Source organism: Phycisphaerae bacterium, from assembly GCA_018003015.1.
Lineage (GTDB): Bacteria > Planctomycetota > Phycisphaerae > UBA1845 > PWPN01 > JAGNEZ01.
The window spans coordinates 1-57,671 of sequence record JAGNEZ010000040.1; the positions used below are offsets into that span (position 1 = coordinate 1).

32 protein-coding genes and 1 tRNA gene (1 of these 33 running past the window's edge) are annotated in these 57,671 nt (G+C 62.4%); 18 read left to right on the top strand and 15 right to left on the bottom strand.

Annotated features, from left to right (window positions below):
* Both KA354_16510 and KA354_16515 read right to left on the bottom strand, forming a co-directional pair.
* A partial coding sequence (locus KA354_16510; protein MBP7936246.1) for a serine/threonine protein kinase occupies positions 1–2,389 on the bottom strand: 2,389 nt, incomplete at its 3' end.
* A 348-nt stretch (positions 2,390–2,737) separates the two neighbouring features.
* Complete coding sequence (locus KA354_16515; protein ID MBP7936247.1) at positions 2,738–3,622, bottom strand: hypothetical protein; 885 nt, start codon at positions 3,620–3,622, stop codon at positions 2,738–2,740.
* A 102-nt stretch (positions 3,623–3,724) separates the two neighbouring features.
* Between KA354_16515 and larE the strand changes: the two genes are divergently transcribed.
* Positions 3,725–4,561, top strand: coding sequence for an ATP-dependent sacrificial sulfur transferase LarE (larE, locus tag KA354_16520; GenBank protein ID MBP7936248.1), 837 nt, complete (start codon positions 3,725–3,727; stop codon positions 4,559–4,561).
* A 122-nt stretch (positions 4,562–4,683) separates the two neighbouring features.
* Here the strand turns inward: larE and KA354_16525 are convergent, their stop codons facing one another.
* Positions 4,684–5,493 (bottom strand): iron dicitrate transport regulator FecR, encoded by an 810-nt coding sequence (locus tag KA354_16525; protein MBP7936249.1) that lies wholly within the window; start codon positions 5,491–5,493, stop codon positions 4,684–4,686.
* Between the two features lie 578 nt (positions 5,494–6,071).
* On the opposite strand from KA354_16525, the gene KA354_16530 reads away from it, so the two are divergent.
* The 3 genes from KA354_16530 (at position 6,072) to KA354_16540 (ending at position 21,118) form a co-directional block, all read left to right on the top strand.
* Positions 6,072–7,040: a sugar phosphate isomerase/epimerase gene (locus tag KA354_16530; protein ID MBP7936250.1), complete on the top strand. Its 969-nt coding sequence runs from the start codon at positions 6,072–6,074 to the stop codon at positions 7,038–7,040.
* 229 nt (positions 7,041–7,269) lie between these two features.
* Positions 7,270–7,343, top strand: a tRNA-Arg gene (locus tag KA354_16535).
* Between the two features lie 932 nt (positions 7,344–8,275).
* Entirely contained in the window at positions 8,276–21,118 is a 12,843-nt protein-coding gene (locus tag KA354_16540; protein MBP7936251.1) for a PKD domain-containing protein, read from the top strand.
* Positions 21,119–21,514: 396 nt separating this feature from the next.
* Here KA354_16540 and KA354_16545 read toward each other — a convergent pair whose 3' ends face one another.
* Positions 21,515–22,984 (bottom strand): thrombospondin type 3 repeat-containing protein, encoded by a 1,470-nt coding sequence (locus tag KA354_16545; GenBank protein ID MBP7936252.1) that lies wholly within the window; start codon positions 22,982–22,984, stop codon positions 21,515–21,517.
* Positions 22,985–23,789: 805 nt separating this feature from the next.
* On the opposite strand from KA354_16545, the gene KA354_16550 reads away from it, so the two are divergent.
* The gene (locus KA354_16550) at positions 23,790–26,402 is read left to right on the top strand and encodes a PEP/pyruvate-binding domain-containing protein (GenBank protein MBP7936253.1); all 2,613 of its coding nucleotides are present in this window, start codon (positions 23,790–23,792) and stop codon (positions 26,400–26,402) included.
* Between the two features lie 168 nt (positions 26,403–26,570).
* On the opposite strand, the gene gdhA is transcribed toward KA354_16550, so the two are convergent.
* Positions 26,571–27,911: an NADP-specific glutamate dehydrogenase gene (gdhA, locus tag KA354_16555; protein ID MBP7936254.1), complete on the bottom strand. Its 1,341-nt coding sequence runs from the start codon at positions 27,909–27,911 to the stop codon at positions 26,571–26,573.
* Between the two features lie 233 nt (positions 27,912–28,144).
* On the opposite strand from gdhA, the gene KA354_16560 reads away from it, so the two are divergent.
* Positions 28,145–29,080, top strand: a complete 936-nt coding sequence (locus KA354_16560; protein MBP7936255.1) for a LysR family transcriptional regulator — start codon at positions 28,145–28,147, stop codon at positions 29,078–29,080.
* Between the two features lie 150 nt (positions 29,081–29,230).
* Here KA354_16560 and KA354_16565 read toward each other — a convergent pair whose 3' ends face one another.
* Complete coding sequence (locus KA354_16565; protein ID MBP7936256.1) at positions 29,231–30,124, bottom strand: sugar phosphate isomerase/epimerase; 894 nt, start codon at positions 30,122–30,124, stop codon at positions 29,231–29,233.
* A gap of 417 nt (positions 30,125–30,541) precedes the next feature.
* Here KA354_16565 and KA354_16570 point away from each other — a divergent pair, with 417 nt between their 5' ends.
* The 12 genes from KA354_16570 (at position 30,542) to KA354_16625 (ending at position 47,614) form a co-directional block, all read left to right on the top strand.
* A complete protein-coding gene (locus KA354_16570) occupies positions 30,542–32,206 on the top strand; it encodes a sigma-70 family RNA polymerase sigma factor (protein MBP7936257.1) in 1,665 nt (554 codons plus the stop codon).
* Between the two features lie 199 nt (positions 32,207–32,405).
* The gene (locus KA354_16575; protein ID MBP7936258.1) at positions 32,406–33,707 is read left to right on the top strand and encodes a hypothetical protein; all 1,302 of its coding nucleotides are present in this window, start codon (positions 32,406–32,408) and stop codon (positions 33,705–33,707) included.
* A gap of 173 nt (positions 33,708–33,880) precedes the next feature.
* Positions 33,881–35,392 (top strand): hypothetical protein, encoded by a 1,512-nt coding sequence (locus KA354_16580; GenBank protein MBP7936259.1) that lies wholly within the window; start codon positions 33,881–33,883, stop codon positions 35,390–35,392.
* Between the two features lie 397 nt (positions 35,393–35,789).
* Positions 35,790–36,377: an RNA polymerase sigma factor gene (locus KA354_16585; protein MBP7936260.1), complete on the top strand. Its 588-nt coding sequence runs from the start codon at positions 35,790–35,792 to the stop codon at positions 36,375–36,377.
* Positions 36,378–36,516: 139 nt separating this feature from the next.
* Positions 36,517–37,092, top strand: a complete 576-nt coding sequence (locus tag KA354_16590) for a hypothetical protein (protein ID MBP7936261.1) — start codon at positions 36,517–36,519, stop codon at positions 37,090–37,092.
* 11 nt (positions 37,093–37,103) lie between these two features.
* Positions 37,104–38,408, top strand: a complete 1,305-nt coding sequence (locus KA354_16595) for a PDZ domain-containing protein (GenBank protein MBP7936262.1) — start codon at positions 37,104–37,106, stop codon at positions 38,406–38,408.
* Positions 38,409–38,630: 222 nt separating this feature from the next.
* Positions 38,631–41,276, top strand: coding sequence for a PQQ-binding-like beta-propeller repeat protein (locus tag KA354_16600; GenBank protein MBP7936263.1), 2,646 nt, complete (start codon positions 38,631–38,633; stop codon positions 41,274–41,276).
* A 100-nt stretch (positions 41,277–41,376) separates the two neighbouring features.
* Complete coding sequence (gene glmS / locus KA354_16605) at positions 41,377–43,224, top strand: glutamine--fructose-6-phosphate transaminase (isomerizing) (GenBank protein MBP7936264.1); 1,848 nt, start codon at positions 41,377–41,379, stop codon at positions 43,222–43,224.
* A gap of 83 nt (positions 43,225–43,307) precedes the next feature.
* Positions 43,308–43,922, top strand: a complete 615-nt coding sequence (locus KA354_16610) for a hypothetical protein (GenBank protein ID MBP7936265.1) — start codon at positions 43,308–43,310, stop codon at positions 43,920–43,922.
* A gap of 152 nt (positions 43,923–44,074) precedes the next feature.
* Entirely contained in the window at positions 44,075–44,854 is a 780-nt protein-coding gene (locus tag KA354_16615) for an ABC transporter ATP-binding protein (GenBank protein ID MBP7936266.1), read from the top strand.
* Positions 44,854–45,885, top strand: a complete 1,032-nt coding sequence (locus KA354_16620) for an iron ABC transporter permease (protein ID MBP7936267.1) — start codon at positions 44,854–44,856, stop codon at positions 45,883–45,885. Before KA354_16615 ends, KA354_16620 begins: the two co-directional genes overlap by 1 nt.
* 79 nt (positions 45,886–45,964) lie before the next feature.
* Complete coding sequence (locus KA354_16625) at positions 45,965–47,614, top strand: phosphoglycerate dehydrogenase (GenBank protein ID MBP7936268.1); 1,650 nt, start codon at positions 45,965–45,967, stop codon at positions 47,612–47,614.
* 105 nt (positions 47,615–47,719) lie between these two features.
* On the opposite strand, the gene gmd is transcribed toward KA354_16625, so the two are convergent.
* The 9 genes from gmd to KA354_16670 all read right to left on the bottom strand — a co-directional run.
* Entirely contained in the window at positions 47,720–48,733 is a 1,014-nt protein-coding gene (gene gmd / locus KA354_16630; GenBank protein MBP7936269.1) for a GDP-mannose 4,6-dehydratase, read from the bottom strand.
* A complete protein-coding gene (locus KA354_16635; protein ID MBP7936270.1) occupies positions 48,730–49,671 on the bottom strand; it encodes a GDP-L-fucose synthase in 942 nt (313 codons plus the stop codon). The genes gmd and KA354_16635 overlap by 4 nt, the downstream gene beginning before the upstream one ends.
* A gap of 28 nt (positions 49,672–49,699) precedes the next feature.
* Positions 49,700–50,188 (bottom strand): glucuronosyltransferase, encoded by a 489-nt coding sequence (locus KA354_16640; GenBank protein ID MBP7936271.1) that lies wholly within the window; start codon positions 50,186–50,188, stop codon positions 49,700–49,702.
* Positions 50,185–50,658 carry a UDP-N-acetylglucosamine--LPS N-acetylglucosamine transferase gene (locus KA354_16645; GenBank protein MBP7936272.1) on the bottom strand — a complete coding sequence of 158 codons (474 nt, stop codon included), beginning with the start codon at positions 50,656–50,658 and terminating at the stop codon, positions 50,185–50,187. The genes KA354_16640 and KA354_16645 overlap by 4 nt, the downstream gene beginning before the upstream one ends.
* 188 nt (positions 50,659–50,846) lie before the next feature.
* Positions 50,847–51,842, bottom strand: a complete 996-nt coding sequence (locus tag KA354_16650; GenBank protein ID MBP7936273.1) for a glycosyltransferase family 2 protein — start codon at positions 51,840–51,842, stop codon at positions 50,847–50,849.
* Positions 51,843–51,845: 3 nt separating this feature from the next.
* Complete coding sequence (locus KA354_16655) at positions 51,846–52,697, bottom strand: glycosyltransferase family 2 protein (protein MBP7936274.1); 852 nt, start codon at positions 52,695–52,697, stop codon at positions 51,846–51,848.
* Between the two features lie 21 nt (positions 52,698–52,718).
* Complete coding sequence (locus KA354_16660; protein MBP7936275.1) at positions 52,719–53,327, bottom strand: hypothetical protein; 609 nt, start codon at positions 53,325–53,327, stop codon at positions 52,719–52,721.
* 661 nt (positions 53,328–53,988) lie between these two features.
* Positions 53,989–54,927 carry a glycosyltransferase family 4 protein gene (locus tag KA354_16665; GenBank protein MBP7936276.1) on the bottom strand — a complete coding sequence of 313 codons (939 nt, stop codon included), beginning with the start codon at positions 54,925–54,927 and terminating at the stop codon, positions 53,989–53,991.
* A 1,866-nt stretch (positions 54,928–56,793) separates the two neighbouring features.
* Positions 56,794–57,671, bottom strand: partial view of a lipopolysaccharide biosynthesis protein gene (locus KA354_16670; protein MBP7936277.1) — the 3' portion only. Its footprint extends 463 nt past the window's final position; 878 of the gene's 1,341 nt are visible here — the last part of the coding sequence; its start codon lies beyond the right edge, outside the window; it ends in the stop codon at positions 56,794–56,796.

Genomic DNA, 57,671 nt, shown 5'->3' on the forward strand with positions numbered 1-57,671 from the left:
GGGCCGACCGCAAGCAACTCCGCCGGGCCACCCGCCGGCGTTTCCAGGCCTCGTTCCCCCGCTGAGTCCAGCTCCGCACCCTCCCGCGTTCCGGCCCAGCCCCCCATGGTTCTGGTGGGCGCTTACCACCGCCGTCGTGTCCGGCGAGAATGCGACACACCTCATAACCGCCCAGGCTCCAGATCCTGCGCTTGCCGTCCAGGCTCCAAATCCTGATGCTTCCATCCATCGAGCATGAGAGAGCCATCTCCCCTCGGCCGACGAAGACAGCACCCCGTACTCCCGCGGTGTGACCCCGGAATGCGCGGATCTCCTTGCCGGTCTGGACGTTCCAGAGCCTGAGGGTCTGGTCGAAGCTGGCCGACAACACCCGATCCCCATCGGGGGAGAACGCGGCGCTGATGACGTATCCGGTGTGCCCGCTGAGGGTTTGCAGAACTTGGCCGGTCGCCGAATTCCAGATCCAGATATCTCTCTCGTAGGTCGTCGCCAGGACGCGGCGGCCGTCGGGGGAGAAGGCAACGCCGTAATACGAACGTGGATCCTTGTCCGACGCCTTGAAGGAGCGGATGATCTCTCTGCGGTGGACGTCGCCCAACAGAACGGCTCCACCCGCGGTGGCCGGCACAAACAGGACGGACCGGCCGTCAGGGGAGAATGCCACGCCTCTGACCGGCCCGGTTTGTGTGAAGGCCGGTCGATCCTCCTCACCAGTCTCGACGTGCCAGAGCCTGGCGCTTCTGTCTTCACCGCCGGAGAGGATGTACTTGCCATCAGGCGAGACCGCCAGGCAATGCACCGCCCCGGCGTGTCCGATGAACGTCCGGATCTCCCGGCCGGTGCGAACATCCCAGAGCTTGACCGTCCCGTCCTCCGAAGCGGAACAAGCGTGGACACCGTCCGGCATCCAGGCGACGGCCATGAGGCCATCCAGATGACCGCTGAGCGTCTGGATAGGTGCGTCGTAGTCCCGAAAGGAACGGTACAGCCCCACCTCGGAAGGAAGGGGCGAAAGGCCGAGTCCGGTCAGGGCATCGCGAGCCCGTCGAAAGGCGGCGCGGGACGCCTGGCCTTGACCGGCGAGATGCAGGGCGGTGCCTTCTTCCAGTGCGCCGTCGGCATAGGCCGATTGGGCGGTGCGTTCGCGGTCCTGAGCGAGGGCCCGCTCCTTGGCCACCTGGCCCAACAGGATCAGCGCGATGAGCAGGCCGGTGGCCAACATCAGGACGAATCCCGCCGCCACGGCCACTGGCAACCTGTATCGCCGCAGGTACTTCCGCAGGATGTAGAGCGGGCGGTCGCGCTTGGCTTCGATGATCTCCCCGCCCAGATAATGCCCGATGTCGCGGGCGAGTTCCCCGGCCGTCTGATAGCGCCGCTCGCGCTCTTTGGACAGGCACTTGAGTACGATCGTATCGACCTCGTCATCGATCTCGTGGCGAATGCTGCTCGGCTTGGCCGGCTCAACGTTGACGATATCGTGCAGGAGTTCCAGGATGCTGCCGACAGGGCGATACGGAGACTGGCCGGTGAGCATCTGGAACAGAATCACGCCCAGGGAGTAGACGTCGGTTCGGAGATCGATCTTCGCAGGCACCGCCTCGGCCTGTTCGGGCGCAGCCCAGGGCAGGCTGCCCATGAACTGGCCGGTTTCTGTCATGACCGAGGCCTCCATCCCGATGGCGACCTTGGCCAGACCGAAGTCGAGGATGTGTGGCCCGCCTTCGTGGTCGATGAGGATATTGCCGGGTTTCAGATCCCGATGGATGATCCCGCGGAGGTGGGCGGCGTTCACCGCTTCGCAGATTCGGGCGAAGAGATGGAGGATCTCGCGGATGGTCCGCAGCCTGGCCCTGGTCCACTCAGCCAGCGATTGCCCGGAAATGTAGTCCATGACAAAGTAGTGACTACCGGAGGCGACGCCGCTGTCATGGATATTCACGATGTGCGGGTGGTTGAGCTGCCCCAGAACCTCGACTTCCCTCTCGAACCGGGCCGTCTCCCGTTTGCTAGCGAAGGGACCTTCACGCATGACCTTGAGGGCCACCTTGCGTTTGGTGGCTCTCTGGACGGCCTGATAGATCACTCCCTGGCCACCGCGGTGGATCTCGCGGACGATCTGGTAACCCGGAATAATGTCCTGCGCGGGAGACTCGGCGAAAACCTCGCGAAGAAGAGAGGCATCACCTTCAGTATCATGCTGCAGGCCGCTTGAGGCCGCATCAGTCGGAGCCGGTGCGGGCACACGACCCGCTGAACCAGCCAGTTCCCTGGTCTCAGCGGACACCTGGTTAGCCGGTCCGATCGATTCCTGCCGGATTCCGATCGGGTTCGTACCGTCTCCGGAACCGGGCCGGATATCATGGTCATGGGCTTGGTCATCCGGCATGTTGGCACCCTTGAGACGTTTCGTGAGAAACGTGCTCGCTCCACCCGAAAACCCCGGAGTTCGGTCGTCCGCGATTTGACCGTGGTGCGGACGCTCTCACCAGACTGGGCCATCGATCGTGGCTCCGGCTCCGAGGACCAGATTCGCAGCCAGTTCTCGTCAAACACGGGCGGGGCAATGCGCAGATATCCCTTCGTCGGATCGCCTTGCGCGTGCCGCCGGATCCATTCTCTGCCCGTCCTGAATTGTAGTCGCCAGCCCAGGCGTGGTCCTCCGACACGGGGCAACCGATCCTCCGACCACACGCGTGGCCGATGGATCGTCCACCGAGCGAAGGGTTCTGGCATACTATCGGGCGTTGACGTCCTGGCGAAACGCTCGACGCTTCTCCGTCAGATGAGTTTCCTGGAGTAAGCCAGCCAATCGGCGTAGCGAGCCGTGTCGCGGCCGCCCCTGCCGCGCCGGAATCGGACGGACGGAAGCGGTTCGCCGCGTAAGCGGGTTGCCGCGGATCTGCAGGTTACTGTCCGCCAGGGTCGGCGAAGGGATCTGGCTGCCAGCCGGCGGAGTGGTCGGCGCGTGAACGTCCAGCGTGGCATAGGCCGTCTGTGTTCCGGCCGGATTGTAGAAGATGTTGTTGTACACATACACGTTGCGGTTGGGAATGATGTCGTCGACCATGGCGTCGCCGGCCGGGTTGGTCGGGGCAGGGCACCAGCCGCCCGCGGCCAGGAAACCGTTGCAGATCGTATCCGCGTTGTTCGCCCCGTTGTCGGTGGTGTCTTGGCAACCGTGCGTGCCGCGGCCCAAGAGGATCATGCCGAACCCTGCAGCGTCACCGGCGACGCGATAAGCGGTGTTGTAGGCGATCAGGATGTTGTAGCCGCCCTGTACGCCGACCGCGTTGCCCTCGATGTCGTGGATGACGTTGTTGACGAACTTGATGTCGTACACCTCGTAGTGCAGCCAGGGCGACTGCATGATCTCGAAATTCGTGGCCTGCCCGGCGGAGAATCCGAGGTGGCAGTTGTAGAACTCGTTTCCAGCGACGGCAATGTACGCGGTTCCGCCCTTGAGGTAGGTAGCCCAGTCGCCTGCGAAATCGTGGATCGAGCTGTTGAGGATGTGCCCGCCCTGCACGGTGACCCAGTCGATGCCGGTCAGGTATCTTCTCTGCCTCAACCGACGCTTGGATTCCGCTTGGGCTTCGGCGTTCTCTCGAGAGGCTACCATCCCGAGGCGCGTCTCGGACTTCCCGGTCGGGCAGTCAGGACCTATACTTGGGCAGCGGGGACGAGGCTGGCGGGCAAGGCTGCCCTGCAGACAGAGGTTCCGATGGCATCGCTCGATGAGAAGTTGGCGAAGATGCAGGAAATCCTCCGCTCGCTGAAGCGGGTGGCGGTAGCGTTCTCGGCCGGTGTGGACTCGACGTTTGCCCTGAAGGTGGCCGTGGACACCCTGGGGCCGGTCAACGTGGTGGCCGTCACGGCCAAGAGTGACAGTCTGGCTGAGGCCGAGTTTCTGGAGGCCGTGAAGCTGGCCGACCAGTTGGGCGCCGAGCACGTCATCATTGAGACCCGTGAGTTCGACAACCCCGACTATCGGGCGAACCCGGCCAACCGGTGCTACTACTGCAGGAGCGAGCTTTACGAGAGGCTGGACACCTTCCTGGTTGAACGCGGACTGCGCGCGGCCGTCAGTGGCATCAACGCCGACGACTACGCCGACTGGCGACCCGGGATTCTGGCTGCCAGGGAGCATGGTGTCCGGGCGCCGTGTGCCGAAGCCGGCATGACCAAAGAGGACATCCGAGGGCTCAGTCGGCGATTGGGTTTGCCGACATTTGACAAGCCGGCCATGCCCTGTCTTTCGAGTCGGATCCAGTATGGCGAGGAGATCACGACCGAGAAGCTGAAACGCATTGAGCGGTCGGAAGCGTTTCTGCGGTCGCTCGGCTTCCGCGAATGCCGAGTTCGACATCATCACAACCTTGCCCGGATCGAATTGCCCGTATCCGACCTTGATCGGGCGATGGTCCCGGCGACTCGCGCCCGCATCGACGCCGCGCTCCGCGAGTATGGCTATCAGTACGTGGCGATCGATCTTCGCGGCTTCCGGAGCGGGAGCATGAACGAGGTCATTGCGTTCGGAGAGCGACAGAAAGGGGAATAGGGAGCACGCCGCAGTGCTCGGCGGGCAAGGTGCGAGCCGGGTGTGTGAGCTGCACCGCTGGCGTAACCCAGGTTGCGGAGACGGATTCACTTCCAGCATGGTACTTCAAGGCCCTGGCAGCATCAGCTGAACGCTCGGTGCACGAGTTCGGGCAGGACCGTTCCTGCAGTGCCGCGAAGCCCGATGTCGCCCCTGGCGGGTCCGGAGCCGATGACGATGACGGTGGCGCCGTTGGCGCTGGCCTCGAGCGGCAGGGAGGCGGCCGGGAAGACCGAGCCGGAGGTTCCCACGGCGATCATGCAGTCGCAATCGTGGCTCGCGGCGACGGCGTCGGGCCAATCGGGTTCGGCCATGGCCTCGCCAAAGAGGACGATAGAAGGCCGATAGAGTCCGCATCGCCCGATGCCGAAGAAGGGGCGGATGGCGGCGAGCATGGCGGTTCTCGGAAACGAGCCGATCATCGCCTTTTTAAGGGCCGCGACGATGTCGAGCATCTGCGGTCGGGTGAGGATGCTGACCGTGCCTCCCCGGCGGTATACGATCTCGAAGAGTGATCCGTGGACCTCATGGACGCGGGTGCTTCCAGCCTCCTGGTGCAGTCGGTCCACGTTCTGGGTAACGACGGTGACGTGGGTGTGAGACTCGAGAGCGGCGATGGCCTTGTGGCCGGCGTTGGGCGCGGCCTTGGCGACCGGTTCGAGCAGTGCGACGGTGAATTCTCCCACTCGCCGAGGGCTGCCCGCCGCGGTGGCGAGAAGGCCGCCCATAGTGGCAAACTGATCTGGCGGGAAGTGGCTCCAGAGACCGTCGGAGTCTCGGAAGGTCGGGATGCCGCTTTCCGCCGAGATACCCGCCCCGGTGAACACGACGACCTTGCCGGCGTGGCGCAACAACTCGGCCGCGCGATCCATCAACACATCGTCCCTGCCCACGACCTGTTTCCTCGAATCCGCGACCCGACACGCGGCCGTGGAGACACCACCATCGTACGCCGCGGACTGTCCGATGTCATCCACCGATTGAGGGCGGGCAGTGTACGATTCGACGGGCTGGATTGCCGGGTAGGGGTGAGGGTGCCTGCGACCGTATCGGGCATGGGAGAGGCGTCGAGGACGGGGTCTGTAAGTTGAGCATGGGCAATCTGCATGTGCGAATCGTCCGGTCCCCCAGCACAGGGTCACGGTCACGACCAAACGAACCCAAGCTCGCCGCCCTGACAGGACCGCCGGAACAGGACCGGTAGCCCGCGGACCCGACTGCCTGACACGCTGAAGCCGAGCGGGGACGGTGCTGGATTGGTTTGGGCGTGACGTTCAAGCCTGGGAGGCAGCCAAGCCGCTTTCTGGCAGCAATATCACCACAGGTGACCCGCGGCGAGCGGCTTGTCCGGGACTCCTTTTGACCGTCGGGGGCCCGTGCGGTAATCTCATTAGTCTGATTGGCATGGGGACGAGGTCTGAAAAGGAAATCGATGGAAGGAGCTTGGGCTCCAAGGTACGGAGGACAGTCCATGATCCACCAGAGCAATCGACGCGAGTTTCTGCAGCGTACCGCCCTGGCCGCTACGGCCGCCGGTGCGGTTGGCAGCACTGCCATGCCTACTCGGGCCGAGGATGCCCTGCCCGCTGGCGGAGAGGGCAAGAAGCCAGCGGTGCTGAAGATATCCGCCCAGGAAGGCGTCGTTCCGGGCAGGAGCCTCTCTGAGAAGCTGGACAACATGGAGAAGTGGGGATATGTCGGGTTAGAAGTGGGCGGCGGCAATCTACCGAAGCGGGTAAAGGAATTGCAGGACGCGCTCAAGGGCCGCCCGATCAAGATGAGCGCGATCTGTGCCGGGTTTCAGGGCTGGCTGATCAGCGACGACAAGGATACCCGGGAGAAGGCCCTGTCGTCGATGAAGGAGATCCTGACCGCCGCAGGCGAAGTCGGCTCCACCGGGCTGATCATCGTGCCGGCGTTCAACGGGCAGAAGTCGGTGCCTCACAAGCAGGCCCGAGAGATGCTGACCGGCTTCACCCGCTGGGACCGGTCCAACGACAAGGCCAGAACGTCGCTGCTCGGGGAGCTCGGCGAGCACGCCGCGAAGGCTGGAACCCGAATACTCCTTGAGCCTCTCAATCGCGATGAGTGCTATTTCTTGCGGACGCTGGCCGACGGGGCATCGATCTGCCGTGACGTGAACAGCCCGGGCATCGCCCTGATGGGTGACTTCTGGCACATGACCTGGGAAGAGACCTGCGACATGGGAGCGTTCCTGAGCGCCGGCAAGTACCTGCGTCACGTTCACATCGCGAGTCGCAAGGACCGTAAGACGCCGGGTGAGGACGGCGAGGCCGACAACTACATCAACGGCTTCAAGGGCCTCAAGATGATCGGCTACCAGGACTACATCAGCCTGGAGTGCGGTTGCCGGGGCGATCGTAACGAGGCGATTCCGGCGGCGGCCAAGCTGATTCGCGAGCAGTGGGCCAAGGCATAGCCCCTGGGGTGTGGCGAGGTCCCGGGGATGTGGAGGGAATGACCTGGAGCGACTAACTGCCATGATCCGCCCTGGACAGCAATGTTCTACCGCAAGCCCTTGGGCCAACGTAGTCGGTATCGAATGCGGGGGTTTTGTCGGGTGTTTGGCCGGGAGGCGGTAGTGCCGTATCTTCTGCGACCGGTGAATGCTTGCAAAGCATTGGAAATAAGGTGGTTAAAGTAGCCTGGCGCCCGTAGCTCAGCAGGATAGAGCACCGGTTTCCTAAACCGGGGGTCACAGGTTCGAATCCTGTCGGGCGCGATTTCTGGCCGAGGAGCCCCCCATTCGGTTGTCACTGCAGCCTTGCCGTTGCAGGGCAGACGTGCCTCTGTCGATCGGGGGCATCCACAACGAGCGACTGCGTGGAGTCCATCCACATCTGGCAAACCGGGCGGGATAGCCGCTTCCCAGTACTGAGACTGGCGTCAACCGTCCGCTGGCCAACGCGATGGCGGCCGCGGGCATGGGTAACCGGACCACGCAGATGCAAGGATTAGGGCGACAGCCGGGCTTTTGCGATCGCGATTGTCCTCCAGTCTAGGCGGAATCTCGGATGGATCTTGGCGTAATTCCCACCCCGTAAGGTCACAGATTCCCAGGCCTGCAAACCGATATCAAGTGGGGAAAGAGGGAAGAAGTGTTCTCGGCGGAAGCGGGTTCAAGTCGCGCTTTATGATTGGCGACATTCGCTTGCATCCTGATCTCGCAAGTGATTCAATGGAGGCATCCTCGCGGTGATTCAGTGGAGGGATCACTGTCTTCCGCAATGCCGCACGGGCAAACGGAACGGGAAGCAGAAGCGAACTACGGGAGCCGATTTCAATTCCTCTTGTGCCAGAGGCGCAGACATGACTCTTCCATTTGTCTCTGAAAACGTCCTGCTCCGATCGCGCGTTGCCGGTTGCGTATTCGCCCTCGCAGCCGTACTCGCTTTCCAAGCCATCGGGCTTTCGTCTGTCGCAGCGGCCGATCCGGCGCCGACGGCACCTGGCCCGACGGCGTCCTCTGGCTTTCAGTACCCTTCGCCAGATTACGGGGCGAGCCCGAAAGCACCCCAGACGTTTGTCGGGCAAGGGTTGGTGCCAGCTCCGGCCGAGAGCGCACCAGCGAACGCGGCCGATGACACTTCGAACGTCGCGCCCTCCAAGCCGACGGTGCCTCCGACGTCTCCCACTGCGGCGTCAGGCGGGAGCATGGGCAAAGCTCTGCCTACCGCCGCGGGGCTCTCGCCAGCCGATTTCGACAATGATGGGGACGTGGACCTGGACGACCTGCTGCATTTCACGACCTGCCTTTCCGGTGCGGGGCTGCCCCCGTCGGATCCGGCCTGCAGCGATGCTGATCTGGATCACGACAGTGACGTGGACCTGGACGACTTCGGACTTTTCCAGATCATGCTGAGTGGTCCCGGGCCCACGGCGGAAGCGGGCGGGCCCTACAGGGTGGTCGAGTCTGCGGTCCAAGACGTTTTGGGCGGGCTGTGGCCAGTGACGCTGGACGGCCGGGGCTCACACGCTGGCGATCCGGGCGACCCGATCGTCTCCTACTTGTGGGAAGGACACCTGTTCCGCAAGGAGACGTTTGACGGAGCGACGCTGGATACCGCCCGCTGGAACGCGGCCAACGCGGTGCAGAACGACAATGTCACCGTCACCGGTCAAAATGGCTGGGGACCTTCGTACGTCTTCACTCAGGAACCGCTCGATCGTGCCGAGGGGATCAAGATCCAAGCCCGAGTTACGTGTCCCTCGCTGTGCCATGCGATGTGGGGTATCAAGCATAACGTCGCATCGACGAGCTATACGGCGATGCCGTATGCGATTTACTTCAGGGACAACGGGTATCTCCACATCTACGAGGACGGAAGCGACCGCGGCCACGTGGGCTATTACTCGGCCGGCACGACTTACGAAGTCAGAATCGATGTCAAGCCGGTAACCGGCGCCAGTTACTACATTCGTCCGCCCGGCTGCGCGGAATGGCTCCCGCTCTATGACTCAACCTATGGCGGAGCCAGCGGTTTTGTGGCGGGTCTCACGGTTCATTCCGCCTCGGTGTCGATGGACGACCTGTTCCATCCCACGAAGAGTATGGCGGGCGATGTAGCGGAGTGCTGGATCGCGGCGGCGGGGGAAGCCAAGCTCACGGTGACCAACGTCACGGGCCAGACGGGCACGGACACGGCGTCAATCGGGATTGACGGCCAAGTTCCGACGGCGGTTTGCGGGGGGCCCTACCACGGGCCGCTGGGTGCCATTGTAGCCTTCGATGCCCTAAACTCGGTTGACGACGTCGCGATCACCCATTACGCGTGGGACTTTGGCGATGGGGGAACGGCGACCGGGCGTTATGTCAAGCACGCCTTCGCGGCCGCGGGCACCTACAACGTGACGCTGACGGTTCGGGATCATGCCGGGCAGACGGGTACGGCCGCAACCACGGCGACGATTGAAGCGATGGCCGTCTGTGTTCCCTGGGAATACGATCGGCGGAGCGGCCGGGAAGTACCGCACTCGGTCTGGGACGGGCTGCAGACGCGGGTGAAGGCCGTGCTCTTCACGGATACGGCGGCGAATCAACTCACCTACAGCTGGGATTTTGGGGACGGTGATGCCCCGGCGACGGGCACCGTGAGCGACAAGCGGGCGCTCGAAACGAGCCACACGTACCGTGGACCGGCGGGTGCCTTGTACACAGCCACGCTCACGGTTCATGACCCGCAGCATGGCGATCTGGTGGACACCTACCCGGTTGAGATTCACGCCCGTGATCTGACCATCGAGGTCAATGCCGCGATCGATGAAGGGCTTTGGTGGCTGCACAAGAATCAGACTATCGGCGGTACGGGCAGCGTCGACTACTACTGGCGTTCGTATGGCGGCTACTGGATGGGTTCGACGGCCTCGACCCTTCACGCGATGGAGATCAACGGGCACGTGCCCACCCGGTCGGCGGGACAGGATCCGTACGCCGAGGATGTGTCCAGGGCCCTGGACACGATGTTCACCGGTCTAACCCGCTACTGGATCGGCCCGCAGACTTACGGCGATCCGGATTCGAACGCGAACACCGTCGGTCTTTCGGTCAACTCGGACCGTCCGATCTATGAAGGTGGGATGGTGATGGATGCGATCGCGGCCAGCGGCGCACCGGACCTGATGGCCTGCCGGGGCGATGCATTCGCGTTAGGACGGACTTATCGCGAGATTGCCCGGGAGATGGCCGATCAGTACGCCTGGGGTCAGACAGACCGAGGCGGCTGGCGATACTCCTGGAACTCGGATGACGACAACTCCGCCTGTCAATGGGCGGCGATCGGCTTCATGGGAACCAAGACTGCCTTTGGCTTGGACGCTCCCAGCTGGGTCAAGGACCGTAATGATCTCTGGCTCACCCAGAGCTACAACGGCACCGGGTTTGGCTACACCGGGGCTGGCAACGGTGAAGCGACGACACCTTCGGGCATGGTGCAACTCGCCTTCTGCGGCAAGACCATTGAGGACAACCGATGGAAGACCGCAGAGGCATGGATCGCCAACAACTGGGAGTGGTGGAAGAAGACCAACAACGTCTACGCGTGGTATGCGTTTGCCAAGGCCATGCGACTGGCTCAGCCCCAGCCGGTGACCCAACTGACCGCGACGGGGATGGACTGGTATGACCACCTGACCGCGGGGCTGACCAAGTACATCCTCAACCGGCAGCAGACCGACGGCGGATGGCCGGACTATTACGGTCGCGTTTTCGCCTCGGCCTGGCAGGTGACGATCCTGACCCCGACGCTGTTCACCCGTCCACCGGTGGCGATGGCCGGTGACGACGTGGTTTGGGCCTTCGATCGGCCGTTGACCCTTGACGGTTCGTTGTCGTACCACACGGACCCGGTTCGATTGCTGGTCCAGTACGAATGGGACTTCGACGGGGACGGTGCCTATGAGTACGTGGGTGTTGAGCCGACCGTTCAACACATCTACGCATTCGATCCGGCGATTGTGTACCCGACGGTCTACTCGGCCCGGTTGCGGGTGACCGACGACATCGGGCAGACGGATACCGACGTTCGGCAGGTCACCATCGCCGAGCCGCCGCATCCACCGATGGCAGTTATAGGAGGTCCGTACCAGGCTACGGCGGGCGTTCCCTTCCAGCCGGACGCGAGCGATTCGTACGACATCGATCCCGGCGATTTCATCACCCGCCAGGAATGGGACTTCAACGGCAGCGACGGGTACGACTTCGAGGATCCGGACGCAGCCGTCGACTGTCCCGCGGCCCGGGCCTGCCCGCAAGTCTCATGGACCTTCGACACACCCGGCGTCTACAACATCGGTCTGCGGGTATGGGATAATGCTGTCCTTCACGCCGAATTGGCGAAACTGGCTTCGGTTCCTGTTTACACCACGGTGACGGTCAGCGGCAACATTGCGCCGATCGCCCATGCGGGCGGGCCGTACGACACGGTTGAATGCCAGCCCCTCCAGCTTGATGGAACAGCGTCGTCGGACGCCAACGGCGATGCGATAACCTATGCCTGGGATCTTGACGGTGACGGGGAGTACGACGACGCCACCGGACCAGCGCCGTCGCACACATGGGACACGGCCGGGGTCTACAGCGTCGGTCTGATTGTCTCGGATGGATCGTTGTCGAGCCAAGCGGTGCAGGTGCAAGTGACGGTAGGTGATTCCACTCCGCAAGTGACCGTGATCGGCCCGGACAAGCTAGCGGCCGGCCAGCTTGGCCTGTTCGACGCCCTGGTCACTTCCGCCTGCGAGGTTCAAGCCGTCGAGTGGGACTGGGATTTCGATTCTACAGAGTTCAATTCCTCGGGCGACGCCGGCGCCGCCCAGGAGCACGTCTATGCGTCCCAGGGCACTTACATGGTGGCCGTTCGGGTCACCGACAAGAACGGAGCGGCCTCGATCGGCACGACGGCCGTACAGATCAGCGCTGCCGACAGCCCGAGGGTGTACGCCAACACGCGCATGAAGGTCATTGTCGGCCGGCGTGACTACGACGTAGCTCGACACGTGCACATGGCCCAGTTCACGCTCCTGAACCAGAGCACCGTGCCGATGACCGGCCCGATCGGTCTGGCATTCTCGGACATCAATCCATCCAGTGTCGTCCTGTTGAACGCGAGTGGCACGGTGCCACACCCCAGCGAGCCCGAAAGGCAGATTGCCTACGTGGACTTCAGCAGCCTGTTGACGAACAACACCCTGGCCGCGGGAGCCAGTATCGGACCGAAGTGGGTCGAGTTCCAGGGCCCCCAGGACGTGGCCTTCACATTCGACGCGTTCGCCTATCTGTTCAACTCGCCTCCGCGGATCACATCCGCGCCGGTGGTGACCGCGACCGAGGGGCAGCGGTACCGCTATGAGGTCGTCGCGGTAGACGACGACGGCGACCCGGTTCGTTTCGGACTGACGGCGACCGGCGGCATCGCCCCACCGGCCGGCATGTCCGTTCATCCGCTATGCGGCCTCGTCGACTGGATGCCCGGCCAGCAGGCGGCGGGTGCCCAACCGGTCACCATTGTGGTTGACGACGGCTTGCCAGGCAGTTCCGCTCAGCAGGCCTTCGAGATCACCGTGAGCGCGGTGAACGTTGCCCCGACGATCACTTCCACGCCGATCACGACCGCGATCGTCAATGCCGCATACACCTACCAGGTGCAGGCGAGCGATCCGGACGGCGACCCGATCAGCTACGCCCTGACGGAAGCTCCGACGGACATGACCCTCAGCTCAAGCGGGCTTGTCCAGTGGGCACCGATGGCACCCGGCGGGCGGCAGATTCGATTGACAGTCACGGACGATCACGGTCGTGTGACCGGGCAGGACTACGTGTTGACCGCGGTGGGCTGCGAAGCCCCTCCACGGATCACGTCCGAGCCTCTGCTCGCCGCCGCGGAAGGTCAGCCCTACACCTATCAAGTGGTCGTAGACGGTGCGGTCACGGCGTTTTCTCTGGCAGCGGCACCGGCGGGCATGACCATCAGTCCATCGGGACTCATTTCCTGGACGCCGGCCTACAACGCGGCGGGTGCACGAACCGTCAAGGTGATCGTCGCCACGGCCACACCCGACTGCCAGGCGGAGCAGATCTTCCAGATAGAGGTCGATAGCCGGAATGGGGCACCTTCGTTCATCACGGTGCCAGTGACCGCAGCCACGGAAGGGGTCTACTACCGGTACGGAGCCCAGGCGACCGATCCGGATGGTGAAACGGTCGGCTATACGCTCATCCAGGGGCCGGAGGGCATGAAGATCAACCCCGTTGCAGGGGTCATCGAGTGGATTCCGTCTCAGACCGCGGCGGCAGGCAGCCCGCACACCGTCATCATTACCGCAACCGATCCGTTGCGGGCCCGGACGGTGCAGACGTTCCAGATCCAGGTCGCCGCCCAGGAGATGCCGCCGCGGATCGTCTCCGAGCCGATCTATGGCGCGGTCGAGGGGACGCTCTATGAATACCAGGTGGTCGCGGAGGATCCCGACGACGACCAACTGGCCTACGCCCTGCCGCGAGCACCGACGGGCATGACCATCAGTGCGACGGGGCTGATCCAGTGGACGCCCCCACAGGATGCGGCCGCCCACAATCCCCAGATTGTGGAAATCAGCGTGACCGACCCGGCCGGGCATCTCGCCAGCCAGGTGTACCAGATCTTCGTCCGGGTGGTGAACGTACCTCCCGAGATCACCTCCGAACCGGCGACCGCCGGCGTCGAGGGCCAGGTCTATCGCTACTCGGTCGTTGCGACCGACGCCGACCTCGACGTGCTGACCTACTCGCTGGTCACTACGCCGGGCGGCATGAGCATTCACCCGGGGACCGGCTTGATCGACTGGCTGGTGCCCCAGACCGCAGCGGCGGCCAATCCGCACTCCGTCACGGTTGCGGTCAGCGATGGGATAGAGACGGTGCAGCAATCGTTCGAGATCACGGTCGCCGAGGTGAACGTCGGGCCGATCATCACCTCCACGCCCGAAGACCGCGCGACGGTCGACGAGCCGTACACGTACGGCGTTGTGGGGAGCGACCCGGACGGCGACCCGGTGGTCTTCAGCCTGCTCGAAGGACCGGAGGACATGACCATTGACCCGGTGAGCGGAACCGTTCAATGGACTCCCGTCGAAGGCGATTTCGGGAATCACGCGGTCACCATTCGGGTCGATGACGATCACGGACACTTTGTCACCCAGGTATACACGCTCTTCGTGTCCGAACTAGGCCACGATACGCTGCCCCAGATCACATCGACGCCGATCTTCTCGGCCCAGGTGGATCAGCAGTACCGCTACCAGGTTATCGCCGAGGATCTTGACGGCGACCCCCTGTTCTACGCGTTGCTCCTAGCTCCTCCCGGGATGGCCGTCGACACCAACGCCGGCCTGATCACCTGGACGCCGACGGCCGCTCAGATCGGCAGCCACGAAGTGCACGTCAAAGTGGACGACCGGCGCATCGGGTATGCCGTCCAGACCTACTTCGTGACGGTCTCGCTGCACGGCGACAATAGTCCACCGCGGATCACTTCCACGCCGCCGTTCACAGCCCGGGTGGACGAGAGGTACGTCTACCCTGTAGCCGCCACCGACCCGGACAACGACAGCCTGCGTTTCACGCTGGTGAAAGCCCCGGTTGGCGCCGGCATTGACTCGGCCAGCGGGCAGCTCACCTGGACGCCGAATGCTGAGCAAGTCGGCCGATACGATGTGACCATTCGCGTGGATGACGGCCGTGGCGGCTGGGGTGAGCAGCAGTACTCACTGACCGTATCCCTGACCGGCGAGAATCGCTCGCCGGACATTACCTCGACGCCGGCACTGGCGGCCGGAGTCGATCAGGCCTACGCCTATCAGGTCGTGGCTATCGATCCGGACCTGGACCCGCTGGTCTACGTCCTCGAAACGAAGCCGAGCGGCATGACCATCGGCGCAACCACCGGGTTGATTGGATGGACACCCGGCGTGGCCGATCTCGGCGTTCATGAGGTCTCCGTCAAGGCCGCTGACGGCAAGGGCGGATGGGCGATCCAGACCTACGCCCTGACCGTTTCCCAGGCGGGCGGCAACACGTCGCCACGGTTCATCTCTGTCCCCGTCACGGTAGCCCAGGCGGAAGCGACGTACAGCTACTCGGCGAAGGCGGTGGACGATGACGGGGATGCGATCACGTACGGTCTGGCGACGGCCCCTGACGGCATGGTCGTCGTTGCGGCGAGCGGCCTGATCGAGTGGACACCCCAGGCCACCCAGCTCGGCACCCACCCGGTGGTGTTGCGGGCGGATGACGGCAGAGGCGGGTACACCCAACAGTCGTTCCAGGTGACCGTTTCCGCGGACGGCACCAACCGGGCTCCGCGGATCGTGTCGACCGCCATCACGACGGTCATGGCCGGCCAGAACTACCAGTACGTGGTCGTGGCCAGTGACGAGGATGGCGATGCCCTTTCCTTTGCCCTGGAGGCTGCGCCGGCGGCCATGACCATCGATGCCGCCACGGGTGCCATCGGCTGGGCAACGACGGCGGAGGACGTCGGCCGCCACCCCGTGACCATCACGGTGACCGACAGCGACGGTGCCTGGACGACTCAGCCCTATGAGCTCGAGGTCCGGGTCAACCAGCCGCCGCGGATCGTCTCCTCGCCGTCGACGCGTGCGGTGGTGGACATGCCCTACCGATACGAAGTGAAGGCCACGGATCCGGAGATGTCCCGGCTCGGCTTCGCTCTGGACCAACCGGTTGAGGGCATGGCCATCGACGCTCAGACGGGCGTGATCACCTGGACGCCGACGGCCGCCCAGGTCGGTCCGCACGCGGTTGTGGTGGTGGTTCGGGACAGCCTGGATGCCGAGGCTCGGCAGAACTATACGCTGACGGTCTATACCGGCGCCGACGCCGATCTGTATGCGCCGGAGGTGACGGTCACGGCCGCTCCGCGAACGGTGAACCCGGGCGAGCCGGTCACGCTCACGGTGAAGGCCACCGATGATCTCATGGTCACGGCGTTGGCGCTGACCGTGAATGACGCTCCAATTGCCCTGACCGCGGACGGGCAGGCGGTGTTCACGCCGACGGTCCCGGGCGGGTTTGTGGCCCGGGCGACGGCCACCGACCTGGCCGGCCACGTTGGCAAGGGCACGACGGACTTCTACGCCCGCACGCCGGGCGACAGCACTGCCCCGACGGTGGCGATCACCGCGCCGGCAGCGGACGCGGCACTGAAGGCGTCGACGGCCATCGTGGGCACGGCCAGCGACGACAACCTCTACAAGTACACCCTGGCCTATCGGTCGGTGGGCACCGAGGCGTACATCGAGTTCGCGACCAGCTACACCTCGGTGGTCGGTGGCACGCTCGGCACGCTAGACACCACCCTGATGATGAACGGCATGTACGAGGTGCGGTTGCGGGCCGAGGACACGAATGGGAACGTCAATGAAGTGACGACGGGTTACTCCGTCGCCGGCAATCTGAAACTGGGCAACTTCTCCATCAGCTTTGTGGACTTGGCCATTCCCGTGTCAGGCATTCCGATCAGGCTGACCCGGACTTACGACAGTCGCAACAAGGCAAAAGGGGATTTTGGCGTCGGCTGGACCTTGGATATCGCGAGTTTGCAGATCAAGAAGAACAAGCCTGCTGGAAAGGACTGGGAGCAGCGGGTCATCCGAGGACTCGGGGGATTGAATCGTTTCATTCTCATCCCCAAACGGACGCACATTGTTTCAATCACCTGGCCTGGCGGCCGAACCGAGCAATTCGCCATGAGGACCGTGCCTGCGGAGCAGGCGTTTATCCCAATCGAGTACTTCTCTTCGGTCGTGTTTGACCCCATTCCACCGGCGACCTCCAAGCTGCAAGTGCTCGGCGACACGTCGGGCTACTACACGGGGGGCCCCCCGGCTGACGCGAGCACGCCATCGGAGGGCGACCTCTTCTTCTACTCCAACGACCTTTTTGATCCTTCCTCGTATCGACTGACAACGCGCGAGGGCAGGTCGTATACCCTGGTAGGACTCCCCGGCAGTCCGACAGCCAATCTCCAGGCCATCAAGGATGGAAATGACAACAGTCTGGAGATCACCCACAACGGCATCCTCCATTCATCTGGCAAAGGCGTTATCTTCGAGCGCGACGGTGAAGACCGCCTGGTTTCGATGACCGATCCCAAGGGTGGCAAGCTGCGTTTCGAGTACGACGACCGCGGCGATCTAATCAGCTTTGTCAACCAGGCAGGGAACACCACACGGTTCGTCTACAACGACGATCACTACCTCGTCGAGATCATCGATCCTCGTGGCGTCACCGCCAGCCGTCTCATCTATGACGATGCCGGACATCTCGTCGCATCGATTGACGCCAACGGCAAGCGTGTGGATTTGCAGCACAACCTCGACACTCGACAGGAGGTGGTCCGAGATGAGAATGGCACAACCTGGGTTTACGACTACGACGCCGCAGGCAACGTCGTTGCCGAAACCGATGGTCTTGGACGTCGCAGCGAGTACACCTACGACGGCCAGGGTCACCTGCTCACCGAGAAGGATGCGCTGAACAACGTGACCACCTACACTTACAGCACGAGCGGTGACCTGCTGACGTCAACAAGCCCCGTCGGTGCCGTAGTGAGGATGGCCTACAACGATCACGGCCGCGTCACCTCGGTGACGGACCCGAACGGCAACACCCAGACGTCTGCCTATGACGACAGAGGAAACCTGGTTTCCGTTACCGATGTGACGGGAAACACCACTACCTTCAGTTATGACGCACGAGGGCATCTGCTCACGAAGTCCGACCCCCTCGGGAACGTGACCAGCTACCAATACGACTCATTCGGCAACCAGACTGAGGTTCAGAAGCCTGATGGGACCCAGGTCTCGACTACCTATGACGAGAACGGAAATGCCCTGAGCCAGACGTACCGAACGGCCAGCGGCGGGAGCACAATTGAGCTGGTCACCATGAATCAATACGACGCGATGAACCGTGTCGTGAGAACCGTCGATCCATACGGAGAGGCGACAGAGGTCACTTACGACGAAGCAGGCCTGCAAACGTTGAACAAAGACGCGCGCGGCCGTGAGACTCGGTTCGAGTACAATCTTTCCGGCCGGATGGTTCGGCGAGTCAACCCCGACGGTACGGCATACTCGGCCAGCTACGATGCCACGGGCAGGCCGCTCAGCAGCAGCGACTGGGAGGGAAACACGGTGAGCTACGAGTACAACGCCGTCGGTTTACAGACCAGAATGCGAAAGTCGAACGGCTGCACCATCGAGCGGACCTATGATGCCCTGGGCAGGATCCTCACTGAGACCGATTGTTCAGGTACCGTCGTCGCCCAGTACGAATACGATGCCGCGGGCCGACTGATCGGAAGCACGGACGCATTCGGCAAGAAAGCGACGCTCACCTATGATGCCGGCGGGAATCCACTCCAGATGAAGGACCCGCTGGGCCGAGTGATTGGTATTGAATACACTTCTCGGAACGAAGTGGCCGCCGTTCACTATCCTGACGGCACATCCACGACAATGAAGTACGACACCCTTGGGCGACGCACTCAGGAGACCGATGCGCTTGGCCGGGTCACCCGCTATGAGTACGATAACGTCGGGCGACTGACCAAAGTCGGAGATGCTCTTGGGAACGAGACGACCTTCGGCTACAACGGCATGGGCAGGCGGACCTGGCTGCGCGATGCCCTGGGCCATGAGACGACCTGGGAGTACGACAATCGCGGCCGACTGCTCCGCACTACGCGCCCCGACGGCTCGACCGAGACGTTCGCGTACAGCCCTGACAATCGGCTCACCAGCTCCACCAACGGCGATGGTGAGACAGTCGAGTACGTCTATGACACAGAGGATCGACTGGCCGCCAAACTCCTGCCTGACGGAAACCGGATTGAGTATCAGTACGATCTCAACGGACGACGTACGCAGGTGAGCTACATGGGGCGGGTCTTCCGATACGCCTACGACGCTTCTGGGCGCCTTTCTCAGGTGACCGATGCTCATGGCCGAACGGTTACCTACACCTACAACGTCAACGGCCGACGTCAGAGCATGACGACGCCCGCCGGCACGGTCCAGTACGCCTACGACGCCGCGGGGCAGCTCACAACCATCACCGACCCGGACGGTGCGACCACCCTTCTTGCCTACGATGATCTTGGTCGGCGCACATCATGCACACTCCCCAACGGGGTGAGAACAACTTATACCTACGATCAAGGGGACTACCTGCTCTCAAGCGAGTCCAGAAAGGCAGATGATTCTCTGCTGGCGTCCTTCCGTTACGAGGTCAACGCCGCAGGACACCGGACGAAAGCGGTCGAGACAACGCCTCAGGGCAACCGGGAGTTGACCTTCCGGTACGATGAGCTGTACCGCCTCACCGATGTCGACACGGCGGATTCCGTTCGCGGTCCCAGCACCGAGGCGTATGGTTACGACGCGGTCGGCAACCGGCTGACCAAGCTGACCTTGGGGGCGCCGGCGATAGCGTACGCGTATGACGCCGACGACCACCTGACCCAGGCAGGCTCAACTAGGTTTGCCTGGGATCGAAAAGGCAATCGGGTAGCCCGGTTTGCTCCTTCAGATACCGCGACATTCGAGTACGACCGCGCCGGCAGAATGGTAGCCGTTCAGCGAACCTCTCCGCAAATCGAGAGGTTGACCTACAGCTACGACGACGACGGGATCATGACGGCCTTCGGCGTAAACGGTGCCATGAGTCAGTACGTCATCGACAAAGCGGCTCCGCTGCCTTCGCCGATCGAGGAATACGATGCCAGCAGCAATCTAGCGGCTTACTACGTCTACGACGACACGGGCATTTTGTACTTCAAGAGGGGCGGCCAGTCCTTCTACTGTGTCAAGGACGGATTTGGTTCCGTGCGACTCCTGACCGACGCCACGGGCCAGGTCACCGACTTGTACACTTACGACACGTTCGGAAACGTTGCCGACCGCCAGGGTTCGACGTTGAACCGGCATTTCTTCCGGGGCCAGGTCTTGGACGCCAAGACTGACCTCTACTATCTCCGCGCCAGGCACTACGATCCAGTGACGGGCCTCTTCACGACCCGAGATCGCGTTCCTGGCGACTCGCCCGTGCCGCGCAGCCTGCATCGATACTCCTACTGCATGGGCAACCCAGTAACCTACGCAGACCCGCTCGGCAACAAGAGCCTCATCGAGCAGATGGGCGTCTGTGCGATCATCGCCAACTTGGTGGGCATGTTCGTGGGAACCACATCCGCGATGGGCATTCTCGGCATGACGACGGTATACGTTGAGGACGCCATGGCCAGCGGCTCACCCTTGCCGACCCATATTCTGGTAGGGCTGGCAGGCAACTACAACTTCGGAACAACGCTGGCCAAGAAGTGGCCTCGCTACTTCGCGGGCTGGTACTGGCTCACCGGTGTGGGTTCGGTCGAGGGCCTGATCGGCACGACCCTGGGCGGCGGCCCGAAGACCAGTTGCTTCTGGTTGTACGGATCGCTCGGACTAGCGGTGAACGCTCTCTACGATCCCGGTGCGGGTTTCACTCCTTTCGCAGGCCTGGTCTGGAATGCCACTCAGACCGGTTCCTACGAAGGGCCGTTCTTCACCACTTCAGGGGCTGTGGCCGAGTGCTTGTTTGACCGCAAATACGACAACATGAAGATTCGCAAGATGGTCAAGAAACTCGGCGGCAAGTACGCTCAGAGAGGTTTTGCCATCTTCGCGGGTCCAAAGGCGATGGACGACTGGAGCCACGGCGGCTGTTGGGGGGTGAGCACCAGCAAGTGGGGATCCAAGTCGAGCCGGATGGGGCAGTTCACCCTGGCCACGACTTTCTACGCCTATCTCCCTGATTTGGCTCGCAAGGTGGGTAAAGGGCTGAGCGGCGTCTTTGACTCGCTCGAGACTGCCCTCGATTCAACTGACGCGATGTTGGAGGACCTCGAGGAGGCGCTCGAGCAAGCGGTGAACGGAAGCGATGAAGACTCGACCGGCGCGTGATGCCTGCGACGGGAGCTTCCCTTGCGGTGTGGCCCGAAGTTGCCGCGGTGTTTGAACACACGCACCGCTGCCCCGCAGAGCCGGACACAAGTCGGTCTGCACTCGCCAACCAAGACAAGACCGCTTCCTGGGCGGCGACCTTTGGCGATCACGGTGTCTGAGCAGGTTCGCGCAAAGCGCTGGCCGGCCTTCCCCGTAGCACGAGCGCCCGACGGTAATCGTGCCAGTCAAGCCGCCCAGGCCACCCGGCGAACAGGTTCGCCAGGAACGTTCCCGCGAAGGTGGCTCCTCGCGGATTCGATGCACTTGCCGGTGCTGCGGCCGCTGCCCGTCACATCCAGTGCAACCACCGCCCGAAGCCCGGGCAGGCTGCCGTCCTCCGCGTCCGTGGCGGGATCACGTCTTGTTCGATGATCCTGCCGTGCATTTGAGTGCCAGCAGGGCCAGCAGCATGCATGGCAAGGGAGCGGCGCCCATTGCCCCGCAGGCGTTGAAGTGGGAGACCACGGTCACGATCCGGCGTTCCTCGTGGGTAATGGATGGATCGGGCCGGGCCGTGTCATCGTCGCAGGCATCGCCCATGCCGTCGCCGTCGGTATCCTCCTGGCCGGGGTTGGCGCTAGCCGGGCAGTTGTCGAGGCAGTCCAGGACGCCGTCCGCGTCTGGGTCGGCATCGGCGACCCCGCAGCCGCACGTGCCGGGGGCGGTCTTGAGTGGATCGTTGGGACAGCCGTCCAGGCAGTCGACGGTGCCATCCGCGTCGGAGTCCGTATCCGCAACCCCGCACCCGCAGATGCCCGCCGCAGTCTTGTTGGGGTCGCCCGGGCACGTATCGGCACAATCCGCAACCCCGTCAGCATCAGTATCTGTGTCCGCCACGCCGCAGCCGCAGGTGCCCGGTGCAGTCTTGGCGAGGTCATCCGGGCAATTGTCGACGCAATCCGACACGCCGTCGCCGTCGCCATCGGTTTCGGCCACGCCGCAACCGCAGGTCCCCGGCAACGTCTTCGTGGGATCGCGCGGGCAGGGGTCGCTACAGTCGGGGCTGCCGTCCCTGTCAGAATCGGTATCGGGCACGCCGCACCCGCACAGCCCGGGTGCGGCCTTGGCCACATCGTCCGGGCAGCCGTCGAGGCAATCCAGCACGCCGTCGCCGTCGCGATCCGTGTCGGGGATTCCGCAGCCGCATACGCCGGGTGCAGTCTTGGCGGGATCGCCCGGGCACTGGTCGACGCCCCCTCCGGGCGTGACCTGGATGCCGTCGACGCCGACCACGGTGACCTGGCCGTCGTCCGTACCGGTTCCGAGCAGGTCGAACTGTAGCCGGACGCGGGTGCCGGGAGCCAGCGTGGTGATTGTGGCCGTGACGGTGAACCAACCGTCTCGAATGGTTGAAGGAGTCCGAGTGACGATCAGCGGGTCGAAGTCGATGTTGCCCGGCGAGTCGTTGTAGAAGTAGTCGTTCACGCCGGCGGTATAGATGAGCGGGGCGAGCGTATCCGGATCGAGCAACCGGGCGGTGAAAGCGTCGGGCAGGGCGCTGCCTCCGACGAAATCGCCGGCGACGACCAGCACGTACTCGAACACCAGCGCGCCGGCGTCCTCGATCACGAAATCCTGATAGAGCGAGCTTGAGGCAACGGCCCCCGTCGTCCCGGCCTCATCGAGGACGGCCAACCCGCCCTGGCCGTCAGCGAGTGGGGTAACGATACTCCCCACCTTGACGATCCATCCGTTGAGTGCATCTTCAAAGCTGGGGTTGGTCACCTCCGCGTATGTTCCTGGGGCAAGCCCCAGACAGGATACCGCAGCCGCCCACACCACCGCGCCGCGTACCCGGCGGAGTCCTCTTTTCACAGTCCTCATGGCCACAAGCCTCCCCCCCATAGCAAGCCACTCCAGCGTCTTCTTCGATCTCACCGCATGGAGCCGGCCAAGGGTTGTCTCCGCGGCGACCCAGCATGAGCCGAGCGCCACCCCTTGGCCGCCCCCTCTCTGACGTGTCTTCAGACTTTCACCTCCTAATGATACCCCGAACAAGCGAAGATTTCAAGCAGAGCAGAACGGGAATCGGCCAGGCGTAGGGTTCTGGGCCGGGCCGAGGTCCGAGGGTGGTCGACGAAGGCGTGGACCTTGATCAGGGCGGTCATGCCTGGCGGGATTATCGGCCGTGACTTGGTCGTCGTGGTCCCGGGCGGCGCCGTTGATTCTCTGGCCGACGCCGCTCGGTCTGCCTGGCGTGTCGGTCCACCGGCTGAGCCTTGCCTGAACGCCTAGCCCAGATGGGGATGTAGCCGGGCACTCGCCGTTGGAGCGTTTTGACGCGTTCTGCGTTACCTGGATGGTCGTATGCTGGCCTTCGGCAGTTGGGCGGCTCTTGGCTCTGCCGAGTCCGGCCCTTCATTCGGCGGCAGCCGACGGGCGTTTGAAGAGAGGCCTGGCATCCGATTACGCGGCTCGCGGGACTGGCGCGCTGATCGATTTGGCGTTCGAGGGCCGTCAGTTGAGGAGGAGTCCGGTCGCCGCTGGCTGCTTGGGGGTGGGCGGCTGGACTTGGCAGCCCACATCGGTCCGCGATAATGAAGCCGCCGGATATGCAGCTTCGGGGCGGATCATTGCTGATGGCGGCATCATCGGTTCTCGAGTGCGGGCTCGAAGGAGGTCTGACCACATGATGGGCGCGCAACTGACAACCGGGCTCAAGGGTCTGGACGGCGTTCTCAAAGCGCTGCTGCCCGGAGACAACATCGTTTGGCAAGTGGACTCGGTTGCCGACTATGCGCCGTTCGTCCGCCCGTGTGGCGAGGCGGCCCGCAAGAACGGCTCGAAGGTCATTTACTTTCGCTTTGCCGAGCACCCCCCGCTGCTCCCTGAGGATTCCGGTGCGGAAATCGTCCCCCTCGATCCTGGCGAAGGGTTCGAGCGGGTCATTCGCCAGATTCACAGCGTGATCAACCACACCCGCGACCAGGGCGTTTACATCTTCGATTGTCTTTCGGATCTGGCTGCCGACTGGTACAGCGATCGGATGCTGGGCAACTTCTTTCTGCTCATCTGTCCCTACGTCTACGACGTCGGGGGGCTGGCCTGTTTCGCGATGTTGCGCAACCATCATTCGTTTCATGCCTGCTCGACGATCATGTCGACGACGCAGATCATGATCGACACTTTCCGGTACAAGGGTTTTCTCTACCTCCATCCGCTGAAGGTGCAGCACCGGCACTCCCCCACCATGTACATGCTTCACGCCTGGAAGGGTGACGAGATGTCCCCAGTGATCGACAGCCCCACGATTGCCGAGATACTCACGTCTGTTCCCCAGGTCGGGTGGCTTGCGGCCCGGACGAGGCCGGACGTGTGGGACCGCACCTTCCTGCGTGCGGAGCATCTCCTGGAGCACATCAAGCAAGGCGACAGCGATCGCGATGAGCTCCAGGACCTGCTCAATCGTCTTCTTCCCATGTTGATTTCCCGCGATGAACGTGTGCTCGAACTGGCTCGGAAGCACTTCCGGATCGAGGATCTCATTCGTATCTGGAAGCGGACCATCGGCACCGGGCTGATCGGCGGCAAGTCGGTGGGCATGCTGCTGGCCCGGGCGATCCTCCGGCACAGTGATCCCCGCTGGGAGACTCTGTTGGAGAAGCACGACTCGTTTTTCATCGGCTCGGACGTGTTCTACACCTACCTGGTCCAGAACGGGTGCTGGTGGCTGCGTGAGAAGCAGCGTGACCCGAAGACACTCCTGGAGGGGGCGGAGGAGGTCCGCCGCCGGATTCTGACCGGCAGTTTCTCGGCGGTGATTCGTCGAGACTTCGCCGACATGCTCGACTATTTCGGCCAGAGCCCGATCATTGTCCGTTCGAGCAGCCTGCTCGAGGACGCCTTCGGCAACTCGTTCGCCGGCCAATATGAGAGCCTGTTCTGCGTCAACCAGGGTTCGCGCGAAGAGCGGCTCGAGGACTTCATCGCGGCGGTCAAGACCATCTACGCGAGCGCCATGGGCGAACGTGCCCTGCAGTACCGATTGCGGCGCGGCATGCTCGACGATGACGAGCAGATGTCGCTGCTCGTCCAGCGTGTGTCGGGGACGTTCTACCAGAACCTGTACTATCCCCAGGCCGCCGGGGTGGGGTTGTCATTCAACCCCTACGCGTGGGACGAGCAGATTGACCCGAAGGCCGGCGTCCTGCGTCTCGTCTTCGGGCTGGGCACCCGGGCCGTGGATCGAACGGACGACGACTACACGCGCGTGGTTGCCCTGAACGTGCCCAGCAAACGACCCGAAGCGGATATCGAGCAGATCCGCCGCTACACCCAGCACAAAGTGGATGTGCTCGACCGGCAGGGCAGCCAGCTGGTTTCGCGGGAGTTCCTGGACGTCATCAAGGACTGCCCGGGTTTGCCCTTGGACGTGTTCGCCTCGCGCGATCCGGAGGCCGAACGACTCGCCGTCGAGACCGGCAGGCGCGACCTTGTCCCCTACATGCTGACCTTCGAGAGGCTGCTCGAGACCAGCTCCTTCCCGGCGGATATGCGTCAGATGCTCGAGGTCCTCGAGGCGGCCTATGCCTGCCCGGTGGACACGGAGTTCACGGTCAACTTCCTCGACGAAGAGGACTACCGGATCAACCTGGTTCAGTGCCGCCCCCTGCACGTGGCAAATCCGGGCCGGGTCACGGCTCTTCCCCAGGTCATAGCCGAGAAGGACATCGTTTTCACCGCCCGCGGGGCCGTGGTCGGACAGAGCCGCGCCGAAGTGATCGATCGACTGATCTACGTCGTTCCCTCGGCTTACGGCGGTCTGCCAGTGAGTGAGCGGTATGCGGTCGCCCGGCTGATCGGTCGCCTGATGCGTCACCCGACGACCCAATCCAAGCCGAAGGTGATGCTACTGGGGCCGGGACGATGGGGAACCAAGATGCCCTCCCTGGGCATCCCGGTTTCCTACGCCGAGATCAGCGGCGTCTCGGTGCTGTGCGAAATCGTGGCCATGCACGAGGGTCTCGTTCCAGACGTCTCCCTGGGAACGCACTTCTTCAACGAGCTCATCGAAGCCGAGATTCTGTATCTGGCCCTGTTTCCCGGTCGGGAGGGCAACTCCATCAATGAGGCATTCCTGAAGGGCCTGCCCAACCGTCTCGAGGAGCTGACGCCCAACGCCGCTCAGCGCGTCGATCTGGTTCGGGTCATCGATGCCGCCGATCTGACCGACCACCAGGCGATCCACCTCAATGCGAACAACGTCAAGCAGGAAGTTGTGTGCTATCTCGCCCGGCCATGATCAACCGTCGCCGATTCCGGGCGGCGGACCAGCGGGCCGTGCGGGACCTCCGCCCGAGAGCGGAAGCGGCCCCGAGGCTGCCTGTTGGCCGTCCTCGGGGCCACCTTTGTCAGGCGGGTATTCGCCGGCTGCCGGCCGGTCTGGATGGCATGCGGTCAAGCCGCCTGGTCACACAAGACCGTGATCCAGCATTGCGTCGGCGACCTTGACGAAGCCGGCAATGTTGGCGCCGAGCACGTAGTTGGAGGGCGCGTCGTAGGTCTTGGCCGTCCCGGCGACTGCGGTGTGAATCGCCTTCATGATCTTGTGCAGTCGATCATCGACCTCTTCACGCGTCCAGGACAGATGGAGCGAATTCTGGGACATCTCCAGACCGGACACTGCGACTCCCCCCGCGTTCGCGGCCTTGCCCGGGCCATACATGATCTTGTTGCCGAGGAAGACCTCCACGCCCTCCGGGTCCGTCGGCATGTTAGCGCCTTCGCAGACGAGGATGCAGCCGTTTTTCACCAGCGTCTGGGCGTCGGTGCCGGTGACCTCGTTCTGGGTGGCCGACGGAAACGCACAATCGCACTTGATGCCCCACGGGCGAACGTGTTCCTGGTACTTGGCCCCCGCGAACTTCTCGGCATACTCCTTGATTCGGCCGCGGCGGATGTTCTTGAGTTCCATCACATAAGCGAGTTTCTCTTCGTTGATTCCGGCCGGATCGTGAATCGTGCCGTTCGAGTCGGACATGGACACGCACTTGGCACCGAGTTGATTCAGCTTTTCAACCGTGTATTGGGCGACGTTCCCCGAGCCCGACACCGTGCACACCTTGCCGGCGATGCTGTCGCCGCGGGTCTTGAGCATCTCTTCGGCGAAATAGACCGCGCCGTATCCCGTTGCCTCAGGCCGGATCAGAGAGCCGCCCCAATTGAGGCCTTTGCCGGTCAGCACGCCAGTGAACTCGTTGCGGATTCTCTTGTACTGGCCGAAGAGGAAGCCGATTTCGCGGCCGCCGACACCGATGTCTCCAGCAGGCACGTCGGTATTCGGGCCGATATGGCGACAGAGTTCGGTCATGAATGACTGACAGAAGCGCATCACTTCGGCATCGGACCTGCCTTTGGGGTCAAAGTCCGCACCGCCCTTGCCGCCGCCCATGGGAAGGGTCGTCAGCGAGTTCTTCAGGATCTGCTCGAAACCCAGGAACTTGAGGATGCTCAGGTTCACCGTGGGGTGGAAGCGGAGGCCGCCCTTGTAAGGACCGATCGCACTGTTGAACTCCACGCGGAAGCCGCGGTTCAACCTGACCTTGCCCTGATCGTCCATCCAGGGCACCCGGAAGAGAATGACCCGCTCCGGCTCGACAAAGCGTTCCAGAATCGCGTTTTTCTGATACCTGGGATTCCTTGCCAGGGCTTTCTCGAGCGACTCCAGGACTTCCCTGGCCGCCTGATGAAACTCCAGCTGGCCAGGGTGCTGCCTGACCAAGTCGTTCAGCACATCGGTTACGTACGACATATTGCCTTCCTCTTATAAGAGTTGATTCCCCCGGCCGACTGCACGCACATGATTCCGGCCGGTCCGGTCCCTGCCCGATCCGCCGAGCTTTGTGGACACGGGTATTCTCATAAGGTAAAGGTAATGATATAATTGGAAGCCCTGGGGACACAAGGTGCCCAGGAAGGCCAGAAACGCAGCTTTTGGGTCGAAAACGTGCGGTCTTATTCTCAGAATAAGGAATCACTTATTGTATGAACATACCGGCCTTCAAGTTGTTCTGCGATGTGGTTCGCTGCCGGAGTTTCTCGCGGGCCGCGGCCATGAACGGGATCAGTCAATCCGCAGCCAGCCAAAGTGTCAGCTGCCTTGAACGTGAGCTGGGGGTCCAGTTGATTGACCGCCAACGGAGGCCCATCATTCTCACCCACGAGGGCGAGATCTGCTACCAGGGGCTTTGCGAGATCCTGCGTCAGTTCGAGTTCATGAAAGCCGGGATGGAAGCTTCGCGTCATCTGGTGCAGGGAACCGTCCGGGTCGCGGCCATCTACTCGGTTGGGCTCTACGACATGAACTGGGCGATGCAGAAGTTCATGGCCGACTATCCCATGGCCAACATCCGCCTGGAATACCACCTTCCTGACAAGGTCTACGAAGCAGTCCAGAGTAACGAAGCTGATCTCGGCATTTTGTCCTATCCGGTGGAAAGCCGCGATCTGAACGTGATTCCGCTAAGGCAGGAGGAGATGGTGCTGGTCTGCCACCCGGACCATCACCTAGCGACGCGGCAAGTGGTCCAGCCCAGCCAGCTGAACGGGGAGGATTTCGTGAGCTTCGACCGGGAGCTGACCATTTCCCGCGAACTCGACCGCTACTTTCGCCAGAACCACATTTCCGTTCGCAAGGTCATGGTGTTCGACAACGTCGAGACCATCAAGCAGGCCGTGGAACTCGGCGTCGGCTTGAGCATTCTGCCCGAGCCAACGATCCGGCACGAGGTGAAGGTCGGATCGCTGGTCGCACTGCGGTTGGCGGGATGCGACCTCAAGCGTCCCATCGGCATCATTCATCTGCATCAAAAAGTCTTCACCCCGGCCCTGGTCAAGTTCGTCGAGATTCTGGGCGGCAAGCGCGACGCGGAGGAGGCGGCGTCTGCTGAGACCGGTTCATCTCCGCGCTCGAGGAAGTAGGCCGCCCTCCACGCCGGCAACGCCTTGATGGCGGACGGCGACGGCACGGACGAGGTGACGCCCGTGGACGGACGCCGGGTGGTCGTGGACAGAAGGCGAGCCCTGACGTCCAGGCCGACGCCGACGGGAGCGATGCCCGGAATGGCGGCTCTACCCAACAGCCGCCGCGTGCATTTTCTCGAGGAACTTGGGCACGCCAGTCTTGGGGTCTTCCTTGTCCTCGTACTCGAGGGCCACGTAGCCGTGGTATCCGGCTTCCCGAAGGACGGAGAAGATGCGAGGCACATCCGCCGGTCTGCGCTGACCGCCCTCAGACACCAGCGTCTTGACCTGCACGTTGATCGCCTTGGGTACGAGGGCGGCGATCTGGGCGTAGCCGTCGTCCTTGAAGTTGCCGGTGTCGAGATTGACCCCGAACCACGGGGACGGCACGTCCTTGACAATCCGGAGCACGTCGGCGGCTGTCTCGGTCAGATAGCCATGATTCTCGATGCCGAGGAAAACGCCCCTTGAACCCGCGTACTCGACCGCCTGCTTCATGGCCGCGATCATGCGCTTGTAGTCTTCTTCGCGCTGACCGCCGGCTTTTCCCGCGAACACCCGGATGTGGGGAGCACCCATCTCGACCGCGTTGTCCACCCACTGGCGAAGGTCGGCCAGCTGCTTGTCCAGGGCCGTCCCTAAAGGCAAGCAGAAGTTGTTGCCGACGGAGGTTCCGGAGACGGCCACCCCCTTGCGGAACGCCCGAGCCTTCAGCTCATGCATATAGGCGGGCCCAGCCTTGTAGATGTAGTAGGAGGTGAGCTCGGTCGCGTCGAGCCGCAAGTCGGCGCACAGGTCGATGAACTGCTCGATGGTCATCGTGGCCTTGTCCGCTCCGCCGCCGAGGACATTACGATAGGAGTAGGCCGCCATCGACAACCGGAGGCGATATCCGCTCCTGGTTGACTCGGCTCGAGCTCCGGCCGAAGGAGCCAGAAACGTACCCGCGGCCAGGGCGGCGCCGCCACCTAGGAATCCCCTTCTTGTGGAAGAAGCTGTCATCGCGATCGTCTCCATAGAGGAAGTTGGTTTTCGTCTCTACCGTGGCGGCGAACCCCCGCGACCACGGCCTGAGGCCTGATTATACGAGAGCGCCCTGGGCGAGGACAGGATGCCCCGGGATCCTGCCCATGCCCCCCCGATGTTGGGACGCACCCAGGTGTCGGGCGTGCCTCCTCGCATTACCATGGCTTGTACAACACAATTGTCACTGTAAACAGCGTTGCATCCGTACGGCCTAGGGCACCTTTCTCGGTCGGACCTGACGGGAGGGTGTTGACCTTTGGCGGCGATCGCACGATAATAATACTGGACGACCGGTATTGAGTCGCTGCCGGTTTCCGAGGCGCCAATCGGGCTCATTGGCCAACCCGTGACGGCAGCGCGAGGCGAGCGGTGTGTCCGCCTCAGGAGCGCGCCATGGCCAAGTACCATCATGCCGCCCTGGCCGAACTGGCCCACCAGTTGAGGCTATCGCCGTTGCGTTTGCGGCTTCGGCAGCTAGACGCGGCCCAGTTCCTGGCCGATCTCGTAGAGCCCGACAAGTCATACCCTTACGAGTTCGTCTGCCACCAGATCACCGGGTATCGTCCCAAGAGCGACATCCAACCCAAGCCCTTGTCCGGCCGGACGCTGGTCGAGGATCTGATCCAGTTGGTGGAGGATCTGAGCGCGGCCAGCCCGATGCCGGTTGGGCTGATGGGCACATGGTGGACCACCGAGGAGCTGGCGACTCGGCTCAAAGTGTCCACCAAGACCATCTGTCGTTGGCGCCGTCGGGGGCTGCCCGGATGCAAGTTGCGTTACCCGGACAACACGATCCGCCTGGCGTTCAGTGAGCCGTGCATCCGCCGATTCGTGGCCAAGCACATCGACACGGTCAAACGGGGAGCGGCATTCAGCCAGCTCAGCGCCACAGAGAAGCAGCAGATTGTCGCCGCAGCCCGCGAGGTTCTCGCCGAGCGGCGTGTACGGCTGCACGAATTGTCGCAGATCATTTCCGCCAAGGTCGGCCGCGCGGTCGAGACCGTGCGCTACACGCTGCGGCGTCACGATGAAGCTCACCCCGAGGACCCGATTTTTGGCAAGGACCATCAGCCGGTCATTCAGCCGGAGTTGCAGGCCATCTACGACCAGGTGCTTTCCGGGAAGCAGCCCGGCGAGGTGGGAAAGAGGTTCGGCAAGCCGGTCAAGGTGATCCAGGCGATTGTCCGCGAGGTTCGTGCCCGGCAGCTGAAGGCTCGGGAGATCCAGTACATCTACCATCAGGAGTTCGAGGCTCCCGGAGCAGAAGAGGTTATTCTGGCGAGTGCCCAGGCTCCCGTTCTCGATCAATCCGTTCCCCGCCCGCCGAGCGATCTGCCCCCGTACTTGCAGGAGCTGTATCGTTCGCCCCTGCTCAGCGCCGAGCAGGAACGCGCTCTGTTCCGGAAGTACAACTACCTGAAGTTCAAGGCCGACCGGATGCGGGTGGCAATCGATCCGCTCGACGCCAGTGACGCCCAACTTGAAGCCGTTGAGGCGGTCCTGGCAGATGCCGATCGCCTGCGGAACGAGATTCTGCAAGCGAACCTGAGACTGGTTGTGAGCATCGCCCGCCGGCACGTTGGCCGGTCGCCCTACTTCTTCGAGATCGTCAGTGACGGCAACCTGGCCTTGATGCGAGCGGTGGAGAAGTTCGACTATGCCCGGGGCTTCAAGTTCAGCACCTATGCCTCGTGGGCGATCATGCGCAACTACGCCCGGTCCATTCCCGAGCAGATGTACGAGGCGGCTCGACTGGTGACCGGCAACGACGAGTTGCTGGCGATCAAGCCCTCGCGCGAACCCGAAGCGGCCAGCGATTCGGTTCTGGACGGCGTCCGGCATCTGATCCAGAAGGGGCTCAGCCTGCTCAGCTCGCGAGAGCGGGAAGTAGTCGTCCGGCACTATGGGCTCGACAACGATGGGCAGGGCATGACGCTCGACCAGATCGGGCAGGCCATCGGCGTCACCAAGGAGCGCGTGCGTCAGATCGAGCGTAAGGCGATCAAGAAGCTCCAGCTCGGGCTCGCCGAGCACGAGGCCGAACTCGTGCCGGACTAGGATCGGCGCGCCCCGGGGAGACCCGTCATACCGGTCCCCCACCGCAAACCAAGCCTCGGATGACCGCAACATACTGCCGCTAGGCACCGGCCGGACGTTCTCTTGACCTCAGCGCCACGCGTGCGATAATCCTGCACCGGTCGAGACTTGGCAAGACGGCATTGCACCTGATGTCAACTGCTCAGCGGACAGGATTTCGATGAAAGTCACGTGCCCCAAATGTCAGAAGGTTCTCCAGGCTCCCGACGGATGGGCCGGGAAGACGGTCAAATGCCCGGGATGCAAGGATCCCATCAAGCTGCCGCAGCCCGACAGTGGAGGCGACGCCGGAGGTATCGATCTGGGCTCACTCAAGACATTCGAAGCGGTCGGCCAAGTCATCGTTCCCGATCAGAAGGCCAAGCCGATGACCCTGAAGCAGGCCCAGCAGGCCGCCGTTGCTGCGGCGGCTGAAGCCGAGGCTGCCAAGGTTGATCCGGCCAAGCACGACCCCAATGTCCGCACGTGCCCGAAGTGCAAGCAGAAGGTGAAGTGCGCGGACCTGTACAGCGAAGTCATGTGCCGTCACTGCGGAACCGGGATTCCGGGCCTCATGCTGACACCCGGTCAGCAGGCCAAGTACTCTGGTTCGATGGCCGACCGCATTGGCTCCTCGGTCACCTTCTACTCCGGCTTCAGCAGTGCGGCCACCTACCCCCTTCCGGCGTTAGGCTCGATCGGCGCCGGCATGGCGATCGCCCTGGCGACCATTGTGGTGCCGGTCGGCGTCGTTCTTGCGTTCATCGCCAGTTCAAGCCTCAACCCGGCAAGCCGCAAACCCGGCGAGGAGATCGACTACGGCTGGGTGGGCATCGCCATTTCGACGGCGCTGGTAGTTCAGGGCATCTACTTCGGTTCGGTCTGCTATTACATGCTCATCGACGCCATCCGGACCACGAAGTCCGGGGCTGAAGCCCCGCCGAACCTGACCTGGAACATCATCAACCTGGGAGCCGCGCTTGGAGGCTATGGTGCCCTTCTGGGCATGTATCTCCTCACCGCGGTTCTTCTGGTCACAGCGGTGAAGGGCTTCCCGGGCAGGATCAGCGACTTTGCGGCCCTGGGTCAACCCGTCCCGCTCATCATCCTGGCCCTGATGACCTTCGGTGTTCCGATGAACCTGATCGGGTTGTCCAGCAGCCAGGCGATGGATGGCCTGAATCCCGTCAAGGTTGGCAAGTCCATCCTCAACACCCACGGCAATTATGCGTTCCTGTTTCTGGTCACCCTGTTGTACCTGGGGATCTTCATTGGCATCATGGCCGCGGTGCTCAATTGGGCCTGGCCGATGATCATGAGCGTCTGCACCACGGGCATCGCCTCCGGCGTGGTCAACGCCCTCCTGGGGGTGGTCGCCTGGACGGTGGTGATCGGTTTTGGCTTTTACTTCGCCTGCTCGATCGGTCGAGTGCTCGGCCTGTTCTGCCGAACGTACAAAGAGAAGCTCCAATTCGAACTCTGACCAATTCCTTCATCCGCTTCCGGCCAGACGGCCGATACACCAATGGCGTGTCGGGCATCTGCCCCAACAGGTTGGTCCGCGCCGGCAGTTCGGCTAGAATGGGCAAACCAAGGCGCGGGGAGCGGAGGCGGAGATGCTCCCAACGAAACCAAGCTCCTTGAAGTGGAGATCGCATGAGAAGCCTTTGTAGGATAGTCCCGCTGCTTTCCGCGGGGGCGATGCTCGCCCAGAGCGGGTGTGCCATTCCGCAACCCCCCGGCCGCGGCAGGCAGATGCAGCTTGTGGAGTCCGAGACCAAGACGACCTACTGGCTGTATCTGCCCGAGGACTACGTCAAGAACAACGGCCAGCACCCGAAGGGCGAGCGATGGCCCATGGTCCTCACGCTGCACGGTCTGCGCCCGTACGACAGCGGCGCCATGCAGAACAAGGAATGGCAGGAAGAAGCGGATCGCTACGGCTTCGTCATCCTGGCGCCGGACCTCCGGACGTGCGACAGCCTGACGATGCAGTTTCCCCTGCGCGACCCCACCCTGCCCTACGTCAAACAGGACGAGCAAGCTATTCTGGCGATCATGGATGACGTCTGCCGTCGCACCAACGCCGATCCGACTCGCGTCCTGGTCACGAGTTTCTCATCGGGCGGTTATCTTGCCCATTTCGTGACCAACCAGCACCCGGAGCGATTCACGGTTCTAGCGGTCAGAGGATCCAACTTCAACAGGAGCCTGCTGTCGCCTGCTCAGCTCTCCAAGTATCGGAACATGCCCATCGGCATTTTCTTCGGCCAGAACGACCTGGGGGTCTGCCGGACTGAGAGCCTGGAGGCGATCGACTGGTATCGCCAGCATCACTTTCATGTCGAAGGCAAGATGGTCAAAGACCTGGGCCATGAACGAAGGCCGCAAGTCGCTGCCGCCTTCTTTGCCCGGGCGATCGGAGCCTCACCCAAGAGCCCGCCCGATCTGGGCAGTATGGTTGTCATGGACATCCCCGGGCACGAGGCTGCGGCGGCACCTGCCCGGCCGGTGCCCAAACCGATTCTGCCGACGACGCCGCCCCCCGAACCAGCCGCCTCGACAACACTGTCCTCGGAGGCATCAAGCCGGAAAGCCAAACCGCCCATTCGCGAGAAGTCGACCTCCGGGAGTGAGCTTCTCTTCAGCGGCTCCAGCTCGGCAACCGGCGGCACGATCTCGAAGCCGCCCGCGCAGGTCGAGCCTGCCAGACCGACCGCCCGGGCGTTGCCGTCGGCCAACACGAACTCAGGGAATGCGGCCACGCCGAAACGCCCCATCCGGCAACCGTACGACAACAGCGCTGGCGGAGGGGTGCCCGCACGACCCGAGAAGCCGGTCCTGCCAACCTCAGCCCCAGGTCGCGAGCAGGAGCCGGATCGTTACTCACCGGCGGCGATCCAAGTGCGCGGCGACGCGGTCGGACATGCCCCCTTCCGGGTTAGCCTCAGTGCGATCGTGCCCGCTGCCATGCGAGAGGGAGCCAGCATCCTCTGGACTGACAACGGGGTGCCGGTGGGCGACAACACCTTCGAGGCTCACGTCGTGCTCCGGCAGCCGGGGACCCACCACATCGCTGCCCACATCGCCACCGCCGACGACCGCCGAATCACCGCCCAGCGAACCATTCAGGTCTTGCCTCCCGCTACCCAGCCTGCGCGCTTGTAACCCTCCCGGCAGACCCGGAACGTCCGCTCGGGTTGACATGATCGAGGCGCTTGCCTGCATACGTGCCTTGGGTAAAGTCTGCCCGGGTGGGCCTTCATCCCGGTCGAGGCTGCATCGAAGGCATCACCTGGGGACCGGGCGAGGGGCAGAACCCCAAGGGCCCGTCTCTGCACGATCCTGACCCTGGCGGCCGCGGCAAAACCGGCTTCAGCCTGCGGCAAAGGGCCGTCTCTGCACCGCACCTCTGCAACCCCTGGCGATGGGGAGCGTAGTAGGGACAGGAGAGGAGCGGCCCAGAAGGGTTGCCCTGACCTGAAGCCATTGCGGATAATGAAGTTGTGACATCTCCCATCCGACTGACAGGAGGACGGATTGGCCGTCGTCTATAAGGGTAGACATGCAACGGCCGATCGCGATCAGAACCATGCAGGCCAGCGAGGCGGGCTGTGACCCGGAGATTCCGGTGATCGAGGCCATCCGGCAGGGTGACCCGCACGCCATGAGCGAGTTCGTGCAGCGGCACGAGCGCTGGGTACGCGGCGTGGTCTTCGGGATCACGGGGCGTATGGATGAAGTGGACGACGTCGCCCAGCGGGTCTGGATGCAGGTCTGGCGTGAAGCCCGAAATCTGACTGACGGCACGCGTTGGCGGAGTTGGCTGTATCGGATTGCCCGGAACGCCGCCATGGACACCGGTCGGTCGCGGCGGCGAAGCCAACGACTTGCAGAGACCCTGGAGCTGGGCCGGCCGGAGCGAACCGAGGCTCCTCCGGATGCGGCGCTGTCAAGCCGGGAGCAGGAAGCTCGGATGCTGGGAGCGATTGCGGCTCTGCCGCCCCTGTATCGCGAGCCGTTTGTGCTCAAGCATCTGGAGGAATGGAGCTACCAGGAGATCGCCGAGTTGCTCGGCATGCCGGTCGACACGGTCGAGACCCGGCTGGTGCGTGCCAGGCGATTGCTACGGGAGCAGCTGAGGATGAAGTGACGAGTCATGGGTTATGGTCGGGGCAGTGAATTCAGAGTGCCGGGAGGCTGAGCGGGGAGAGTTCCCGGCCCCCGAGCGAGCGGGATGAAAGGAATGGCTGGACGGCGACTGCCGGCTGCGTAGCGCTGAGTGCTCACAGATGATCGACGAACGACTGGAACGACTGATCAATCGTAAGCTTGACGGCGAACTGAGCGAGGCTGAGTCGCTGGAACTGGACAAGCTGCTGATCCGCTCCCCGGAAGGACGAGCGATGCTGGAGGAGCAGGGAAGGCTCGACCGTCTTGCCGGCGTTTCTTTGCGGGCCGCCCTCGGTGGTGATCTGGCCGGACGGAGCGTATGTCGCCGAAGCCCGCTGGAGTGGCCGTCGCGATCAACTCGCCGCGAGCATCTGTGGTACGGGGGCATCGGCCTGGCCGCCGGGTTCCTGCTGGCTCTCCTGGTGAGTTCGCTGGTCATGCCCTTGCGGAGCGGAAACCACGAGGAGGCCCTGCCGCCGATCGCCGACAGCGGGCTAAACCGTGATACCGGCCCGGTCTTCGCAGACAAGGGGCAGAACAGGGAGTTGCCCCCGAGTCTACGGGACATCACAGGCCCGTGGGATGATGTCCCGGGCCAGGTCTTCGGTGTCTATGACGATAACAGTCGTAGCCTCTATCTGCTGGAAATGAGCGGGGCGCCGGCCAGAGTAACGCCCGCCCACATCGACTATTGAGGAGAACACCCATGCGATTCCTGACTGCATTCGCGTTCCTGATCGCCGTGAGGGGGATCCTGCCAGCCGCCGCGCTGGGGCAGTTCGTGCAACCGCTTCCGCCAGGGCCGCTGCTGTCGCCCCCGAGCGTGACGCCGGTGCCCGTCGTCCCGCTGTTTCCCGGACAGATGCGGCCGGACACCCAACTGCCGTACCTGAGGATCGAAGACCGAGTTGAGGAAAGCCCCGTCTGGCTGGGTCTACAGCTCAGTCCGGTTCCGCTGCCGCTGGCGGCACATCTCCAACTCGACGCGAACGGGCTGATGGTGAGGAATGTATTCCGCGACAGCCCGGCGGATCAAGCCGGCATCGAGCAATTCGACGTCATCACCGAAGTCAATGGCCACCGAGTATCAGGCGATGTCTGGGCATTCATCGAGCGGTTGGCCGATCGGAAACCGGGCGATCCCGTCGAGCTGAGCGTGGTGCACAAGGGTCAAGCCAGAACCATGCAGGTCAAGCTGGCGGATCGGCCCAAGGACCCGGCCAGACTCAAACCGAAGTATGACGAGTTCTTCGAAGGGCCGCCTATCGGTCCGCCGGACATGCGCGGTCGCATCCTCCGGCCCGGCCCTGATGGCTGGATTCTCGAGGATCTCGGTCCGCTGCCGAAGATGAAGGAGCTGCCCAATCAGCTTCGCATGTACATCGAGGCGCTGACCAAGGATGGCGACAGCCAGACGACCGAAGGCCGACGGGTAGACAAGCAGGGCCAGGTGCTTCACGTGCTGCGCAAGGAAGACGGCTCGGTCGAAGTCAAGCGGTACCGACAGGCCGACGGCGAGGGCCATGCCGAACCCAAGCGCTATGCCAACATGGAGGAACTCCGCAAAGGCGACCGCGAGGCCTTTGATCTGCTCAACTCCGCCCAGCGCGAGCACCGGGTTCTTAAGGGGCCGGGGGCATTCGAATCTCGCGAGGCCTGGGACGATTGGCTCCGCAAGCACGGTGACAAGCTCAAGGAATTCGAGCACCGCATGAGGGAGTCCGTTCCGGACAAGGAATGGGGCAAACGCTGGGATGAATGGAACGAGCGCTTCTTCCAGGGACCCCTCAAGCGATTCAAGCACCTGCCGGCGGAGTCTCCGGAGGACGGGGCCAAGGGCGTTCCGGCACCGCGCGTCCGGTTCGAGCTCCAGGGCGACGGGAAAGTCGTTGTTCACGTCCGCGAGGGCGATGCCGAATTGACCCGGACGTTCGACTCCGAACAAGCTCTGAAGGAGAAGGCTCCCCAGCTCTATGAACGCTACCAGGAGATGACCAAGCAGCTTCAGTAATCAGTCGAGTTTGCGGCAACGTGGGCCGGGCCGGGTGGAGCCGATGCTCCTGCCCGGCCCGGGTCTTATGCCGCCGGAGCCGCGGGTCTCGTCTCGGCCGTGCCCCGATTTGACGACTTCGGCCTGCCGACTACACTTCTCCTGCCCGGATAGAGACGAGTGATCCCTGCTCTTCCCGACTGCGGCGGTACGCGGGAGAGCGGCTGGCCGGAGTATCGTTCCATGCTTCGCACTGTCATGATCGTTGCCGTCGTTGCGTTTATCGCGGCCGTTGCTCCGACAGAAGCAGCCACTCCATCGACCAGTCCGTCGCTGGGCCCGGATCCGGCCTCCACCGGCGGCGATTGGCCGATGTGGGGAGGAAGACCCGACCGCAACATGGTATCGGAACAGCGCGGCCTCCCCACCGAGTGGGACGTCGCCAGCGGCAAGAACATCAAGTGGAAAGCCGCCTTGGGCAACCGGAGCTTCGGCAATCCGGTCGTCAGCGGCGGCAGGATCTTCATCGGCACGAACAACGGCGTGCCCCGAGATCCGAAGGTGACCGGTGACAAGGGTGTCCTGATGTGCTTCGCCGAGGCAGATGGGCGGTTTCTCTGGCAAGCCGTCTACGACAAGCTGGCCCCCACCCAAAAGCACGATTGGCCCGAGATCGGGCTGTGCTCGACACCCTGCGTGGTCGGCAACCGCGTGTACTTCGTCAGCAACAACTGCCAGCTGGTATGCGCCGACGTCGAGGGTTTTGCCAACGGGGCCAATGACGGACCCTTCAAGGAGGAGGAACTCACCGGGCCGCAGGATGCCGACATCCTCTGGCGGCTGGACATGGGCAAGGAATTGGGTGTCGTGCCGTTATACGCTTCCGCGTCCGGCCCGCTGGTCATCGGCGACCTGGTCTACGTCGTGACCGGCAACGGCAACAGTGACGATTCGACGAAAGTGCCGGCCCCCGAAGCCCCCAGCTTCCTGGCCGTGGACCGTCATGCCGGTAAAGTGGTCTGGAAGGACAACTCGCCGGGCGAGAAGATCATCGGCGGCCAATGGTCGTGTGCGACCTCGGGTACGGCTGGCGGCCGGAACCAGGTCGTGTTTCCCGGCGGTGATGCCTGGGTCTACGCCCTCGAGCCCGCCACCGGCAAGCTGATCTGGAAGTTCAATTGCAGACCGGCAACGGGCAAGGACGGCGGCGACGAGGAGAATGATCCCAATACGCTGATCTCCACCCCGGTGTGGCATGACGGCAAGGTGTTCATCGGCATTGGCCAGTCACCCGAACTCGGTGGCGGCCCGGGCGCGATGTGGGCCATCGATGCCGGCAAAACGGGTGACGTGAGCCAGTCTGCCATTGTCTGGCAGTTGAACGGCGATGACATCGGTCGGACCGGCTCGACAGCGGCCATTCGTGATGGCCTGCTCTACCTGGCCGAGTGCGACGGCTACCTCAACTGCCTCGACGTCACCACCGGCAAGCGGATCTGGCGGCACGACCTCAAGGCCACGATGTGGGCCTCCCCGCTGGTAGCGGACGGCAAGGTCTACATCACGAATGAAGACGGCGACACGTTCGTTTTCAGGCATGGCCGCGAGGATCAACTCCTGGCGACCAACAAGATGAAAGACACCGTCTATGCGACGGCCGTCGCGGCCAACGGCACGCTCTACCTGGCAACCCGCAGCAGCCTCTACGCAATCGCCAACCGGGCCACGGCAACATCACCCGACAGTGCCCCTGCATCCCCGAGTTCCCGCCCTGCAACTACTCGTCCGGGAGAACCAGCCCAGGCGGCAACCCAGCCACAGGCGGCCACCCACCCGACTGGGAGCGTCAACGACTGGCCCATGTTCCGAGGCAATCCGGCGTTGACCGGCGTGGCCACAACCAACCTTCCCGAGAAACTCGCAGTCCGATGGAAATTCACCGCGCCCGAGGCGGTTGAATCCACCGCCGCCATCGCCGGCCAGACGGCCTGCTTCGGCTGCGGCGACGGATTTCTTTACGCCCTGCATCTGGCCGACGGTTCGATCCGCTGGAAGTACGAGGCCAAGGCGCCGATCCGTTCATCACCTTTGGTGCTCGGCAACGCGGTGTACTTCGGCGACGACGACGGTGTCTTTCATGCGGTCGACTTCCGCAGCGGTGCCAGATTGTGGACCTTCAAGACCGATGGCGAGATCATCTCCTCGGCTAACTTCGCCGAGGATAGGCTGCTTTTCGGATCCTACGACGCCTTTCTCTACTGTCTCTCGATCGCTGACGGCAAGTTACTGTGGAAAGCGGAAACCCAGGACCGCGTCCACGGCACTCCAGGCATCTCCGGCGATCGGGTGCTGGCGGCCTGCTGCGACGAGAAGCTCCATGTCTTCAGCCTCGGGGACGGCAAGGAGGTTGCCAGGGTCGGAATGGGCTCCTACTCCGGAGCAGCGGCAGCCTTACGAGGGAGATGCGTGTACGTGGGCACTTTCAGCAACCAAGTGGCCGCCATCGACTGGACCGCCGACAAGGTGGTTTGGCGGTACGAGCCCAAGGAGAGTCAGTTTCCCTTCTTCGGATCGGCCGCCGTGACCGAGGACTTGGTCATTATTGGCGGGCGGGACAAAGCCCTGCATGCCATCGACCGGTCGACCGGTGAACGTCGGTGGATCTTCGCCACCAAGGATGCAATCGACGGCTCGCCGGTGGTGGCGGGAAAGCGTGTTTTCATCGGCTCCGGCGATGGATGCCTGTACGCCCTGGCCTTGGCCGACGGCAAGGAACTTTGGCGATACGAGGCCGGCTCGCCCTTCGTTGCATCGCCTGCGGTGGGCAACGAATGCCTGGTCATCGCTGCCCAGGACGGCTTGGTTCTGTGCTTCTCCGCGAAGTCGTAAACCCAGCTCTGGCCTGCAACTGAAACGCCTGGAAGAAATGGTCGATAACTTCCTGGCGTTCTCGTCGTTTTCTGCAGCCGGGATAAGCAAGGAGCCATCGATGTGTGGGATCGTGGGTTACATTGGACACCAACGGGCCCTGCCGATCCTGATTGAGGGTCTAAAACGCTTAGAATACAGAGGTTACGATTCATCCGGCGTAGCCATGCTCCAGGACGGGAAGATCGGCATCACCCGTGCTGTTGGGCGAATCAGCAACCTCGAAGCCCGGCTTGGCCTGGGTGGCACTGAGACGGATTACCGTCAGCACGTTTCTACGACAGGAATTGCGCACACCCGCTGGGCCACGCACGGCGGCCCCACTGAGAAGAACGCCCACCCGCACCTGTCCTGGGACGGCAGGATCGCCGTCGTCCACAACGGCATAATCGAGAACTACCGGGCTCTGTCGACCTTCCTCGAACGCCATGGCGTCCGCTGCGTCAGCGAAACAGACACGGAGGTTCTGGCTCATCTCATTGGGCACTGTTATCGGGACAATCTCGAGCAGGCGGTGCGTGACGCCCTTCACGAGGTCCAGGGCACCTACGGCATCGCGGTGGTCTGTGCGAATGAACCGGGCACGATCGTCGCGGCCCGCAAGGGCAGTCCGCTGATCATTGGCGTTGGGAACGGCGAGTATCTTGTCGCCTCCGATGCCTCGGCCATCGTCAAGCACACCACCCAGGTCGTGTACCTCTCCGACGGGGAGATGGCCACCGTCACCAGCAGTGGCTTCCACACCACGACGCTGGATGCCGTGCCGGTCACCAAGGATCTTCACGAGGTCGAGTTCTCGCTCGAGGAGATCGAACTGGCCGGTCATGAGCACTTCATGGCCAAGGAAATCTTCGAGCAGTCGCACTCGCTGGCGACGACGCTGCGCGGCCGTTTGGACACCCGCGAGGGGCAGATCATCCTGGGAGGCATCGCCAACCACGCCCGTGACCTGGCCCGGGCCAAGCGGATCATCTTCACCGCCCAGGGCACCGCCTGGCACGCGGGCATCGTCGGCGAGTATATGTTCGAGGACATTGCCAAGATCCCCGCAGAAGTCGAGTATGCCAGCGAGTTCCGCTATCGCAACCCGCTGGTCGACTTCGGGACGGTGGTCATCGCGATCAGCCAGTCCGGCGAAACAGCCGACACCCTGGCTGCCGTCCGGGAGGCGAAGGTCAAGGGTGCCCTGTGTCTGGGCGTGGTCAACGCGGTTGGCAGCACCATCGCCCGTGAATCCGATGCTGGCGTGTACCTCCACTGCGGGCCCGAAATCGGCGTCGCCAGCACCAAGGCTTTCACCTCACAGATCGCCGTCCTCGCCATGATGGCGATCCAGCTCGGCCGACGGCGTTTCCTCTCCCAGGAGGACGCCCACAAGCTGGTCAACGCCCTGGACCGGATTCCGGACCAGGTTGCCCAGGTCGTCGAGCAGTCCGACGCCATCCGCGCCGCAGTCGAATCCGTGGTCGACCGCGAGAACTGGCTGTTCCTCGGCCGGGGCTACAACTATCCAATCGCCCTGGAAGGTGCCCTCAAACTGAAGGAAATCAGCTACATTCACGCCGAAGGCATGCCCGCCGCGGAGATGAAGCACGGCCCGATCGCTCTGATCAACGAAGGCATGCCTGTGGTGTTCATCGCCACGCGGGGCCATCAGTACGACAAGGTGCTCAGCAACATCGAGGAAGTCCGGAGCCGTGGCGGACGGATTATCGCCGTAGCCACGCAAGGGGATGCCGAGATCACGGCCAAGGCCGAACATGTATTCTACGTTCCCAACGTTCCCGAGCCGCTCCAGCCGCTGCTCACCGTTGTGCCACTGCAGCTTCTGGCATACCATGCGGCCGTGCTTCGCGGCTGCAACGTTGACAAGCCACGGAACCTGGCCAAGAGCGTCACCGTGGAATGAGCAACGCAAGCGGACGGCGCTCGCCGGGCGGTGCCGGCGTTCGTCGCGATGCTGAATGACCGCTGAAAGCTGAGTGTTGTCCCATGCCCGAGATCCTGGTCAACGACCGGCCGTATCCTTCACCCGCAAGCGGTGTCAAGACTGTGGCCGAGCTGGCCACCGAAGTCTGCCAGGCCGAAACCGCCAGCCCTCGAATGGTCGTCTCGCTCCGATGCGACGGGCAGGATGTCGAGAATGAACGGATCGAGAAGGTCCTCGCCTCCGCCGTCGAGCAGTACCAGAAGATCGAGATGCTGACCCAGCCGATCAAGGCGGTGGTCAAAGCCACGCTGGATCAGGCGGTGAATCTCCTGGAGGAAGCGACGACAACCCGGCGGCGGGCCGCGGACCTGCTCGACGCGGGGCAGCAGGAAGAGGCTCTTCAAAGCCTGCAGCGGTTCTTCGAGCACTGGCGCCAGATTCAGGAGACCATGCTGCTCTGTGCCCGGTCACTGGAGATCGACCTGGCCACCGTCCGGGTGAACAACCGCAGCTTTCTCGAGGTCTTCGAGCCGATCCGCGACAGCCTGACCGCGCTGCGCGACGGCATGTTGAACCGTGACTTCGTGGTCGTCTGCGACACACTTCGATACGAGCTCGAGGAGCCACTCAGCAATTGGGCGGCGATGCTCTCCTATCTTCGCGACCAGACGAAGTGATGCTCGGTGTGGCCGCTTTCTCCCCGGGCCACCTCCCGGCACAGATACCCGGATGCCCGGCGACGGAGTCGAAGCCGAACGCCGAGGGCGGAGCTGCTGCGGGGAATCGCTCGCTCATGGCAAACGGAGGCCCCTGAAGATAAGATCCCGCCATGGTCATCGAGGCGGAGAGGCTGAACGTGCGGCGTCTTGGAAGGCACGTGCTGCGCGACGTCTCTCTGCGGATCGATGATGGCGAATGCGTCTCGATCATCGGTCCCAACGGAGCGGGCAAGTCCACGCTGATGAGCGCCCTCCTCGGACTTGTTCCCGCGGACAGTGGAGTCGTTCGGGTAGACGGGTCGGAGATGCACCGTCTGCCTCGGCGCCAACTGGCTCGCTTGATCGCCTATGTTCCCCAGGTTCACGATGGTTACCTGGGGTTCCGTGTCCGCGATGTTGTGGAGTCCGGGCGTTATGCCCATCTCGATCCTCTGGAACCGCTGAAGGACCAAGACCGCGCGGCGGTGGCCGCGGCCGTTGATGCTTGCCGGATCGGCGAGCTGCTCGAGCGTGAGGTGGAGACGTTGTCGGGTGGCGAGCGGCAGAAGACCTGGATCGCGGCCGCCCTGGCCCAGCAGTCCCCGGCCCTGTTTCTGGACGAGCCCACCAACGCCCTGGACCCTGCTCATCAGGTTGAACTGATCCGCATCATGCGTGACCACCACCGTGCCGGCGGTACGCTCCTGGTCATCTGCCACGACCTCAACCTGCCCCTGGTGCTCGGCGGCCGGGTCATCGCCCTGCGCCGGGGCGCGGTCTTCTTTGACCAGCCGGTGAAGGCCTTGCAGGACACCGGGCTGCTGGAGCAGTTGTACGGCGCCCAGTTTGTCCTGCACCGGGGTGCCAACGGACACTCAGTATCGATTCACCTGGAGATGGAACCGCATTGATGCCACCTCGTCCGCGACGGCTTTACCTGACTTTCGGATGTGTCTGGCTGGCGGTGGCCGCGGCCTCGCTGCTGATTGGCACGACCGGCACGTCGTTGGCAGTCTACTGGCATCAGGCATCGGGTGCGGCCGATCCGCTCATGGAGACCCTCCGGCAGTTGAGTGCGCTGGCCCTACCCAGGCTGTTGATGGGCATGCTGGCCGGCGGTTCGCTGGCGGTGGCCGGGGCGATGTTCCAGTCTCTGTTCCGCAACCCGCTGGCCTCACCGTACACGCTGGGGGTGTCGAGCGGCGCGTCGCTGGGCGCGGCCCTGGCGATCATGGCGGTGGGCGGGGGGCTGTGGCACGGGGTACCGATGGTGAGCGTGATGGCGTTTCTCGGCGCCTTGATCTGCGTCGGCATTGTGTATGGGATTGCACGGGTGCGGCCGGGGCAGGCGACAGGCACGCTGTTGCTCGCCGGACTGACCCTGGGCTTCATCAGCTCGGCCCTGATCGTGCTGGTCATGTTCCTGGCGGAGATCCGGGATTCGGATCAGATCCTGCGGTGGATGATGGGCTCGCTGGAGATGGTGGGGATGTCGCCGGTGTACGAGTCGCTGGCCCTGGCGGCCCTGGCGGGCGGCGTGGCCACGTATCTGCACCGGGATCTGGACTTGCTGATGATGGGCGAGGTGATGGCCGCCAGCCGGGGCGTGGCCGTGCGGCATTCCCGACGACTGATCTACTTCTCGGCGTCGCTGCTCACCGCCGGCGTCGTGGCTCACGTCGGGCCGATCGGCTTCGTTTGCCTTCTGGTCCCGCACATTTGCCGGGCCCTGGTCGGTCCGACCCACCGGCGGCTGATTCCCGCCTGTGCCCTGGGCGGGGCGGCGTTCCTGCCGCTGTGCGACCTGCTGGCCCGCAACGCGATGTGGTGGCTTGCGGGGGAAACGCGGCAGATCCCCGTGGGGGTGCTGACCAGCCTGATCGGCGGCAGCTTCTTCCTCTATTTGCTGCTGGTTCGGCGGGAGCGAAGTGGGGTGCGGTGAGGCTGCCCGGCCGGGCAGCGATGGACATGAGCGGGTCTGACCCGTAGAAGCCGCCCGGCCTAGCGGATATCATGCGGCCATGGCGGACAAACGGCGGGGGCCGGTCGATTCCGCCGCTGCTTCAGGATTCAAGACGAAGGGTGAAGTGATGTATCGTGTCCTGATTACCGGTGCTATTCATCCAATCGGCGTGGAAATGCTTCGGCGCGAGCCGGACATCGAGGTCGATTTTCAGCCCGATATTCCCTACGCGCGGGTCCTGGAGATCATCCCGCCCTACCACGGCCTGGTCTCACGCTCCGAAACGGACATTCCCCGCGAGTTGATCGACCGGGGCACGTCTCTGAAGGTCATCGCCCGGGCGGCCGTCGGAATCGCCAACATCGACGTCGAGTACGCCACCCAGAAGGGTATCCTGGTCACTAATACGCCGGGGAAGAACACCAATTCGGCGGCCGAACTGACCATGGGGCTGCTTCTGGCCGTCATGCGCAAGATCAGCCCAGCCAACGAGGCCATGAAGCGGTTGGAGTGGGCCCGCCACCGCTTCAACGGCACGGAACTGATGGGCAAGACCATTGGCATCATCGGTCTGGGCAACGTGGGCCATCGGATGGCCAAGTTCTGCCTCGGATTCGACATGCGTGTTCTGGCCTACGACCCCTACATTCCGGATGAGGCCTTCCAGCGCAACCGGGTGGAGAAGGCCGACCTCGAGACGCTGATTCGTGAATCAGACATCATCTCGGTCCACACGCCCAAGAACAAGGAGACGACCGGGATGATTGGCGGGGACATGATTGCCCAGATGAAGCCTGGGGTGATTCTCCTGAATGCGGCCCGGGGCGGCATCATTGACGAGGCCGCCATGCTGGCGGGGCTCAGGAGCGGGCACGTGGGGGGTGCGGGGATCGACACGTGGCCGGTCGAACCGCCCAAGGAGAATGCGTTTCGCGATCTGCCGAACGTGGTGATGACCCCGCATATTGGGGCCTCGACCGAGGAGGCCCAGATCCGCGTGGCCGAGACGATCGCGATGCAGGTTCCGCGCGCGTTGCGCGGCGGCGTGGTCGATTACCCGGTCAACATGCCGCAGATTCGCATGCTGGAAGGCGACGTGATGACCAGCTACACGGTGCTGGTAGAAAAGCTCGGCCAGTTCGCCGCCCAGTTCGTGGACTTCACGCCGACCGATCTGGAGGTCATTCTGCGCGGCTCGATCTCGGGCAAGGACTGCACCCTGCTCCGCCTGGCGTTCCTCAAGGGCTACCTGAAGATGAAGCTGGACTATGTCAGCTACGTCAACGCGGAGCTGCGGGCGAAGAGCGTCGGGCTCAGTGTTAGGGTCACCGATGATCCCGGCTTCACCAACTACGAGAGCGCGGTGGGCTTCCATTTCACCGGCGGCGGCCGCGACTTCACCATCGCCGGGGTGGTCTTTACCGGACCGCACCCGCGGATCACGCTGATCGACGACTTCCCGTTCGAGGTCGAGCCGGAAGGCACCTTCCTGGCCATCCACAGCCGCGACCGGCTGGGCGTGGTGTCCGGCATTTCGTCCATCCTTGATCAGCACAAGGTGGTGATCAACAGCTTCGAGTTCTCCCACAGTCACACCCGCAAGCGGTCGATGTTCCTCATCCGGGTCGGCAAGGATTTGCCCGAAACGGTTCTCGAGCAGCTCCGATCTCGCGAGCACATCACCCGGGTGGCGAAGATCGTGATTTAGGGTGCGTCAGGGGCGCCGGCGATCGTCCTCGCCCCGTCGACCGCAGTGAGTGACCTCTTGGCCTTGGCGCAGCGCGGCGAGACAGAGTCTTGCAGCCTCCCGGACTCACAGATGCGCCTTTGTCGGCGATCCCAGGCCATTCGTGATACCTTCACGTTTGAGGTCGGCGTCGACCATGATTCGAACCAGGTCTGTGAACGTCGTCTTGGGCTTCCAGCCGAGTTTGCGGCGAGCCTTGCTGGCGTCGCCGAGCAGGGCATCAACCTCTGTAGGGCGAAAGTAGCGCGGGTCGATTCGCACGTAGTCCTCCGGATTGAGGTTGACCAGTCGGAACGCCGATTCCAGGAACTCCCGAACGGTGTGCGACTCGCCGGTAGCGATGACATAGTCGTCCGGCTCATTCTGCTGAAGCATGAGCCACATGGCCTCGACATAGTCGGGCGCGTAACCCCAATCACGCCGGGCGTCCAGATTGCCCAGGAAAAGGTCTTTTTGCCTCCCAGCCGCGATCGCTGCGACCGCCCGTGTGATCTTGCGCGTGACAAAAGTCTCACCGCGTCGTGGAGATTCGTGATTGAACAGGATCCCGTTGGCGGCGTACATGCCATATGCCTGACGGTAGTTCACCGTAATCCAGTAGCCGTACACTTTGGCGACCGCATACGGACTCCGTGGAACAAAGGCGGTGTCTTCGTTCTGCGGAGGTGGCGCCGCTCCAAACATCTCGCTGCTGGAGGCCTGGTACAATCTGCAGGGAACTCTTGTGTCCCTAATCGCCTCCAGCAGGCGGACACACGAAAGGCCAGTCACGTCGGCCGTGTATTCGGGCATGTCGAAACTCACCCGAACATGACTCTGGGCACCCAGATGGTATATCTCCTGCGGTTCGATTCTCCGGATCAGCGAGGCCAGCATGCTCGAATCGCTCAGATCGCCGTAATGCAGATGGAGGCGAGCGGAAGCGACATGCGGGTCTTCGTAGATGCTATCGAGTCGTTCGGTGTTAAAAGTACTGCTCCGACGAATAATCCCGTGGACTTGGTAAGCCTTGCCCAGTAGCAACTCCGCAAGATACGATCCATCCTGGCCGGTAATACCTGTGATCAACGCTGTCTTCATGTGGTCAACGCCTCGTACCATTCGATGGTTCTCTTGAGTCCCGTGGCGAGATCAATTTGCGCAGCAAAGCCGAAGCGATCCCGCGCTCTCGACGTGTCCAGGCAACGACGTGGCTGCCCGTTAGGTTTACTTGTATCCCACTTGATCGTCCCCCTAAAGCCCACCATTTCCGCGATCATGCTGGTCAGCGTGCGAATGGACACCTCGCTGCCGCTTCCGAGATTGACTGGCTCACTCTCGTCATATCGTTCGGTTGCCAGGACAATTCCCTCTGCGGCATCCTCAACATACAGGAACTCCCGGGTTGGCGTGCCGTCACCCCAGCATACGATCTGATCGTGACCCGAGGAGCGGGCCTCGATGCACTTCCGGATGATTGCCGGGATGACATGTGAAGTCTCCGGGTCGAAGTTGTCTCGCGGCCCATAGAGGTTGACCGGCAGCAGGTATATCGCGTTGAGCCCATACTGTTCGCGGTATGCCTGGCACATCACCAAAAGGGCTTTCTTGGCAATGCCGTACGGTGCGTTTGTCTCCTCCGGGTAGCCCGACCACAGTTCCTCCTCGCGGAACGGCACGGGCGTGAACTTGGGATAAGCACAAATCGTCCCAACCTGCACGAACTTCCGGATGTTGTTGCGCCGGGCGTGCTCGATCAAGTGGAGGCCCATCGCCATGTTGGCGTAGAAGAACCTCCCGGGATTCGCCCGATTGGCGCCGATGCCGCCCACTTGCGCCGCCAGGTGGATCACCACATCCGGCCGGGTATCTGCGTATAACCGGTCAACGGCGTCCTCCTGCGTCAGATCATAATCCTGATGTCGGGGCACGATCAGCTCATGCTCAGCGACCCCACGCCTTCTGAGCAGCTCACACAGATGACTACCCAGAAAGCCGGCTCCGCCGGTCACCAGGACTCGCACATGCCTCAAATCCACAGCAGTGTCCCCGAAGCAACTTGGCCGATCACGGCGTACGCTCGCCGCAAATGAAGCCCCGAATGGCCGCGATCAGCTCCGGCGAGGCCTCGGAGCTGATCCGTCCCCTGGCCTTCAGGCTAGCGATGTCGTCCAACTTCGCCAGGAGTTCCATCTCGTCGAACGCGACTGCGATCCGGCCCTGAGCCAGGAGTCGTTCGGCCGTCGCCATCTGGTGGTCGTTGCGGTGTTCGCCCAGATCCGCCCGCCGCGGCATAACCAGGATCGGCTTGCCCCGTTCCAAGGCCGTGATGATTGAACCCATCCCGGCGTGGGCCACGAGGAGTTCAGCCTCCTCAACCCGGCGCATGAAGTCCTCTGCCTCTACAAACCGCGACCACTGCAGATGTCTGGGTGTGAGCTCTGTTGGCCCTATCTGGGCAAAGACATCTTGTCGACCCCGTAGTCCGGCCCAGTCATCTACCGTCTTCACCATGCGGTCGAAAGGGAGCTGGGTTCCGACGGTCAAGAAAATCACAGCACCGCTCCTGCGTAACTTGGCCCTTCCGGGCGAGCCAAGTGCGGCCACTGCGTCAGCCAGAGATCAACGAACCCACCGGCCCGCCGGCCCGAAAGAGAAAGCTCATCAACGTTAGCGACGCTGTCAAGCCAGATTGTTCTGCACCCGAACAGTCTGCCGACGCGGACCGCGAAATACCCGGGGGATGCCCCGGTGGTGATGATGACGTCCGGGCGAAGGCGAACCACCAGCCAGGCGATCCTGGCCGCCTGCAGGATCAGCCCGGGTTTGTTCCAGCGATTGGCATCCCGCACCACGTAGAAGCGCGCCGGGGCCACTTGGTTTCGATACCCGGCCAGCGTCGTGAGATAGGTCACCTCCATGCCCTCGAACGCCGGCCGAAGCCGCATCAATTGAATCCAATGGCCGCCACCCGAGGCGACGGCGAGAACACGGTAGTTCGTGGGAGGCCGTTGTGTCTTCGTCATGCACTCCTCTATGGCAGGGTCGCGGCAGCCAATCGGGGGAACTGAGCAGCCCTGGGCTACCGAGCATCATCGCCGTCGCGCGGCCTGTTTTCAGCTGGCAGTGGCACCCCGCTGCTACTGCGTCCTGCACGACACAGCCCCGCAGCCATGAAGACCGCATCACAGTGGCCGGGCTGCTCGCTCTTCTTTCAGCATATCCGAACCTGCTTTTCGCGAGTCAAAGCCTCCTGACACACCGGTTCAGTTGTGTTACGCTTGACGTGCCAGGTGCACCGTTGGCACCAGACCTCACGCCAGGTTTTGAACGCCTGGCGATACTCGGGCTTCAGCCGAGACACCAGGCCAAATGCCGCCGTGCGCGTCAATGCCCACAGATCGAGCATAGCTACCCCGAAGGGAATTAGGCTTGGTGACCAATGCCGCCGTATAAGTTGGGCCTTCGCTCTGAACAGGCGCGCCATCTTGTCCGCCCGGACTTTCTCCGATGCTCCACCATAGTGAACGATCGCCGCATCGGGGCAAATCAGGCATGTGCTCCCAAGCCTCCCAGCCCGCAGGCACAAGTCGGTATCCTCGCCATACATGAAGAAGCTGGGATCAAAACCATCGAGATGGTCCCAGACCTCCCGCCGGATCAGAAGAAAGCACCCCGTCACAGCATCGACCGCTCGAACGGAGTCCCGATTCCAGTTCCCCAGCGATTCCGGGTTGAAAACAGCCGATGATCTCCACACGGCAGATAGACCGAGTCCCATGCACAGAAGGCTCCACGGCGTAGGGCGGCCGTGACAGGAATTGCGATTCAACCGGCCGTCTTCAAAGACCGTGCGTCCGCCGTACAGTCCGGCATCCGGGTGCTGATCCGCGAACGCAACGAGCCTTTGAATCGCCTTATTGAGGATTACCGTATCTGGATTGAGCAAGAGCAGGTAACGCCCTGTTGCCACTTTGGCAGCTAAGTTGTTCGCAAGCGCAAAGCCGAGATTGCGGTCCGATTGAATCAGACGCACGGCGGGGAATTGTTCGGCGATAGCAGTGGCGGATTCGTCCTGTGAGCAGTTGTCGACCACAATTACTTCATGAGCGATCTCGCGTGTTTCCCGGTAGACTGACGACAAGCACGCAAGAGTCATATCTCGCGTATTAAATGACACGATCAAGATGGACACATCTGACACGGGCATGCCCTAGGTGCCTCCGATTTCGCGAGCGGATTCGTCCCGTTCCCACTTGTTAAGCTCGCCATTACGGAAGCGTTTCCAGACACGATAGCGCGTCGCGAGTTTCACATACCCATAGACGAGTAGCGCCGGCCACATTGTTGGGCTCAATGCCATCCTGAGCAATGCGCCCCCGTGGCTGGCATTTTCATTTCTCCACAACGCCGGACACTGTAATCGGAGCTCCACGTTTCCAAAGTGAGCGCGAGTCTTGATGTCAACAATGCCCGACAACGTCTTCGGAGGTCTAACCGTGAAGATACAGCCAGGCACCGCTCGCCGCTCGTCTCTGGTGAAATGGAGTCGGACGAAAGCATCGTCTGCCGTGACGATCGGAAAGCGATCGAATCTGCGCCTACCCACCTCTGACAGAGCGTACACACCTGAGCCAATCAGAGCCTCCCGACAATACGGAAGTCGCAGCCACACACGGTAGAAGGCACGAACGGACCACGAACGAGCGCCTGTATCGACCTCCATGAGCGGCGCGGCAGCCAGAACACCCGGTTCCTCTAGTACGGCCGTCGTTTGCCGAATGGCATCGATACCGATCACCACATCAGCATCAACGTAGAACCGGGGGAAGGCCACAGCCGCCTCATCGCCGAGGTTCAGCGCGTTGGCCTTTGAAGGAGTGTTGGTCTCGATCACGCGAATCCCTGGCCCGCACGAATGGGCGAGTTCCGCGGTGCGGTCTCTACATCCATTGCAGACCACGATGATGTCCAGCTCATCTGGCCTCGCGCCCCAAATCATGCCCTCAAGGCATCGCCTGATGACGTTGGCCTCATTGTGAGCCGGTATGATGATGGAGACCATCGGAGCGCCCCGCGACACATCTTACCTGGTTACGAGGCCGCGGACGAAACGCTTTAGCCGGATCCGCAGATCATAGCGTTCGATATCGTAGATGTTACCGCGCGGCATGTCCGACACCAGAGCGGAGATTTGCGAGAATGTTGAGCTGCCCGGATACACCAGGTAATCGCAAGCCGCCAGCAGGTACATGTCTACCAGAGCCTCAATTGCGTTGTTCAGTCGGTCAGGACACTCCGGATTCTGGTGCATCGACACGCCGCTGCTCGGGAACCACTTCTCCGTGACGAAGACGTCGCCATATCGCTCGCGGATTCGCCGCTCTGCCTCCTTGTTGTCTGTGGCAAGGAAAATCATGCCGTCCCGTGCCCGCTGCTTCGCCCGATCAATGGCCCCGAAGAAATGCTCGATTCGGCTTCTGCGATCCATGAAACGAACATGCACCCCAATCACCGGCCGATGGAACCGACTCTCCACGAAACGCTCTACGACGTCGCGGATTCGGGGATGCAGCAGCATCTCCGTGTGCAACAACTCACTCAGGATTGCCTCGTCAGTCATGGTGGCGTAGTGGCCGAATGATCCTGTAAAATAACGCCGCAAGGTGCCGATCTGGTGGCTGAAACACCACATCACCACAACCTCTTGCGAGTAGTCCCGCCTCGAAATATCAGCCGAATACTTGCGGTAGACGGTCGCGCTAGTATGCTTTCCTGGGTCAAACTGGTCCAACAGGTCGTTGGCCGACCTCTCAAGTCTACCTCGCCAAATAGCAGGATACACCGAGTCGCTCTCCGGCAGGTGCTCGCGCGGGACAAGACTCGGTCCCACAAATAACTGCGGAAAAACGTTCGCACCGTCGCTCGAGTAGGTATAGTCCGACCAGTCGACGACAAGGCATCGTCCGCTGAGGCGCGCGTAGAGACAACCCGTAAGAGCGCAGAGAATGCGATTGCCTAGCCCAGCCTTCCCCTTTACTATCACGTATCCCACCACGTCGAGCTACTCCAGCCAAGTGCGAGATGTGAAGCCGTCGAGATTCTCCACCTGACCAACCACTTCGGGCGGCCTAATCCTCCACTTTCTCTGACATCTCTGTAACGGCTACGACACACAATTCCACCGCCGCCCGAAGCCGACCATCTTCCTTCAATCCTCAACTAGTGGCGTCCTGCCACCTCAGCGCTCTGCCGCAGCTCGCAGATCAGTGCCCCATCTGTTCGCCACGACCAGCCGCTCGCAGTATTATCACCTGCCTTCATTCTGAATAGCTTCACGTACCTACGTAATACTGCTACAGAGGTCTATCCATGGGACACCGTTGCTGCCCCCTGCCAACAGGTGCATCCCCACCTACCAGCTCACTCACCACACGGTCCATCTCCCGCTGAATCTCACTCGGATCAGCGTACTTCGCACTCCACTCCTGCGCACCTCGCTGTAACCTCGCGTACAACTGTGGGTCACCTAACAGGCGCTGCATGGCGCCACGCAGCTTGCTCGCATCTCCCATCGGAACACGCAGCCCGTTAACCTCATGCTCGACATATCCCTCAAGGCCCGGTACGTCCGTACAAATCACCGGCTTACCCATCATAAGGGAACTCACGACGGAAATCTGCCCGCATGATGGCTCGCTACCATCAAATGTGTAAACACAGTAAGCACACTCCGCCATGAGCGCATCACACTCCACAAGCGGTATGTTAAAATAAACCTGCACACCATTCGGCACGTCAAGCCCAACCAGATTCCACTCACGCGCCACGACTACCAGAGGAACCTCGCTGCCTTCTGCTGCCTCGAACAACGTGGCGTAATCCCTCGCGTTAGAGCCTATACTCAGTGCGTAAGGGATCCGACTTAGGTACCCGTACTTCGCGTCCAGCCCTGCACTTCTCGGTGCTACCCGCGCATACCGCATGAACCGTAATCGCTTTCGCGGCATGCCGTACAGCCTCTCAGCAAGAGGAATATCATAGGCCGAGTGGACAATTACACAGTCCAGTCTCCGGTAAAGAACCCTACACAGCCAGTTAAAAAGGCGTCCATTTCGCCTTTTCCACACATTAAAACTCGACACAGCTAGGCGTGGCCTCCTGAAAGGCGCAAGCACGAGGCAGACAAAAAGTGCGGTCGCCTGTGTATCGATAATAAGCACATCGTAGGAAAGACCCCTAAGGGCGATATCCAGGGACATAACAACTTGCTTCAACTTGTCCCAGGTTCCCATATGCTTAGATCTTCGGAAAGGATTTGGGTGTAACCAGCGGGGGCCCACTGCACGATACGCATGTACAGAAGCTCTCCCCCCCCCTATCACACTCGGCGCCCCTTCCCTGGAGAAGTGATGAAACACAAGAACACTTGCCACGTCTATACTCCCTTGGAGCCTATCCTGTGACGTCCTGGGGTTCTCTCATACCCTGTTCAACGGTTTTACTGCAATCCTTGTGACGCAGGCCCCAGTCAATCCGCCGCCGGCCAGCACAGCAGGTCAGACTTCGTAGCGCCTGACACATCAGACGTCAGCCTGCATCCGCCATCAGCGCGCCGTCACAACTCTGTCCGCTCGCCTAATTAACCCCCGGGACAACCGACCCCGTCCCGCGGGTAGACTCTGACCGGCTGCTCTTTCTACGCCGTTGTGCCCATCCCATTTCCCATTCCCTGGTTTATCCTGCAGCATCCATACGCCGCATCCCAACATGAAGTTCAGATGCGTAGCGAGAACGCCCCACAAGTGGACCGTTACGGCAGCTATGCAAAACCCAACCATCACAAACATCCACGCCTTCCTCACTTCCAGCGTGCTGCCAGCAGGAGGATTCGCACCTACGCGCACCAGCACATAGATAATGGCAGTCAGGTACAGCGCGACGGCCGGTATCCCATGACGCGTCATCAGGACCAGCCACATGCTGTCAATACTTGTCGACGCCATCCACTCCGGCCTCGCCCAATCCTGTAGACCTACCCCAACTACGGGATGCCTCCATACGTTCTCGAGACACACGTCAAACACCGCAAGCCTATAGTAGCTAGTCTGTTGGTTAAACGCTGCGTAGTGAGCCGCAACGCGAAGCGGCGATCTTCCGGATCCAATTGCCACCACCATCACACCGGCACCAAGCAATGTAGTAAGTAGCAGCCAACGCGATCGTATGGTCCGAGTTACCACATCCCACATAATCAGCACGCCCTGGACAGCCGCCATCGCCAGCGCTCCCGATGAAACCGATGTTGCCGTTGCAGTCACCTCAATGACCGCCAGTATCCACCGTCTGGCCCTGTGTGCTCTCCTTGGAACGGCGGACGCAAACCACGTTACTGCAATCACACTTGCACAAAAGACGCCTGCCAGAATCGCATGCTCGAAGGGACCCTGCGCGCGACACACACCAAAACGACGCTCGCCATGTACCGGCTCAATGTGCCAGAACACACTACCGAACACATTTCGCCCGCTCAGACACTCAAGCAACAAAAGTGGTGCCAGGATTACTACTACGCCCGCAAGCAGCTTCGCCGTGGAGCCGAAGCTGGTACGATTCAACACATACGCACGCGCCATGAGATACGCGCCACCAACCTCAACTAAGTAACTCCCCCCTGACTTCAGTCCGGATTCGAAACCGTGGTGAAGGCATAGTGTCATGAAGACCCACCCGACGTGCGCCATAACCAGACCGTCCGGAAAACGAGCGCCAACACCATGTCTCACCACGCGCACCAAGCTCGGAACGAAGAACGCGAGGAGCACACAACGAGTTACGGAGAGCGAGATCCCGGCAGCTGTGAAGGACAATGGTACCAGATAGGATCCCATAAGCAGCATTACAGCAACCGGTGCGGAAAGCCAGTCCCCCGTGATCGGCAAGCTTGAACACGCGACAGGCCCTTTAGGCAATACAGAGCCCCTGCTGCCGGGATCGCCCTTTGCCCCCACCCGGCTCAGCTTGCGCTTCGTGCCCGCAGCACGACCATCTATCTCGATCCCGACCATTGTGCGAACGTCCTCTCAAAGCCAACGCATAGATTAACAGGCCCCTCAGGACCAATTCTAGAACATGCAACCTTACATTGTTTCAAAGGTATACTATTGTGGTCTCCGTATGCATGCTTGAACACCACACGCAGCTACGGCCAATGCCACTGCGAAGGCGACACCAATTCCCGCAAGAGGGTTACTCAGCCCACACAAACAGCGTAAAACGAGAACACATGCGACGACTCCCGACGCTGCTAGCACAGGGTACACAGCTGCGCGATAAAAATCTGATTGGCGAATAGGTGAACCACAACTAGCATATCTGAATAAGAGGGGGCTAACGATCAATGAGCTTGTTATCGCATATGCGCCCGCCACGCCCTTTGGGCCAAAGGGCAGCCCAAATAGAAACGACGCCACCAATGGACCCGCAGCAATAAGTGACATGCGCAGACACCGCTCACCCTGGCCTGATGAAACAAGGACCCAATACGCAGTATTGTACATAACCTGAGCAGGAGCGCAAAGGCCCAAAATGAGGAAGATCGGCGTTGCGGCTGTCCATTGTGGGCCCAGAAAGAGCCTCACAACCCAATCTGATGTCACCAGAAGGCCGCCAATGAGAGGTATCGTCGCCCAGGCCAGTATCGAAACGACGCGACGAAAGGCAGCTCGATATCGATTGGGCTCGGCGCGCAATCGGCTGAGCATAGGAATGGTCACGGACTCGATGGGCAAATTGAACTGGGCAATTGGGAGAGTCAGGAGGGAATATGCCTTTGAGTATAGCCCCAGAGGTGCCGCTCCCCACCACCAGCCGATGAGAAACTGATCTGCCTGTCGCGCGAGGTAGTTGATGGCGTTGTACCCGGCGAGATGCCCTCCAAAAAGAACTAGTTTACCAATGCCGGTCGACCGACGAGGCACACCGGGAATCCAGCCGGAGGTCAGCCACGCCAGCGCAATAGCCGTGATGAGGTTGGCTG

Coding starts and splice junctions, on each gene's coding strand:
- KA354_16515 (MBP7936247.1), bottom strand. CDS start 3,622: ATGGTAGCCTCTCGAGAGAACGCCGAAGCCCAAGCGGAATCCAAGCGT.
- larE (MBP7936248.1), top strand. CDS start 3,725: ATGGCATCGCTCGATGAGAAGTTGGCGAAGATGCAGGAAATCCTCCGC.
- KA354_16530 (MBP7936250.1), top strand. CDS start 6,072: ATGATCCACCAGAGCAATCGACGCGAGTTTCTGCAGCGTACCGCCCTG.
- KA354_16540 (MBP7936251.1), top strand. CDS start 8,276: ATGGGCAAAGCTCTGCCTACCGCCGCGGGGCTCTCGCCAGCCGATTTC.
- KA354_16545 (MBP7936252.1), bottom strand. CDS start 22,984: ATGAGGACTGTGAAAAGAGGACTCCGCCGGGTACGCGGCGCGGTGGTG.
- KA354_16550 (MBP7936253.1), top strand. CDS start 23,790: ATGATGGGCGCGCAACTGACAACCGGGCTCAAGGGTCTGGACGGCGTT.
- gdhA (MBP7936254.1), bottom strand. CDS start 27,911: ATGTCGTACGTAACCGATGTGCTGAACGACTTGGTCAGGCAGCACCCT.
- KA354_16560 (MBP7936255.1), top strand. CDS start 28,145: ATGAACATACCGGCCTTCAAGTTGTTCTGCGATGTGGTTCGCTGCCGG.
- KA354_16565 (MBP7936256.1), bottom strand. CDS start 30,124: ATGACAGCTTCTTCCACAAGAAGGGGATTCCTAGGTGGCGGCGCCGCC.
- KA354_16570 (MBP7936257.1), top strand. CDS start 30,542: ATGGCCAAGTACCATCATGCCGCCCTGGCCGAACTGGCCCACCAGTTG.
- KA354_16575 (MBP7936258.1), top strand. CDS start 32,406: ATGAAAGTCACGTGCCCCAAATGTCAGAAGGTTCTCCAGGCTCCCGAC.
- KA354_16580 (MBP7936259.1), top strand. CDS start 33,881: ATGAGAAGCCTTTGTAGGATAGTCCCGCTGCTTTCCGCGGGGGCGATG.
- KA354_16585 (MBP7936260.1), top strand. CDS start 35,790: ATGCAACGGCCGATCGCGATCAGAACCATGCAGGCCAGCGAGGCGGGC.
- KA354_16590 (MBP7936261.1), top strand. CDS start 36,517: ATGATCGACGAACGACTGGAACGACTGATCAATCGTAAGCTTGACGGC.
- KA354_16595 (MBP7936262.1), top strand. CDS start 37,104: ATGCGATTCCTGACTGCATTCGCGTTCCTGATCGCCGTGAGGGGGATC.
- KA354_16600 (MBP7936263.1), top strand. CDS start 38,631: ATGCTTCGCACTGTCATGATCGTTGCCGTCGTTGCGTTTATCGCGGCC.
- glmS (MBP7936264.1), top strand. CDS start 41,377: ATGTGTGGGATCGTGGGTTACATTGGACACCAACGGGCCCTGCCGATC.
- KA354_16610 (MBP7936265.1), top strand. CDS start 43,308: ATGCCCGAGATCCTGGTCAACGACCGGCCGTATCCTTCACCCGCAAGC.
- KA354_16615 (MBP7936266.1), top strand. CDS start 44,075: ATGGTCATCGAGGCGGAGAGGCTGAACGTGCGGCGTCTTGGAAGGCAC.
- KA354_16620 (MBP7936267.1), top strand. CDS start 44,854: ATGCCACCTCGTCCGCGACGGCTTTACCTGACTTTCGGATGTGTCTGG.
- KA354_16625 (MBP7936268.1), top strand. CDS start 45,965: ATGGCGGACAAACGGCGGGGGCCGGTCGATTCCGCCGCTGCTTCAGGA.
- gmd (MBP7936269.1), bottom strand. CDS start 48,733: ATGAAGACAGCGTTGATCACAGGTATTACCGGCCAGGATGGATCGTAT.
- KA354_16645 (MBP7936272.1), bottom strand. CDS start 50,658: ATGACGAAGACACAACGGCCTCCCACGAACTACCGTGTTCTCGCCGTC.
- KA354_16650 (MBP7936273.1), bottom strand. CDS start 51,842: ATGCCCGTGTCAGATGTGTCCATCTTGATCGTGTCATTTAATACGCGA.
- KA354_16655 (MBP7936274.1), bottom strand. CDS start 52,697: ATGGTCTCCATCATCATACCGGCTCACAATGAGGCCAACGTCATCAGG.
- KA354_16660 (MBP7936275.1), bottom strand. CDS start 53,327: ATGTGGTGTTTCAGCCACCAGATCGGCACCTTGCGGCGTTATTTTACA.
- KA354_16665 (MBP7936276.1), bottom strand. CDS start 54,927: ATGGGAACCTGGGACAAGTTGAAGCAAGTTGTTATGTCCCTGGATATC.